This is a genomic window from Rhodoferax ferrireducens, assembly GCF_049302455.1.
Lineage (GTDB): Bacteria > Pseudomonadota > Gammaproteobacteria > Burkholderiales > Burkholderiaceae_C > Rhodoferax > Rhodoferax ferrireducens_B.
The window spans coordinates 1-57,523 of sequence record NZ_JBAQMD010000067.1 but is presented as its reverse complement, the minus strand read 5'-3'; the positions used below and the strand labels follow the sequence as shown (position 1 = coordinate 57,523).

51 protein-coding genes, 1 other RNA gene and 4 pseudogenes are annotated in these 57,523 nt (G+C 60.1%); 23 read left to right on the top strand and 33 right to left on the bottom strand.

All coding sequences use genetic code 11. The annotated features are described in order from the left end of the window. Positions 1–253: 253 nt before the first annotated feature. The 17 genes and pseudogenes from WA157_RS12265 to WA157_RS12185 form a co-directional block, all read right to left on the bottom strand. Entirely contained in the window at positions 254–1,870 is a 1,617-nt protein-coding gene (locus WA157_RS12265) for a Mur ligase family protein (protein ID WP_422621220.1), read from the bottom strand. Continuing rightward, positions 1,870–3,603 carry a peptidoglycan D,D-transpeptidase FtsI family protein gene (locus WA157_RS12260; protein WP_422621219.1) on the bottom strand — a complete coding sequence of 578 codons (1,734 nt, stop codon included), beginning with the start codon at positions 3,601–3,603 and terminating at the stop codon, positions 1,870–1,872. The genes WA157_RS12265 and WA157_RS12260 overlap by 1 nt, the downstream gene beginning before the upstream one ends. Then, positions 3,600–3,944: a cell division protein FtsL gene (gene ftsL / locus WA157_RS12255; RefSeq protein WP_422621218.1), complete on the bottom strand. Its 345-nt coding sequence runs from the start codon at positions 3,942–3,944 to the stop codon at positions 3,600–3,602. Before ftsL ends, WA157_RS12260 begins: the two co-directional genes overlap by 4 nt. Continuing rightward, positions 3,941–4,882: a 16S rRNA (cytosine(1402)-N(4))-methyltransferase RsmH gene (rsmH, locus tag WA157_RS12250; protein ID WP_422621217.1), complete on the bottom strand. Its 942-nt coding sequence runs from the start codon at positions 4,880–4,882 to the stop codon at positions 3,941–3,943. Before rsmH ends, ftsL begins: the two co-directional genes overlap by 4 nt. A 9-nt stretch (positions 4,883–4,891) precedes the next feature. Further along, positions 4,892–5,320, bottom strand: a complete 429-nt coding sequence (gene mraZ, locus WA157_RS12245; RefSeq protein ID WP_041792749.1) for a division/cell wall cluster transcriptional repressor MraZ — start codon at positions 5,318–5,320, stop codon at positions 4,892–4,894. Positions 5,321–5,613: 293 nt separating this feature from the next. Beyond that, a complete protein-coding gene (gene hslU / locus WA157_RS12240) occupies positions 5,614–6,936 on the bottom strand; it encodes an ATP-dependent protease ATPase subunit HslU (RefSeq protein ID WP_422621216.1) in 1,323 nt (440 codons plus the stop codon). Beyond that, positions 6,933–7,481 carry an ATP-dependent protease subunit HslV gene (gene hslV / locus WA157_RS12235; protein WP_422621215.1) on the bottom strand — a complete coding sequence of 183 codons (549 nt, stop codon included), beginning with the start codon at positions 7,479–7,481 and terminating at the stop codon, positions 6,933–6,935. The genes hslU and hslV overlap by 4 nt, the downstream gene beginning before the upstream one ends. 18 nt (positions 7,482–7,499) lie before the next feature. Continuing rightward, positions 7,500–9,308: an STAS domain-containing protein gene (locus tag WA157_RS12230; protein ID WP_422621214.1), complete on the bottom strand. Its 1,809-nt coding sequence runs from the start codon at positions 9,306–9,308 to the stop codon at positions 7,500–7,502. Between the two features lie 40 nt (positions 9,309–9,348). After that, positions 9,349–10,143 (bottom strand): RNA polymerase-binding protein DksA, encoded by a 795-nt coding sequence (gene dksA / locus WA157_RS12225; RefSeq protein WP_422621223.1) that lies wholly within the window; start codon positions 10,141–10,143, stop codon positions 9,349–9,351. A 526-nt stretch (positions 10,144–10,669) separates the two neighbouring features. Next, on the bottom strand, positions 10,670–11,725 hold the full coding sequence (locus tag WA157_RS12220) for a CobW family GTP-binding protein (RefSeq protein ID WP_422621213.1): 1,056 nt from the start codon (positions 11,723–11,725) through the stop codon (positions 10,670–10,672). Between the two features lie 64 nt (positions 11,726–11,789). Further along, entirely contained in the window at positions 11,790–12,971 is a 1,182-nt protein-coding gene (locus tag WA157_RS12215; protein WP_422621212.1) for a class I SAM-dependent rRNA methyltransferase, read from the bottom strand. Positions 12,972–13,054: 83 nt separating this feature from the next. Next, positions 13,055–13,363, bottom strand: a complete 309-nt coding sequence (locus WA157_RS12210; protein ID WP_011465713.1) for a hypothetical protein — start codon at positions 13,361–13,363, stop codon at positions 13,055–13,057. Positions 13,364–13,397: 34 nt separating this feature from the next. Continuing rightward, positions 13,398–14,444, bottom strand: coding sequence for a tyrosine recombinase XerC (locus WA157_RS12205; protein ID WP_422621211.1), 1,047 nt, complete (start codon positions 14,442–14,444; stop codon positions 13,398–13,400). Between the two features lie 605 nt (positions 14,445–15,049). Further along, positions 15,050–15,736, bottom strand: a complete 687-nt coding sequence (locus tag WA157_RS12200) for a DUF484 family protein (protein ID WP_422621210.1) — start codon at positions 15,734–15,736, stop codon at positions 15,050–15,052. Further along, a complete protein-coding gene (gene dapF, locus WA157_RS12195) occupies positions 15,733–16,608 on the bottom strand; it encodes a diaminopimelate epimerase (RefSeq protein WP_422621209.1) in 876 nt (291 codons plus the stop codon). Before dapF ends, WA157_RS12200 begins: the two co-directional genes overlap by 4 nt. Before the next feature lie 92 nt (positions 16,609–16,700). Next, positions 16,701–17,837: a PIN domain-containing protein gene (locus WA157_RS12190; RefSeq protein ID WP_422621222.1), complete on the bottom strand. Its 1,137-nt coding sequence runs from the start codon at positions 17,835–17,837 to the stop codon at positions 16,701–16,703. A gap of 3 nt (positions 17,838–17,840) precedes the next feature. Next, positions 17,841–18,146: pseudogene (locus WA157_RS12185) on the bottom strand (nucleotide pyrophosphohydrolase); the annotation flags it as partial. A gap of 100 nt (positions 18,147–18,246) precedes the next feature. Here WA157_RS12185 and WA157_RS12180 point away from each other — a divergent pair. The 3 genes from WA157_RS12180 (at position 18,247) to WA157_RS12170 (ending at position 21,648) form a co-directional block, all read left to right on the top strand. Further along, positions 18,247–19,926 (top strand): MBL fold metallo-hydrolase, encoded by a 1,680-nt coding sequence (locus WA157_RS12180; RefSeq protein WP_422621208.1) that lies wholly within the window; start codon positions 18,247–18,249, stop codon positions 19,924–19,926. 87 nt (positions 19,927–20,013) lie between these two features. Further along, a complete protein-coding gene (locus WA157_RS12175) occupies positions 20,014–20,832 on the top strand; it encodes a zinc-dependent peptidase (protein ID WP_422621207.1) in 819 nt (272 codons plus the stop codon). A gap of 27 nt (positions 20,833–20,859) precedes the next feature. Next, the gene (locus tag WA157_RS12170) at positions 20,860–21,648 is read left to right on the top strand and encodes an RNA pseudouridine synthase (protein ID WP_422621206.1); all 789 of its coding nucleotides are present in this window, start codon (positions 20,860–20,862) and stop codon (positions 21,646–21,648) included. On the opposite strand, the gene nhaR is transcribed toward WA157_RS12170, so the two are convergent. Beyond that, positions 21,645–22,544, bottom strand: coding sequence for a transcriptional activator NhaR (gene nhaR, locus WA157_RS12165; protein WP_422621205.1), 900 nt, complete (start codon positions 22,542–22,544; stop codon positions 21,645–21,647). The genes WA157_RS12170 and nhaR overlap by 4 nt on opposite strands. A gap of 183 nt (positions 22,545–22,727) precedes the next feature. On the opposite strand from nhaR, the gene WA157_RS12160 reads away from it, so the two are divergent. Continuing rightward, a complete protein-coding gene (locus WA157_RS12160) occupies positions 22,728–23,276 on the top strand; it encodes an Rrf2 family transcriptional regulator (RefSeq protein ID WP_422621204.1) in 549 nt (182 codons plus the stop codon). 35 nt (positions 23,277–23,311) lie between these two features. On the opposite strand, the gene rnpB is transcribed toward WA157_RS12160, so the two are convergent. After that, an RNA gene (rnpB, locus tag WA157_RS12155) (RNase P RNA component class A) lies at positions 23,312–23,680 on the bottom strand. A 108-nt stretch (positions 23,681–23,788) separates the two neighbouring features. On the opposite strand from rnpB, the gene cysK reads away from it, so the two are divergent. Both cysK and WA157_RS12145 read left to right on the top strand, forming a co-directional pair. Next, complete coding sequence (gene cysK / locus WA157_RS12150; RefSeq protein WP_422621203.1) at positions 23,789–24,706, top strand: cysteine synthase A; 918 nt, start codon at positions 23,789–23,791, stop codon at positions 24,704–24,706. 86 nt (positions 24,707–24,792) lie between these two features. Continuing rightward, positions 24,793–26,526: an NAD(P)/FAD-dependent oxidoreductase gene (locus WA157_RS12145; protein ID WP_422621202.1), complete on the top strand. Its 1,734-nt coding sequence runs from the start codon at positions 24,793–24,795 to the stop codon at positions 26,524–26,526. A 104-nt stretch (positions 26,527–26,630) separates the two neighbouring features. On the opposite strand, the gene WA157_RS12140 is transcribed toward WA157_RS12145, so the two are convergent. The 6 genes from WA157_RS12140 to WA157_RS12115 all read right to left on the bottom strand — a co-directional run bounded on the left by WA157_RS12140 (position 26,631) and on the right by WA157_RS12115 (position 31,957). Further along, positions 26,631–27,260 carry a LysE family transporter gene (locus tag WA157_RS12140; RefSeq protein WP_422621201.1) on the bottom strand — a complete coding sequence of 210 codons (630 nt, stop codon included), beginning with the start codon at positions 27,258–27,260 and terminating at the stop codon, positions 26,631–26,633. Between the two features lie 26 nt (positions 27,261–27,286). Continuing rightward, positions 27,287–28,162, bottom strand: a complete 876-nt coding sequence (htpX, locus tag WA157_RS12135) for a protease HtpX (RefSeq protein ID WP_422621200.1) — start codon at positions 28,160–28,162, stop codon at positions 27,287–27,289. A gap of 101 nt (positions 28,163–28,263) precedes the next feature. Next, the gene (locus WA157_RS12130) at positions 28,264–29,073 is read right to left on the bottom strand and encodes a DUF3025 domain-containing protein (protein ID WP_422621199.1); all 810 of its coding nucleotides are present in this window, start codon (positions 29,071–29,073) and stop codon (positions 28,264–28,266) included. Next, entirely contained in the window at positions 29,070–29,882 is an 813-nt protein-coding gene (locus WA157_RS12125) for an NYN domain-containing protein (protein ID WP_296484341.1), read from the bottom strand. The genes WA157_RS12130 and WA157_RS12125 overlap by 4 nt, the downstream gene beginning before the upstream one ends. Further along, a complete protein-coding gene (gene pyrC, locus WA157_RS12120) occupies positions 29,879–30,922 on the bottom strand; it encodes a dihydroorotase (RefSeq protein WP_422621198.1) in 1,044 nt (347 codons plus the stop codon). Before pyrC ends, WA157_RS12125 begins: the two co-directional genes overlap by 4 nt. Positions 30,923–30,940: 18 nt before the next feature. After that, positions 30,941–31,957 carry a LysR substrate-binding domain-containing protein gene (locus WA157_RS12115; protein ID WP_422621197.1) on the bottom strand — a complete coding sequence of 339 codons (1,017 nt, stop codon included), beginning with the start codon at positions 31,955–31,957 and terminating at the stop codon, positions 30,941–30,943. Positions 31,958–32,219: 262 nt separating this feature from the next. Here WA157_RS12115 and WA157_RS12110 point away from each other — a divergent pair, with 262 nt between their 5' ends. Then, a complete protein-coding gene (locus tag WA157_RS12110; protein WP_422621196.1) occupies positions 32,220–32,609 on the top strand; it encodes a DUF302 domain-containing protein in 390 nt (129 codons plus the stop codon). 49 nt (positions 32,610–32,658) lie between these two features. Here WA157_RS12110 and WA157_RS12105 read toward each other — a convergent pair whose 3' ends face one another. Then, complete coding sequence (locus tag WA157_RS12105; protein WP_422621195.1) at positions 32,659–33,687, bottom strand: aldo/keto reductase; 1,029 nt, start codon at positions 33,685–33,687, stop codon at positions 32,659–32,661. 244 nt (positions 33,688–33,931) lie between these two features. Between WA157_RS12105 and WA157_RS12100 the strand changes: the two genes are divergently transcribed. Together WA157_RS12100 and WA157_RS12095 are read left to right on the top strand one after the other, a co-directional pair. Continuing rightward, complete coding sequence (locus WA157_RS12100) at positions 33,932–36,163, top strand: carotenoid biosynthesis protein (RefSeq protein WP_422621194.1); 2,232 nt, start codon at positions 33,932–33,934, stop codon at positions 36,161–36,163. Positions 36,164–36,215: 52 nt separating this feature from the next. After that, complete coding sequence (locus tag WA157_RS12095; protein WP_422621193.1) at positions 36,216–38,000, top strand: diguanylate cyclase domain-containing protein; 1,785 nt, start codon at positions 36,216–36,218, stop codon at positions 37,998–38,000. 63 nt (positions 38,001–38,063) lie between these two features. Here the strand turns inward: WA157_RS12095 and WA157_RS12090 are convergent, their stop codons facing one another. Continuing rightward, on the bottom strand, positions 38,064–38,669 hold the full coding sequence (locus WA157_RS12090) for a hypothetical protein (protein ID WP_422621192.1): 606 nt from the start codon (positions 38,667–38,669) through the stop codon (positions 38,064–38,066). Between the two features lie 80 nt (positions 38,670–38,749). Beyond that, positions 38,750–39,403 (bottom strand): TfoX/Sxy family DNA transformation protein, encoded by a 654-nt coding sequence (locus WA157_RS12085; protein WP_422621191.1) that lies wholly within the window; start codon positions 39,401–39,403, stop codon positions 38,750–38,752. 374 nt (positions 39,404–39,777) lie between these two features. On the opposite strand from WA157_RS12085, the gene WA157_RS12080 reads away from it, so the two are divergent. From WA157_RS12080 to WA157_RS12070, 3 genes are all read left to right on the top strand, one after another. Further along, positions 39,778–39,948 (top strand): hypothetical protein, encoded by a 171-nt coding sequence (locus tag WA157_RS12080; RefSeq protein ID WP_422621190.1) that lies wholly within the window; start codon positions 39,778–39,780, stop codon positions 39,946–39,948. Positions 39,949–39,994: 46 nt separating this feature from the next. Beyond that, a complete protein-coding gene (locus tag WA157_RS12075) occupies positions 39,995–40,456 on the top strand; it encodes a hypothetical protein (RefSeq protein WP_422621189.1) in 462 nt (153 codons plus the stop codon). Positions 40,457–40,785: 329 nt separating this feature from the next. Then, on the top strand, positions 40,786–42,501 hold the full coding sequence (locus tag WA157_RS12070) for a diguanylate cyclase domain-containing protein (protein ID WP_422621188.1): 1,716 nt from the start codon (positions 40,786–40,788) through the stop codon (positions 42,499–42,501). Between the two features lie 94 nt (positions 42,502–42,595). Here WA157_RS12070 and WA157_RS12065 read toward each other — a convergent pair whose 3' ends face one another. Continuing rightward, on the bottom strand, positions 42,596–43,090 hold the full coding sequence (locus WA157_RS12065) for a glycine zipper 2TM domain-containing protein (protein ID WP_422621187.1): 495 nt from the start codon (positions 43,088–43,090) through the stop codon (positions 42,596–42,598). 152 nt (positions 43,091–43,242) lie between these two features. Here WA157_RS12065 and WA157_RS12060 point away from each other — a divergent pair. From WA157_RS12060 to WA157_RS12045, 4 genes and pseudogenes are all read left to right on the top strand, one after another. Next, positions 43,243–43,524, top strand: a pseudogene (locus WA157_RS12060) (DUF6920 family protein); the annotation flags it as partial. Then, positions 43,512–44,324, top strand: a complete 813-nt coding sequence (locus WA157_RS12055; protein ID WP_422621186.1) for a 5'-3' exonuclease — start codon at positions 43,512–43,514, stop codon at positions 44,322–44,324. The pseudogene WA157_RS12060 and the gene WA157_RS12055, both read left to right, overlap by 13 nt. Beyond that, a complete protein-coding gene (locus WA157_RS12050; RefSeq protein WP_422621185.1) occupies positions 44,321–44,467 on the top strand; it encodes a hypothetical protein in 147 nt (48 codons plus the stop codon). Before WA157_RS12055 ends, WA157_RS12050 begins: the two co-directional genes overlap by 4 nt. 137 nt (positions 44,468–44,604) lie before the next feature. Next, positions 44,605–45,024, top strand: coding sequence for a DUF1801 domain-containing protein (locus WA157_RS12045; protein ID WP_422621184.1), 420 nt, complete (start codon positions 44,605–44,607; stop codon positions 45,022–45,024). Positions 45,025–45,188: 164 nt separating this feature from the next. On the opposite strand, the gene WA157_RS12040 is transcribed toward WA157_RS12045, so the two are convergent. Beyond that, positions 45,189–47,015 carry an ABCB family ABC transporter ATP-binding protein/permease gene (locus WA157_RS12040; RefSeq protein WP_422621183.1) on the bottom strand — a complete coding sequence of 609 codons (1,827 nt, stop codon included), beginning with the start codon at positions 47,013–47,015 and terminating at the stop codon, positions 45,189–45,191. Positions 47,016–47,110: 95 nt separating this feature from the next. On the opposite strand from WA157_RS12040, the gene WA157_RS12035 reads away from it, so the two are divergent. The 3 genes from WA157_RS12035 to WA157_RS12025 all read left to right on the top strand — a co-directional run bounded on the left by WA157_RS12035 (position 47,111) and on the right by WA157_RS12025 (position 49,286). Further along, entirely contained in the window at positions 47,111–47,551 is a 441-nt protein-coding gene (locus WA157_RS12035) for an acyl-CoA thioesterase (RefSeq protein ID WP_422621182.1), read from the top strand. Between the two features lie 207 nt (positions 47,552–47,758). Further along, positions 47,759–48,310, top strand: a complete 552-nt coding sequence (locus tag WA157_RS12030) for an NADPH-dependent FMN reductase (protein WP_422621181.1) — start codon at positions 47,759–47,761, stop codon at positions 48,308–48,310. A gap of 28 nt (positions 48,311–48,338) precedes the next feature. Further along, the gene (locus WA157_RS12025; RefSeq protein ID WP_422621180.1) at positions 48,339–49,286 is read left to right on the top strand and encodes a DUF5996 family protein; all 948 of its coding nucleotides are present in this window, start codon (positions 48,339–48,341) and stop codon (positions 49,284–49,286) included. Here WA157_RS12025 and WA157_RS12020 read toward each other — a convergent pair. Next, positions 49,220–49,489 carry a hypothetical protein gene (locus tag WA157_RS12020; protein ID WP_422621221.1) on the bottom strand — a complete coding sequence of 90 codons (270 nt, stop codon included), beginning with the start codon at positions 49,487–49,489 and terminating at the stop codon, positions 49,220–49,222. The two genes, WA157_RS12025 and WA157_RS12020, sit on opposite strands and share 67 nt — an antisense overlap. Positions 49,490–49,525: 36 nt before the next feature. Then, positions 49,526–51,547, bottom strand: a complete 2,022-nt coding sequence (locus WA157_RS12015; RefSeq protein WP_422621179.1) for a sigma-54-dependent Fis family transcriptional regulator — start codon at positions 51,545–51,547, stop codon at positions 49,526–49,528. Between the two features lie 493 nt (positions 51,548–52,040). Between WA157_RS12015 and WA157_RS12010 the strand changes: the two genes are divergently transcribed. The 4 genes and pseudogenes from WA157_RS12010 to WA157_RS11995 form a co-directional block, all read left to right on the top strand. Then, positions 52,041–54,203 (top strand): hydantoinase/oxoprolinase family protein, encoded by a 2,163-nt coding sequence (locus WA157_RS12010; RefSeq protein ID WP_422621178.1) that lies wholly within the window; start codon positions 52,041–52,043, stop codon positions 54,201–54,203. Continuing rightward, positions 54,200–56,524 carry a hydantoinase B/oxoprolinase family protein gene (locus WA157_RS12005; protein ID WP_422621177.1) on the top strand — a complete coding sequence of 775 codons (2,325 nt, stop codon included), beginning with the start codon at positions 54,200–54,202 and terminating at the stop codon, positions 56,522–56,524. Before WA157_RS12010 ends, WA157_RS12005 begins: the two co-directional genes overlap by 4 nt. 50 nt (positions 56,525–56,574) lie before the next feature. Further along, positions 56,575–57,081 (top strand): acetone carboxylase subunit gamma, encoded by a 507-nt coding sequence (locus WA157_RS12000; RefSeq protein ID WP_422621176.1) that lies wholly within the window; start codon positions 56,575–56,577, stop codon positions 57,079–57,081. A gap of 83 nt (positions 57,082–57,164) precedes the next feature. Continuing rightward, a pseudogene (locus tag WA157_RS11995) lies at positions 57,165–57,359 on the top strand (AMP-binding protein); the annotation flags it as partial. Positions 57,360–57,385: 26 nt separating this feature from the next. On the opposite strand, the pseudogene WA157_RS11990 reads toward WA157_RS11995, so the two are convergent. Next, positions 57,386–57,523: pseudogene (locus WA157_RS11990) on the bottom strand (IS1595 family transposase); the annotation flags it as partial.

The window sequence follows — 57,523 nt, the reverse complement described above, 5'->3', positions numbered from 1 at the left end:
GTTATTGGGGTCAGACACCAATTTCGCTGCGGCGCATGGCGCCGCTCCCTTTGGGCGAGCCGTCGGCTCGGCGAATTTGGGCTCTGACCCCAAAAACCCGGGTTGGGGGAGTGAGTGGGGGAAAAATGGCAAGAAACAAGTCCTGACTCGTCGACCGCGACGCGTTCGAAAAACTCACCATCCGCGCAGAATCCCGCAAGCGATTGCTCAGCCAAGGCCAACGAATCCGGACCAAAGCAATTCATCATCGCGCTCATCCCTGCGCTCCCGGCTCGGCGGTCGACCCGGCGTCAGGCGCAGCCCACTGGCCCAATGCCAGCCGCACCTGCTCCGCGTCCGAGAACGGCAGGCGTCGGCCCGCCACTTCCTGATAATCCTCATGGCCCTTGCCGGCGATCAGCAGCACATCTTGGGGTGCGGCCTGCGCGAACGCCTGTGCAATCGCCAGCGCCCGGTCGGGTTCGACCGTCAGCGCGGGGTAACCGGTCAGGCCGAGCAATATCTGGCTGATGATGGCATCGGGCTTTTCGCTGCGCGGGTTGTCGCTGGTCACCACCACGCAGTCGGCGTGGCTGGCCGCGATCGCGCCCATCAGGGGTCGCTTGGCCGTATCGCGGTCACCGCCACAACCAAAAACACACCAGAGCCGACCGCCGCGCTGATCAGCCAAGGGGCGCAGCGCCAGCAGTGCTTTGCCCAGGGCGTCGGGCGTGTGGGCATAGTCCACTGCGGCCAGCGGTTGGCCTGGCGCACCCCAGCATTCCATTCGTCCGGGCACCGGAGTCAAGTCGGCACAGGACGCGACGACCGCTGCCAGCGGCACGCCCAGGCAACGCATGGCCGCCATCACGCCCAACAGGTTGGCGACGTTGTAGCTCCCGATCAGCCGGGTCTGCAGCACATGGCGCTCACCCGCCCCGCCTGGGCCGTTCGCGCCGTCAGGCCCGTGCTCCAACACGGTAAAGCGCAAACCCGGCGCATCATGAACAATGTCGCAGGCCTGCAGCCGGGCTGCGCCAACGCAGGACACGGTCCACACTTCGGCCAGCTTGCCGTGCAGCACTTGGGCCAGTTCGGCACCCTGCGGGTCATCGATATTGATGACAGCCGACTGCAGTCCCGGCCACTGAAACAGGCTCGCCTTGACCTGCCAATAGGCCGCCATGGCGCCGTGGTAATCCAGATGGTCTTGCGTGAAGTTGGTGAAGATAGCGGTCCGGATGCGGGTGCCGTTCAGCCGCTGTTCTTGCAGGCCGATGGAGGACGCCTCCAGCGCGCAAGCTTTGAACCCGCGGTCCACAAAGCGCCGCAAGGCTTGCTGCAGCAGCACCGGATCAGGCGTGGTCAGGCCGGTCGCCACCATGCCGGCGAGGGGATCAGCGCCGTGCGCTGCGACACGCCCGACGGGCGGCTGTCCAGACGCTGACGGCGGTGGTGTTCCTATGCCTAAAGTACCCACCAGCCCGCATGGAATGGGCGTAGTAAGCTTCAAATTCGATAGCGCTTGTGCCAACCACCAGGCAGTGGAGGTTTTGCCATTGGTGCCGGTCACTGCCAGCACGTCCAGTTGTTGCGAAGGCTGGTCGAAATACGCGGCGGCAATCAGGCCGCTGGCGGCTTTGAGATTGGCGTAAGCGGCGACCTTGTCGCTGCTGAACGCATAAGCCTCGACGCCCAAGCGCTCGACCAGACAGGCGCCGGCGCCGCTGGCCAAGGCACTCGCCACAAACTGACGCGCATCAGCGGCCGCGCCCGGCCAGGCAATGAAGCCGTCGCCGGACTGCAGCTTGCGGCTGTCGGTTTGCAGCGTGCCGGTGACACGGCTGCGCAACCAGTTGGCGGCGTCTTGCGGGGTTTGCCATTCAAGCATCAGAAGCTCTCCACTTCGGCTTGCGCCACGATCTGGGGCCTGACCGACATGTCGGGTTGAATACCCAATATTTTCAGCGTCTGTTGTACGGTTTCGCTGAACACCGGCGCTGCCACGTCACCACCGAAATACTTGCCGTTGCTGGGTTCATCAATCATCACCGCCACCGCGATGCGCGGCTGGTCGATCGGTGCCACCCCCACAAAGACGCCCCGGTATTTCTTGGTGGCATAGCCGCGCCCTTCCTGCTTGTAGGCCGTGCCGGTCTTGCCGCCGACCGAGTAGCCCATGGTCTGTGCCTTGGGCGCGGTGCCGCCGGGCCCGGTGACTAGGTGCAGCATGTGGCGCACCGCAGCAGCATTTTTTTCACTGATCACCCGCGCGCCGATCGCAGGCGCGCTTGACTTGAGCATGGTCACCGGTACCAGATCGCCCTCGCGCGCAAACACGCTATAGGCATGCGCCAGCTGGAACAGACTGATGGACAGTCCATAGCCGTAACTCATGGTGGCCTGCTCTATCGGCCGCCAGCTCTTGTAGGCGCGCAGGCGACCGCTCACGGCGCCCGGGAAGGGCAGTTGCGGCTTCTGACCAAAGCCGACCTGACTGAACATGTTCCACATCTCGCGCGGCTGCATCTGCATCGCCATCTTGACCGTGCCCACGTTGCTGGACTTCTGGATCACCTCGTTGACAGTGAGCACGTCGTGCGGATGGGCGTCGCTGATGGTGGCGCTGCCAATATTGATCCGCCCCGGTGCCGTTTGAATCGGCGTCTCGGGCTTGACCAGGCCTTTTTCAAGCGCCAGCGCAATCACGAACGGCTTCATGGTCGAACCGGGCTCGAACGAGTCCGTGAGCGCCCGGTTGCGTAGCTGGGCACCGCTCAGGTTTTGCCGTTTGCCAGGCGCGTAACTGGGAAAGTTGGCCAGTGCCAGCACTTCACCGCTGACCGTGTCCAGCACCACGACACTGCCCGCCCGTGCCTTGTACAAGAGCACAGCATCGCGCAGCTTCTGGTAGGCAAAGAACTGGATCTTGCTGTCAATACTGAGCTGCAAATCACGGCCGTCCATCGGCTCGATCTGCTCACCGACCGCCTCCACCACCTGACCCAGCCGGTTTTTGATGACGCGGCGCGAGCCGGCATGACCGGCCAGATCTTTGTTGAAAGCAAGCTCAATGCCCTCCTGGCCCTTGTCTTCCACGTTGGTAAATCCCACCACATGCGCGGCAGCCTCGCCTTCGGGGTACTGGCGTTTGTATTCCTTGCGTTGGTAAATGCCCTTGAGACCCAGCGCAACGATCTGCTTGGCAATGGGGTCATCCACCTGGCGTTTGAGCCAGACAAAGGTCTTGTCTTCGTTCGCCAATCGCTTATTGAGCTCAGCCATGGGCATCTCAAGCAGATTCGCCAATTGCTGCAAACGGGCCGGGTCGCGCTCCACATCTTCGGGAATGGCCCAGATGCTTGGGGCCGGAATGCTGGACGCGAGGATCAAGCCGTTGCGGTCCAGAATGCGGCCCCGATTGGCCGGCAAGGCGAGCGTGCGTCCAAATCGCACCTGGCCCTGTTTCAGGAAAAAATCATTGGCCACCACCTGGATATAGACGGCGCGTGCGATCAGGCCGACCGACCCCAGCGCGATGGCCGCCACAATGAACTTGCTGCGCCACAGCGGCGTGCGGCTCGCCAGCAAAGGGCTTGAGGTGTAGGCAACGCTGCGGCTCATGGAACGCCCGCGCCAGTAGCCGAGCCAGCATGGCCCGACGCGGGGTCACCAGGCACCAAAGTGGTGGCTGCGGCGACGCTGCCGTGGTTGACGTAATGCGTGATGGCAGGCGTGGCCGTGTGCATCTGCAATTTTGCAATCGCGAGGCGCTCTACACGCGAGGGCGTGGCCTGCGCCCGTTTTTCCACTTGCAGGCGCTCATTGTCGACTTCCAGGCGGCGCGCCTCGGAGTGGGCCTGGTCAAGCGCGGAAAACAGTCGGCGTGACTCGTACTGCACATTCACCAGGTACAAGGCGCTGGCAAGCACGGCCAACAGCAGAACCAGGTTCAATCGGGTCATGATGCGGTCCTCTGTGCCACACGCATGATCGCGCTACGCGCACGCGGGTTGGCGCTCACCTCGGCGGCACTGGGCCTGATGCGCGCGAGCGCCTTGAGTTGCATCACCTTGGGCGGCGCAAAAGGGGCGCGCCTGTCATAGACGTCGCGTGAATGCTGGGCGATGAACTGTTTGACGATGCGGTCTTCCAGTGAATGGAAACTGATAACGACCAGGCGCCCGCCCGGAGCTAACACCAGCAGGCTGGCTGCTAACGCCTGTTGCAGCTCTTCAAGCTCGGCATTGATAAAAATCCGAAAAGCCTGAAAGGTGCGCGTGGCGGGGTTCTGGCCCGGCTCGCGGGTCTTGACCGTGTCAGCCACGAGCTGGGCCAGCTCGGTGGTGTTTGAAATGGGGCCCCGTTCCTGTCGGCGAGCAACAATCGCCTTTGCAATGGGCCCAGCAAACCGTTCTTCACCATAGTCACGTATCACCTCCGCTATTTTCTCGGTCTCGGCATTTGCCAGCCACTGCGCCACGCTGATGCCGCGCGTCGTGTCCATGCGCATGTCCAGTGGCCCCTCGAACCGGAAGCTGAAACCCCGCGCCGGGTTGTCAATTTGGGGCGAACTGATCCCCAGGTCAAGCAACACACCGGCCACACTCGCCGGGGGCAGCTCGTCGAGATGACTGAACCCCTGGTGCCGGATGGAGAAACGTGAATCATGGATGTTGCCGGCCTCGACCAATGCCTCGGCATCCTTGTCAAAAGCTATCAGCCGATCGGTCGGCATCATCCGGGAGAGGATGAGACGGCTGTGGCCGCCGCGACCAAAAGTGGCGTCCACATAAACCTGCGCGCCTGTGGCAGATGCATCGGCCGTGGCGTCCGGGTTGCAGAACAGAGCGTCCACCGCTTCATTCAACAACACGGTGGTGTGTGTCAAAGACGTTTCCACCGTGCGCCTTCAGAAAGAAAAGTCTTTGAAAACGTCAGGCATGTCGCCCTGCATCGCCTTGGCCTCTTCGGCGTCATAGGTCACCTGGTCCCACAACTCGAAATAACTGCCCATCCCCAGCAACACAGCGTCCTTGGCAATGCCAGCGGCGGCGCGCAGTTCGGGCGACACCAGCACGCGACCAGTCCCGTCGAGCTCGACATCCATGGCGTTGCCCAGGAAGATGCGCTTCCACCACTGCGCCGACATCGGCAGTGCAGCGATGCGTTCACGAAACTTTTCCCATTCGGGTCGCGGGAAAACCATCAGACAACCGTGCGGATGCTTGGTGATGGTGAGTTGGCCAGAGGCGGTGGCGCTCAGTACGTCACGATGCCGGGTCGGCACCGACAGCCGACCTTTAGCATCCAGACTTAAAGACGAAGCCCCTTGAAACACAACAGCACACTCTCTTTTGGTAATTTTGCAAAGAAATGGAAGTGCAAAGGCACTTTTCACCACTTAATTGCACATTTTTGCACTGTATCAGCAAAAGTGAGCCGCACCAACAGGTTTTTAAATAAATATTTCCAATGAAATCAAGGGCTTAGAAACGAATTCGGATGCAGATGAACACCAAAAAACGTTCTAAATTAAGGACTTAGGGCGTGTAATCAATGTGATGCTTGAAGACAGGCTTGATTCAACCTCAAGCCATGCAGGACAGAAGCAAAGACATGCCCCGCAAACACTTACAAAATGTAACGAGAAAGGTCCTCATCCTGGCTCAACTCACCGAGTCGTGCCTGCACATAGGCAGCGTCGACGTGAATCGTTTGACCGCCCAGATTGGCAGCGTCAAAACTCACCTCGTCGAGCAAGCGTTCCATGACGGTCGACAGACGCCGGGCCCCAATGTTTTCGGTGCGCTCATTCACGTCGAACGCGATGTGCGCCAAGCGTGTGATGCCCTCGTCGAGGAACTCAATGTGAACGTTTTCCGTGGCCAACAGGGCCTGATACTGCTTGACCAGCGAGGCAGCGGTTTGCGTCAGGATCGCCACAAAGTCCTGCACTGACAGAGATTGAAGCTCAACCCGGATCGGGAAACGCCCTTGCAACTCGGGGATCAGGTCACTTGGTTTGCTCAGATGGAACGCACCAGACGCGATGAACAAAATGTGATCCGTCTTGACCATGCCGTATTTGGTCGACACCGTGGTGCCTTCGACCAGCGGCAGCAGATCCCGCTGTACACCCTGGCGCGATACCTCGGCTCCACTGCCTTCAGCGCGCGAGGTGACCTTGTCAATCTCGTCAATGAAGACAATGCCGTTTTGCTCCAGCATGTGCAGCGCCTGCGTCCTGATCTCTTCTTCGTTGACAAGTTTGGCCGCCTCTTCTTCAACGAGCAACTTCAGGGCCTCAGGGATTTTGAGCTTGCGCGTCTGGCGCTTTTGCTGTCCCATCTGGCCAAACATCCCACGCAACTGCTCGGTCATTTCTTCCATGCCTGGCGGGCCCATGATCTCCAGTTGCGGCGCAGACTGCGCCAGGTCAATTTCAATCTCCCGGTCTGCCAACTGGCCCTCGCGCAATTTTTTGCGAAAAGTCTGGCGCGCAACACTCTCGGGCTCCATGTTTTGTACCACACCAAAATCACCGCGCGGGGGCGGAATCAGAACGTCGAGCACCCGATCTTCGGCCGCGTCTTCGGCGCGTGAGCGCACTTTTTTCATCTCGGCGACACGCGTCTGCTTGACGGCGATGTCGGCCAGATCGCGGATGATGGCGTCAACATCTTTGCCAACGTAGCCGACCTCGGTGAACTTGGTCGCCTCGACCTTGATGAAAGGTGCATCGGCGAGCCGTGCCAGGCGCCGGGCGATTTCGGTTTTGCCAACACCCGTCGGGCCAATCATCAAAATGTTCTTGGGTGTAATTTCTGCACGCAGACCGGGCTCGACCTGCTGGCGCCGCCAGCGATTGCGCAGTGCAATGGCCACCGCCCGCTTGGCCTGTTGCTGGCCAACAATGTGTTTATCAAGTTCAAAAACGATTTCTTGCGGGGTCATGGCAGCGTTTCAATGGTGTGGCTCATGTTGGTATAGATGCAGATATCGGCCGCTATTTCCAGGGATTTCTTGACGATCTCCGGCGCCGACATCTCGGTGTGGTTGAGCAAGGCCATGGCCGCCGCTTGCGCGTATGCGCCGCCAGAGCCAATGGTGACGATGCCGTTCTCGGGCTCCAGCACATCACCGTTGCCTGTGATGATAAGCGACGCCTCGCTGTCAGCCACTGCCAGCATCGCCTCCAGACGGCGCAAGACCCGGTCAGTGCGCCAGTCTTTGGTGAGCTCAATGGCGGCACGCACCAGATGGCCCTGATGCTTCTCCAGCTTGGCCTCAAAGCGTTCAAACAGCGTGAAGGCGTCGGCCGTGGCGCCTGCGAATCCGGCCAGCACCTTGCCGTGATAGAGCTTGCGCACTTTGCGGGCCGTGCCTTTGACCACAATGTTGCCCAAGGTGACCTGGCCGTCCCCGCCAATGGCCACCGAGTAGCCCTCAGGTGTCTTGCGGCGTACGCTGATGATGGTGGTTCCGTGAAATTGTTCCATGCTTGATGTCGCAAAAGGTCAATGGGCGCGCAACACAACCCGCGCGTGTTCGTTAATCCCAATAACGTTGAAAAATGCAGCAACCAGACGCGGCACATCGCGAAACTGAACCGAGCAAGCCTCGGACTCGCGCAAGGCAACCCAGTTCAGAATACTGCCTGCAGCCGAAAAATCGACCCGAATCAGTCGGGAACAGGAAATAACCAGGTGCTTGGCGTCGTGCAATCCCGCCTGCAATTTGTCCAGCGCCTCGGCCGCGTCGCCCAGCACCTCGCCGCTCAACTCCACCACAGTCGCCGCCGACAGCATGTCAAGTCCCATGGGCACTGTTGCCCCCTGACTCAAGGCAAAAGAGGGGAGCGCGGCGGGCGCTTCTGTCAAGGCGAACGCGGCTTCATGGGGCGGCATTGAATTCAAACGCTCATGAACATACTCACACCGGGCGTCTTCCCAGGGTGGTGGAGAAACTTCGTAGGTGACACAGAAATCCAGCGCCGCCAATTCAAACTCGTCCTGCAGACGCAGGATGCGCAGGGCGTCCAGGCGCAGTCGCCACCACACCATGTCCACCGCACGATCGCCCGATGGCGTGTACGATTTCAAGATGTTGTGCAACACGTCGGAGCCGTCAAATTGCAGTTGAACCGGCTGCGAGCACCACCGGGCAAAAAGCTCGGCCAAGGCACTGGCAGCCTCAGGCGTCATACGCTGGAACTGATGCCAGTTCAAATGCCAGAGACGGCCAGTGGCGCTCACCAAACTGGCGCGCAGGGCCTGCACTTCCGACAAATCAAGATCGACAGGACACTCCCAGACCAACTGGCTACCGGATGCCAACCCACCTGCCTGCGGCAGCGGGGCCGGGAGCGTATTGCGGCCCAACAACTCAGGGGTTGAGAACCAGGCTGGCGCCGAGCGTCCGAAGCGCTGGGCATACTCAATGGCCACGCGATCAAAACTGGTCTGTTGCCCGGTGGCGCGATAAAGGTCAAACAAAGCCGCTGCCCAGCCGTCGGCCGAATCCGGATTAACCGGCTCTGCCTGCAGCGCGTCCAGCAAAGTCGCCTCGGCTCCCGCGTCATCGCCATTGGCGAATCGGATGGCAGCCTCCTCTAAATCGGGATCGGCCAGACTGTCTCCCAAGTCGACAGAAAACAATTTGGAAGGCGAATATCCGCTCAGACCGGTATCCACGGTCCTGCCACCGGAGCTCCTGGACGACAGCATCTGCCGCGGCGCACCGAAGGGCACCGACTCCTGCGATGCAGCCAGACCCATCTGTGTCGGCTCATAGTCAGCACCGGACCCCGAGTCGCCAGTCGGTCTCAACTGAGACGCCAGCGTGGAGACAAAAGTGTCTGCGACTTTTCGTTGGGTACCCTCCAGCGGCGCGAGTTCACCCTGCGCCTGGGAGGCGGTGCCAGACCCGGACGGCTTGCCCGACTGAACCATGGCCTCGTCCTGCTTGCCCTTCCACCACTGCTTGGACATCTGGGCTTCAATTTCGTCAATTTTCTTCAGCGTCGTGGCACGCTCATCCAGGTTGGAAATCGAGCTGGTCTGGAAAAAAGAGGGACGGCCCGCGAGCTCAGGACTCAACACCGGCCCATTGCGGCGGATTTTGCGCAAGTGGTCAAATTCACGCCGACGAACGAAATCATTTTGCCGCTTGCGCTCGATCATCTCCTTGAGCGCCGCTTTCCCATATTCATTTTCCTGCTCGGTATCGGGCTCTGGCTTGTCCAAATCAGACCAGTCCTTGGTCGGGTTGCGAACAAACCGGGCCATCTTGGACAGCAAACCGGAGTTAGTGTCTTTGGTTGCCATGGCGGGAACAAACAGGAGCAGAGGTCACAGACGCCGCCCGTCAATCCCCAAACATCTTCTGCTTGAGTTCCCGGCGCTGCTGAGCCTCCAGCGACAGATTGGCGGTCGGACGCGCCAACAGACGCCCAACCCCGATGGCTTCACCGGTTTCATCACAATAGCCATAGTCGCCCGAGTCGATGCGCGCGAGCGATTGTTCAATTTTCTTCAGCAGCTTGCGCTCACGGTCCCGGGTGCGCAACTCCAGGGCGTGTTCTTCTTCAATGGTGGCCCGATCGGCCGGATCAGGCACCACCACCGTGTCGGCCCGCAGATGCTCAGTGGTTTGGCCGGCGTTGCTCAGAATGTCTTGTTTGAGCGTGGTGAGCACACGACGAAAAAACGCCAGCTGGGTATCGTTCATGTACTCTTCATCGGGCATGGCGATCAATTCGGCCTCGGTCAGTTGCTCAACCGGTTTGAGTTTCCAGTTGTTGACCAATGCCGGGTCTTTTTTGACGGCGGAAGCGACCGGCGGAACAATGTAGGGCGCGACTACGGTTTGTGAAAAACTGGCTTTGGCGGCGGTTGAAGCCACCGACTGCGCCATGGAAGGCACTGTCAACTGCGCCAACCGCGAAGACGGACGACCCGCTCTGACGGGTACGGATGCCGCGGCAGGCGCCACCGGCGCCTGCGCAACTTTGACCGGAGTCGCAGCCGGGGCCACAGGGAGTTTGGGTGCTGCCACCTCAGGTTTGGCGGCTTTCGCGAACGTCGTTTTCACTGAATCCTTTGCTTGAATTGTTGCTGTCGGTTTGACAACTTTGACCGCGGGGGCCTTGGCCGCCTTCACTGGCGATGCCTTGGCCACCTTGGTCACCTTAACCACGGTTTCCGGAGCCGACTTGGACTCTTTCCCCACCACTTTCGATGGCGCTGACGGCTTGGCCGGCGCCTTCTTGCTGACCGGCGGTTTGGCCGCGGCACCGTGCGCTGATTTGGCAACGGGCGCGGGCTTCACCGCCGGCTTGTCTGGAGGCCGCACCACCGGTTTCGGTTTGGCGACCACTTTGATGCCCGGCTTGGCCTTGACGGCTGCATGGGTCGCTTTAGGCGCCTCCTTGGCTTTCACAGTTTGCGATTTCACGTCTTGTCTCCTCGCTGATTTTTTCTGCTCGATGACATCGCTGGTGGATGTTTGCCTGGTGTCGGCAGCGCCGCCTGAAGCTTTTAAGCTTGTCCCCTCGGCGCCAGCTTTTGAGGGCCGGCTTTGCGCCACTTGTTTGGCGGGCGAGTTTACAGGTTTAAGCGCTGGAAATCCCATCAATTGAAAAAACGAGGAAAACATTTCGTTTACCGCCTAGTCGTATTTATTTGAATCAAACCAGGCACTGTTCCATGCCTTGCAGAAAAATGTCTTGCGGCAAGTCAATGCCGATGAACACCATTTTGCTGACACGCGGCTCCCCTGCGGCCCAGGCCGGCCCCAGGTCACTGCCCATCAACTGGTGCACACCCTGAAAAATCACCTTTCGATCCGTGCCCTTCATAAGCAGGACCCCTTTGTAGCGCAACATGCGCGGGCCATAAATATTGACGATGGCACCCAGAAAGTCTTCCAGTTTGGCCGGGTCAAAAGCGCGCTCGGATTTGAAAACGAAACTCTTGACATCATCCTCATGGTGGTGGTGATGACCCCCGTGTTGGTGCGAGGGATGGTCACAGTGCTCGCCGGGGGCATGACCAGAGTGATCGTGCCCTTCGTGGTCATGCGCTTCTTCCGTCAGAAAATCCGGGTCGATATCGAGCTTGGCATTGAGATTGAAGCCGCGCAGGTCAAATACCTCGCTTAAGGCCGCCTCGCCAAAATGCACTGCCTTTTGCGGTGCGCGCGGGTTCATGTGCTTCAAGCGGTGCATCAACGCATCGACCTCATCGGCGGCCACCAGATCAGTCTTGCTGATGAAAATCTGATCGGCAAAACCCACTTGGCGGCGCGCTTCCTGGCGCTCGTCGAGCTGCGTCATGGCATGCTTGGCATCGACCAGCGTCAGGATCGAGTCGAGCAGGTAGCTCTCGGCAATTTCGTCGTCCATGAAAAAGGTTTGCGCCACCGGACCGGGGTCGGCCAAGCCGGTGGTTTCGATCACCACGCGGTCAAAATCGAGCAGACCCTGGCGCTTCTTGGCGGCCAGCAACTGCAGTGCCTCGCGCAAATCTTCGCGAATGGTGCAGCAGATACAGCCGTTGTTCATCTGGATGATCTGCTCCTTGGACTCGGTCACCAGAATTTCGTTGTCGATGTTTTCTTCGCCAAACTCGTTTTCAATGACGGCGATTTTCTGGCCGTGCGCCTCTTCCAGCACGCGTTTGAGCAGCGTGGTTTTACCCGAGCCGAGAAAGCCCGTCAGAATGGTTGCAGGGATAAGACTCATTGCTTTTCTCAATGGATTGGGGGCGTCAGCAAGGGGGGGAGTGTAGCGGGCAATGGGTTTCGGGTTATTTACGCATGACCACCAGGCCCTTGAGGTATTCGCCTTCGGGGAAATTGATGGTCATCGGGTGATCCGGTGCACCGCCCATGCGCTCAACGATGTAACCGTCGACCTGGACGTCAATGCCGGCTGAGGCCACAATTTTATGAAACAGCTCAGCGCTGATGCCGCCCGAGCAGGAATAGGTAAATAGCACACCGCCCGGCGCCAGAAGTTTGAACGCCAGCCGGTTGATGTCCTTGTAAGCCCGCGCCGCGCGCTCGGTATGCGCTACCGTGGGCGCAAACTTGGGCGGATCAAGCACGATGGCGTCAAAAGTCTTGCCCTCAGCGCCGAACTGGCGCAGCGAGGCATTCACGTCGGCATCCATGAAAGTGGCGCGCTCAGGCGCAAAACCGTTCAAGGCCAGGTTGGCGGCGGCTTGCGTCAGGGCCGGGCCCGAGGAGTCAATGGACGTGACGTGCGCGGCGCCACCCGTCAATGCCGCCACGGTGAAGCCGCCGGTGTAGCAATAGCAGTTGAGCACACGCTCGAACTTCAGGCGCGCGCAATAATCGGCAAACCTGGCGCGGCTATCGCGCTGGTCCAGATAAAACCCGGTCTTGTGCCCAGTGGCAATATTGACGCCCAGTTGCCAGCCGTGCTCACGCAAGACCAGCTCCACCGGACCGTCACCACGCAACCAGCCACTCACCTCGGGCAAACCTTCGCGCACGCGGCCACTGGCGTCGGAGCGTTCATACAGTCTGGACAGACCGGTGGCAGCCAGCAGGGCGTCCGCCAGCACGTCTTTCCAGCGCTCGGCGCCACTGGAGAGAAACTGCGCCACCAGCGTATCCCCATAACGATCCACGATCAGCCCCGGCAAACCGTCAGACTCGCCGTGGACCAGCCGCATACTGTCACTATTTATATCAAATCTGGCTCTAGCCCTTATGGCGCTTTCACAAGCAGCTATTAAAAATGCAGCATTTATGCGCTGCGTCTCGACAAAACTCCAGACCCGGGCCCGGATTTTGGAGGCCGGACTGTACGCGGCCCAGGCCAGAAATTGCCCTTCGTGCGATTCCACCCGCACGGTCTCACCCGCATCGGCCCCGCCATGGGCAATGGCCGACTCAAAAATCCAAGGATGTCGGCGCAACAGCGAGCGTTCTTTGCCGGCTCTTAAAGAAATCGTGTTCATGGACCAATTGTGAGGCCTGGCCAAGCGGCCTCAGCACAGGTCGCCTATTAATTGTTCGCGCCCGACAGCGCGGGCGCGCTGCGTCAAAAAGTGACTGTCATCGCGGGCACGTCGACCCGGATCATGGGTCGAGCCAGCGCGGCATGCACCGCCTGCACGTAATCAGCGGCCCATTTTTCATCCTTGAACATGGCCGCACCGGCAGCTTCGGTCACCCGCAGCACCTTGTCTGCGGTCAACACCTTACCGCTGGCGCGCAGCGGCTCGCAGTCGAGCGCGGTGAACTGGGCGTCAAGCCAGTTGCGTGCCACATCGGGCGCCATCGGGGTCTCGCCCACGTTGAACTGCAATTGAACCCCTTTGTCCAATAAAACGGTGATTTGGCTACGCATGGATTACCTTTCTGTCGATGATGGAAAATGCGCCCTATTTTGGGGTCGCCCCCTTGATTTTCGCCCGCGGATGAGCCGCATCGTACGCCTTGGCCAAATGCTGGAAGTCGAGCCGGGTGTAGACCTGCGTCGTGGTGATGCTAACGTGGCCCAGCAACTCCTGCACCGCGCGCAAATCGCTGCTGGACTGCAACAGATGGCTGGCAAACGAGTGGCGCAGCATGTGTGGATGCACCGGTGTCGTCAATCCCGCCTGCAGGCTGCGTTGGCGCAGGCGCTGCCAGATCGATTGGGCGCTCAAGCGGGTGCCATTGCGGCCAATGAACAAAGCGGTTTGAACGCCGCCGTCAGGCCCCGGTTGCCCCGCCCTGGCGTGCGTCAGCGCCTGATCGCGCAGCGCCAGCCAGTGGGTGATGGCAAGCACCGCTTTGGCACCCACCGGCACGCTGCGCCGTTTGCCGCCCTTGCCCAGCACATGGGCTTCACCACCCTGCAAATCGATCCAGCCGCGTGCGCTGCTACTGGCCACCGTGTCCAGTCCGGTCAACTCGCCCACCCGCAGGCCAGCGCCATACAGCAGCTCCACCATGGCGGCGTCGCGCGCTTCCAGCCACGGGTCGTTGCTGCCGCTCGCAAAGCTGGCCAGTTGAACGGCCTGGTCCACACTCAGGGCTTTTGGCAGCGGCTTGCCCGCCTTGGGCGCGCGCACATCCTGCACCGGGTTGCTGCTGATCAGGCCTTCGCGCCCCAGCCAGACGTAGAAGCCGCGCCAGCCCGACAGAATCAGGGCAATGCCGCGGCCACTGCGCCCGCCGGCATTCATTTGGGCCACCCAGCGCCGGACGTGGGTGTTTTGAACCTGAAGTAGTTCGACCTCTGCCTGCGCGGCATGCTGGGACAGCTTCTGCAGGTCCAGCGCATACAACTCGACCGTGCGCTGCGCCAGGCGTTTTTCAACGCGCACGTGTTCGAGGTAACGTTCAATCAAACCCGTCCCTGCGTTGACCTCTGCGGGAACTGTGCCTTGTCGCTGGTTACCCGTCGCAGCGGCAATTGCGCGGTTATAGGGCACGTTCGTCATTGCACGCCTTTCGCTGCTACGCGCGGCGGCGAGTGAATATTTCGCTCCGATGTTTGGGATATTTCTTGACCCTCGTGGTCGATGCCGATTGATCGAATCACGTTGTTATGAGCAGCATTTCTATTTTTTATGCGTTGTATTCCCCCCCTCTCCCCCGACCCCTCTCCACCCCCGCCGGGGCGGAAAGGGGAGCTAACAGCCACATGTGGCCGTGTCTTTGAAGGTGGGAAAAAGGTGCGCTTGGGCGCGTTGCCATCAAACTGAAGGGGCGGGTTTTCGATTTGCTGCAAGCCGCTTGAGGCCAATTGGCGTTGAGGCACCGCTTGATATGAGTGGGCCGTTTCTGGGCGGCAGACCGGGAAACCCAGGATAGGCCAACTGATGCGACGCTGAATTTGGCTATGGCGACTGGTCGCTGGGTTGCATTCACTTTGAGGCCAGCGCGCGGTGAAGCGCAGATTTCCCACCTTCCAACACGCGGCCACATGGGGCTCCCCTCTTTCGCCCGGTGGGGCGAGAGAGGGGTTGGGGGAGTGAGTGGGGGAAAGAACGTTCAACATGCCAACCCAGTCAATCCCGGCGCAGCCATCAAATGCAAACGCTGCTTAGCGCAATTTGGACAGCGCGGCACTGGCCAGTTCGGCAATGCGCGCCAGCAAGTCAGTGCCCATGGTGCTGTTGAAGCGCTGCGCGTCCGGTGAGGCCAGCACCAGCAGGCCAAAAGCCGGTGCCGTGCTGCCCAGCGGCCCGCTGCGCAAGGGCAAAATCGCCAGCGACGCGGCGGCCTGCGGGTCCGCCAGCCAGTTGACGACTTCAAAACCGGTGTTGACGCCACAAAACGGCTCCGTCAGTGACGACGCGAACAGCTTGGCATCATCGCTCACGCCTTGCGCAAAGTCGGCCTGGGCAAACTGCGGCGCCACGTCCCACACTTTGATCCCGGCTTGCGGCACCGCAAACTGGTCCTGGATTTCGGTTGCCATCTCACCCGGCAAGGCCAAGGGATCCGTCGCCAGGAACAGGCTGCAAGCCCATTGCAGCAGTTTGTCGGTCAACAGCATGTTGTCATGGCCATTGCGCATCATGTCCATCAAGCGATGCTCCAGCATCTTGATCTTCTCGCGCAGCATCTGCGCCTGGCGCTCCTGCAGACTCACGGCCCGGTTGCTGTGCGGGCTGTTGAGCTGCACGGCGGCCAGCAACTCGGCGTGGCGCTCAAAAAAGTCGGGCGTATTGGCCAGGTAGTTGGCAATGTCGTCTTCGGTAATGGGGTTGGTGAATGGAGTAGTCATAGGTTGTCGGGTAGGTTGATTTCACCGTGAAAAACTGGGGTGGCGGGCCCGGTCATCAGTACCGGCGCCGTGGCGCCCGCCCAGGAAATGGTCAATGTGCCGCCGTGGGTCTGGACATTCACCGTGTCGTCGAGCAGCCCGAGCCGGATGCCGGTCACCACCGCCGCGCAGGCGCCGGAGCCGCAGGCCAGGGTTTCGCCGGTGCCGCGCTCGTAAACGCGCAGGAGGATGTGGCTGCGGTCCACGATCTGCATGAAACCGGCATTCACCCGCTTCGGGAAACTGGCATGGTGTTCAATCAAAGGGCCTTGCAACAGCACCGGCGCTGTGTCGACATCGTCCACGACCTGCACCGCGTGCGGGTTGCCCATCGACACCACTGCTACATAAACAGTAGCTGCATGCCCAGCATCCACGAGGGCTAGAGGCCATTTTTGCCATAAACCCGAAGTTTGCGGCTGCAGACCGGTGGCATCAAACGGGATCTCGGCCAGCTCAAACACCGGCGCCCCCATGTTCACCGTGACGCGGCCATCGGGGTTAAGTTGCGGCTCAATCACGCCGCCTCGGGTCTGCACCCGGATCGCGTCCTTGGCTGTCAGGCCCTGATCACGCACGAAGCGCGCAAAGCAGCGCGCCCCGTTGCCGCACTGCTCGACCTCGGCGCCATCGGCGTTGTGAATGAGGTACTCAAAATCAATGCCCGGCGCCGGAGAAGGGCGCACCGTCAAAATCTGGTCGGCACCGACGCCAAAGTGGCGATCCGCCAGCAAGCGATAGTGCGCGGTGCTCAAGCCAAAGCGGCCTTGAGTCTCATCAAGCACCACAAAATCGTTGCCGGCACCTTGCATTTTGGTAAAGGGGATTCGCATGGGGGCAATTATCTACGCCGCGGCTACCGGACGTGCCCGCTCTGGCGAGCCAGCCATTTCAAGTGAGGCACGCAGTGCATCCCAACGCAAGCTCATGGGTTGAAATGCACCCCACCCTTTTCATCCAGCCGCACAAAACCACGACTCACCAGCTTTGCCAACACATCGGTCACGATGGCCGCATCGGAGCTTGACTCATTGAGCAAGGATGTGACCGCAGCCAACAACCTGGCTTTTCGGGTCGGCTTGTTGGCCGACCTTTGCAGACTTGCCTGAACGTGGCGCACGGCCTTGTCCAAATCAAAGGTGAGGCTGGGCTGCTTGCGGATTTCAGGGGCATGGGCTTCAGGCGGTGGTGCTGCGATCCGGCGAGCCGTCAGGAACTCGGCGATGCCCGCGATGTTTCTGGCCTTTGGCACTTGGCTGGCGGGCCTTTGCCTTTGATTGGAGCGCTTTGCGGGCGCAGGGGTCGCGGCGCCGCTGGCCTGTGTCTTCCTGGCAGCAGGTGCTTTGTTGACTGGAGCGGTTTTCTTGACCGGGGCAGGCTCAGCGGTTTGCACGGCTTTTTTCGAGCTGGCCTGCGTGACCCGTGGGGTCAATGGCGCTGTTTTGACCGCGGCTGGCCTTTTGGCGGCCATGGGCGCGTGGACTTTCTGCTGCCGAGTCAATGACGCAGTCTTGGCGCTTGATTCCTTTGCGATCGCGCTCAAGCCAATGGTCGGCGCCTTGGCCCTTGTCTTGCCCGGTGCCACCTTTTTGACCGCCGCATGCGCTTTCACAAACCCGATCTGCCGCGCCGAAAAGCCCAGGCTTTGGGCGTGCTCCAGCATGGGCAAATAGCCCTTGTCATTGGAGATCACGACAAAATTGGCTTGCGGGCTGCGAGATGCGATGTAGCCCATATAAAAGGACAGATGAAAATCCAGCGCGTTCTTGCCGGCCCGTGCAATCGGAACTAGGGTCGCGCGCTGACCAAACAGGGCTTGGTCGGCTGACACATTTTTCTGACTGGGGCCGTGAAACAACCAGACGTCGGTCACTGGCGGCACCAGAGTCTGAATGTCCTGGTCCTTTGGCTGCACGTTTTCCCAATCCACGAGCACATGGGTTGGTGCGGCAGACTGCCCCTCTTTTGCATCAGCGGTTGGTCTGACAGGTTCTGCAACAACTGTTGTCGCCACGGGAATGGCGGACTCTGATGCCTTGGCGCGCTTGCGGCTTGGGTTCACCGCAGGATATTTGATGGCATTTTTGACCAGCTTGTTCGCCACAGCGCCTGGCATGTCGATAGCGCAATGATCGGCAAGCTGCAGCAGGTACAGCAGCACATCGGCCACTTCGTCCGCAATCCGCTCTTTCATCGCGGGATAAAGATGCGCCGCCTGCGATTCTTCAGACGTCATCCATTGAAATATTTCGGCCAGCTCTGCCGCCTCCACCATCAGCGCAGTGCTCAGGTTCTTGGGGGTATGAAACGGCTGCCAGTGGCGCGCGGCAGCGAACTCGCGCAAGGTCGATTGAAGCGCCTGAATATCCATGGGGTGTTCTCCTGGTTGCACGGGTGATGCCAGCCCCGCCTGATGGGTCATTTCGAATTATGCAAGCGGCTCGCCCCAGGTTTCGTTGCAAAATTACCAGATGCCACGCCCCTCCCAACTCCTGCACCCCGCGCGCCCACCCGCGCCGACCCGCCCGGCCGCGACCGTGCTGTTGCTGCGCGACACACCCGATGGGCTGGAAGTGCTGATGACACGACGCTCCACGACAGCCAGTTTTGTGCCGGGCGCCTACGTGTTCCCCGGTGGCGGCGTGGACGCGCTCGACAGCGCCAGCCACGCCCAGGCTCGGCGCCGCGCCAGCCAGAGCGACCTGCACCTGACGCAGGCGATTGCCGCCATCCGCGAGAGTTTTGAGGAGCTGGGGGTGCTGCTGGCGCGCCGGGCCGATGGCGCGCACGCCGACCACCACGATATCGCCGCCTTGAGCCGCGCCCGCCCCTTCACGGCCCAATGCCAGACCCGCGGCCTGCTGCTTGCGGCCGACGAGGTGTTTGTGCTGGCGCACTGGATCACCGACCGCGACCTGCCGCGCCGCTTTGACGTGCCGTTTCTGGTCGCCCGCATGCCCGAGGGGCAGACGCCGGTGGCCGACGAGAGCGAGCAATTCGAGCCGGTCTGGGTGCGCCCCGTTGACGCGCTGGCGCGGCACGCAGCGGGCCAGTTTTTTATCATCTACCCGACCATCCGCACGCTGGAGCGGCTGCTGCACTACGCCAGCGTGGACGCAGTGCTGCAAGCCTGTTCTGTGAACGAGCGGCCGCTGTGGACTTGCTGTCCGCGCGCCGGCCTGCTGGGCGGGTGCGAGGTCCGCTTCATGGAGCATGAGCTCCCGTTTGGCGAGTTGGCGCTGGTCTGCCCGGATGGGCAAGTCGTGCACCCGTTGGACTGGCAGACCGAGCAGCCGGTGGCACTCTTGAAGAACGTGCTGCGCCTGACCGCGCCCAACCCTGGCGCCATGACCGGGCCCGGCACCAACAGCTATCTGGTGGGCGACCCGGCGACCGGCTACCTCGTGATCGACCCCGGTCCGGCCGACCCGGATCACCTTGAAAAACTGTGGCGCGCGGCCGGCGGCGACATCCGCATGATCGTGTGCACCCATTCGCACCCGGACCACGCCCCGGGCGCCCTGCCCTTGCAGGCGCTGTGCCGGCAGCACGGCCAGCCGTCCCCGCCGATCCTGGGCCTGCCCAGCGCGCCGACGGCCCGCGCCCACAGTGTATTCACGCCCGACAGAGTACTATTAAATAATGAGCTGCTCACGCTTATTCCACGGGGGCTAGAGGCTGATTCGTCATATATTTCAGACCACACGCTCAAGGTGATTCATACCCCCGGCCACGCTGCCAACCATCTGTGTCTGGTCTTGCTGGAAGACCGTTTGCTGTTCAGCGGCGACCACATCCTGAGCGGCAGCACCACGGTGATTGATCCGCCCGATGGCGACATGACGGCCTACCTTGACTCGCTGGACATTTTGAGCGCCGCCTGCGAGCAACACCAGCTCGAATTCATCCTGCCCGCCCATGGCTACGTGATCGGCGGTTTTGACGGCGAAGCAGCCGGGGCCATTGCGCGTCTGAAAGCACATCGCCTGCAGCGCGAAGCCAAAATCGTGCAGGCGATGCAGGCACAGCCGCAAGGCACACTGGACGACTGGGTCGCGCAGGTCTACGACGACGTTCCCCCGCGCATGTGGCCGGTGGCCAAGCGCTCGCTCATGGCCCATGTGGCGCGCATTGAAGCCGCGCTGTCCTGACAAGCGCCAACGGCGCTTGAGGATTGAAAACAGCGTGCCTCAACCCCAGCTACCAGCCTGTTGCACGCTGCCCCTGAGAACCGACCCTTGCCCATACTCCTTGTTACCTGCCTGGCCCTGCTTTTTATCCTCTGGCTGCTGGGTAAACCGTATCTGACCGAGCGCAAGCGCCAGAAAATTCGTGCCCGTGCGTTTCCTGCCGCCTGGCGTGACATCCTGAAGCGGCGCGTGCCCTATGTGCGCGCGCTGCCCGCCGACCTGCAACTCCAGCTCAAGCGCCACATCCAGGTGTTTGTGACCGAGAAGGCCTTCATTGGCTGTGATGGGCTGGAAATCACCGACGAGATGCGGGTCACCATTGCAGCCCAAGCCTGCCTGCTGATCCTCAATCGCCCCGGCGATTACTACCCCAATCTGCGCCAAATCCTGGTCTACCCCGGCAGCTTCGTGGTCCATCAGGCGCACACGGACGACATCGGTGTCGCTCACCAGGGACGCCAGGTCCTGTCCGGCGAATCCTGGTCCGAGGGCCAGGTAATCCTGTCGTGGCAGGACACGCTCGCAGGGGCCGCTACGCCCACCGATGGCGAAAACGTGGCGATCCATGAATTTGCCCATCAGCTTGATCAGGAAACCGGCCCCGCCAATGGCGCCCCCCTGCTGGCGCGGCGCGCGCACTACGCGCGCTGGTCGCAGGTGCTGGGGGCCGAGTTTGACGCGCTGAGAACCCGGGCCTCACCGGACGAGGCGTCTTTGTTCAGCGACTATGGCGCCACCGACCCGGCGGAATTTTTCGCCGTGATCTCGGAGGTGTTCTTCGAGCAGCCGCAGCGCATGGCAGATGAACACCCGGCGCTGTACCGCGAACTGGCCCAGTTTTACCGCCTGGACCCGCTGAGCTGGTAAGGCGGCAGGCACGGTTAACATGCCGCCATGATTCACGCTAAAAAACCTGTTCCCCCGGCGCCGCGCGAGGGTGAGCGCCTGGCCAAGCGCGTCGCTGAAATGGTGCCCTGCTCGCGCCGCGAGGCCGAACAGTACATTGAAGGCGGCTGGGTCAGCGTGAACGGGCAAGTGGTGGAAGAACCGATGGTCCGGGTCTCTGACCAGCGGGTCGAAATTGACCCCGACGCCAGCCTGCTGGAGCTCTCAGCCATCACTTTGCTGCTGCACAAGCCGCCCGGGTTCGATGCCATGGCCGCGCCCGGCCAGGCCAATCGTCACGTCAAACCGGCGCAGCAATTGCTCAGCGCCGCCACGCACGCCAGCGATGACGCGTCGGGCGTGCGACTGCTCAAGCGCCACTTTGCCAAGCTCACGGCTTGCGTGCCGCTGGAAACCGCCGCCAGCGGCCTGGTGGTGTTCACCCAGGACTGGCGCGTGCTGCGCAAACTCACCGAAGACGCTCAGTTGATGGAGCAGGAGGTGATTGTGGAGGTGGCGGGCGAGGTGCCAGCGCAGAGCCTGCAGCGCATCAACCAGGGGCTGGCGGTGGACGGCCAGCCGCTGCCAGCGGTCAAAGTCAGTCTCAACAGCACCGGCGAGACCTCATCGAAGCTGCGTTTTGCCCTCAAAGGTTCGCACCCGGGCCTGATCGCCTACCTGTGCGAGCGTTTGGGGCTGCAGATTGTGAGCATGAAACGCCTGCGCATCGGGCGGGTATCGATGACGCACCTGCCCCCTGGGCAATGGCGCTACCTGCAGGCGCATGAGCGGTTCTAGACGGCGCTGAACAGCCGATCGCGCGCCGCGTCGGTGATGGCCAGCACACACGGGTGCGTGATGCGCCGCTCCACCGACACCGCAAAAAATTCATCCACCAGTTCATCGCTGCGGCCGATCACATCGACACCAAACTGTGCCACCGTCTCGGCTTCCAGCACCGTGGGCGCCATGAAAACGCCGCGCCCCTCGCGTCCAAACGCTTTCAGCAAGGCAGCGTCATCGAACTCGCCAATCACCTGCGGATGCAACTGGTGCCGGGTTAGCCAGCCCTCCAGTTGTTGACGCACCGAGACGGAGTTACCCGGCATCAACATCGGCATGTCGTTCAGACATTTTGGAAAGGCGCCGTGCAGTTGGGACTTGAGCGTCGGCGCGCAGAAGAAACTCATGCTGCTGCTGCCCAGCGGGTGGCTGAAGGCCTTGACGCTGATGCGCCGGGGCAGCGGTTCGTCGGCGATCACCAGATCCAGGCGGTGCAAGGCCAATTGCGCCAGCAGATCGGGAAACTTGCCTTCGCTGCAAATGAGCTTGACCGGCTCCTTCACCAACAGGGCTGGCTCCAGCAGACGGTAAACCACCGACTTGGCGACCGAATCAGCCACCCCAACCCGAAAATCCAGCACCCGCCGCCCCCCGCGGGCCTGGCGCACGGCGGCCTCCAGTTCAGCGCCCAGCGTGAATATCTGCTCGGCATAGTCCAACGCCAGCCGACCGTCCTCGGTCAGCTCCAACTGGCGACCGCTTTTGCGGAAGAGTTTGCGCCCGAGCCGCTCTTCGAGCAGCTTGATCTGGCCGGACAGGGTTTGCGGCGTGGTGTGCAGTTGCTCACCCGCGCGCATGATGCCGCCGGCCTTGGCCGTGACCCAGAAATAGTACAAGTGCTTGAAATTCATTCGTTCGTCTCCAACTTTAACCATCGTCTTGCTCTGGCCGACACGGATCGCGTGTTTGCCATCCCATGAACATTATTCGCTTTTCTCGAAGTTAAATTGTCACAAATACGAATTTACACGAAGTGATTGGAACTTTATAGTGTTGCTTGTGTCATACCATGTGATCAAAATAGGAGAATAATCATGCGACTCAGTACCAAAGGCCGATTTGCCGTCACAGCGATGATTGACGTGGCGCTACGCGAAAAATTGGGACCGGTCCCCCTATCCGACATTGCGGTGCGGCAGCAGATTTCGCTCTCGTACCTGGAGCAAATGTTCAGCAAGCTGCGCCAGCACGGCTTGGTGGCCAGCACGCGTGGACCCGGCGGTGGTTACGCGCTGGGGCAGCAGGCTGACCGCATCACAGTCGCTGACATCATTGGTGCCGTTGAAGACGATACCGATCGCAGCACGAAAGACACCCCTCGCCACGCGAAGACTGCCTCAAGCAGCGCGGGCAAGGACATGGCACAGGATCTGTGGGACAGCTTGAACACCAAAATGATGGACTACATGAAGTCGGTCACCTTGCGCAGTCTGGCGCTCGGGCAACTGGCCAAAGGGGTTCGGATTGAAGAAGAACCGGCGCCCAACCGGGGCGTGTTCAAGAAGCCCAAACAGGAGTCTGTGCAGCGCAGTGTGCCCAACTCCGTCTTTGCACTGGGCCAAGCTGTGCTGGCCCGGGGTTAATGCCCCGGGTCACTCCAGCACAGCGCTGGAAAAAAGTGTGAAGCCCACCGATAAGCCGGATTCTGTGCAGGATGGTTGCCCACCCTGTGACTGCCATTAATCTGGGCGGTTGGTCACCCAACCGCTCGGTGCTACCTACCCGCCAGCTCTGGGGGCCCCATCAACGCTGGCCTACTTGGTATTGCTGCGCGTAGAGATTGCCCGTTTCACCCGAACTTAATCGGCTCGTCTCTGTTGCTCTGATCCTCACCTTATAACGCGCACTTGCGTGCGCGCATTTCAGTGGACAGCCGTTAGCTGCTACGCTGCCCTATGCAGTCCGGACGTTCCTCCAGTGCGGTGTTTCCACCCGACGCTTGCGCGTCGTCCTTGCGGCTTGCACCAGCGGCAGTCTGGCGGGCTTCACGCTTTGATTATCACTGCAATTGATAAGCTTATAGTGGAACCGATCGTTGAAGTAGTTGAGAATGACACCTTGCCTATCGTCATCTCACCCACCCAAGGAGCCGCCCATGAAAGCCGACAACATCCTGCAAACCATTGGCAACACGCCGCACGTGCGCATCAATCGCCTGTTTGGCAAAAGCCACAACGTATGGATCAAGTCCGAGCGCAGCAACCCAGGCGGCTCGATCAAGGACCGCATTGCGCTGGCGATGGTGGAGGCGGCGGAGCGAAGCGGTGAACTCAAGGCTGGGGGCACCATCATCGAGCCGACCTCCGGCAACACCGGCATCGGTCTGGCCATGGTGGCCGCCGTCAAGGGCTACAAATTGATTCTGGTGATGCCCGACAGCATGTCGATCGAGCGCCGCCGCCTGATGCTGGCCTATGGGGCATCGTTTGACCTGACGCCGCGTGAAAAAGGCATGAAAGGCTCGATTGCCCGCGCGCAAGAGTTGGTCGCGGCCACGCCCAATTCCTGGATGCCGCAACAATTTGAGAACCCGGCCAATATCGACGCCCACGCGAACACGACGGCGCAGGAAATTCTGGCCGACTTTCCCAATGGCCTTGACGCGCTGATCACCGGCGTGGGCACGGGCGGCCACCTGACCGGTTGCGCCCAGGTCTTGAAAGCCCTGTGGCCTGACTTGAAGGTGTACGCGGTGGAGCCACTGGCGTCGCCGGTGATCTCAGGCGGCGCGCCCGCACCGCACCCGATTCAGGGCATTGGCGCGGGCTTTATCCCCAAAAACCTGCGTACCGAGTTGCTCGATGGGGTGATTCAAGTGGATGCCGAACCCGCCCGTGAAATGGCCCGGCGCTGTGCCCGTGAAGAGGGCATTCTGGTCGGCATCTCAAGCGGCGCCACACTGGCCGCCATTGCCCAAAAATTACCCGACCTGCCGGCGGGTGCCACCGTTTTGGGCTTCAACTACGACACCGGCGAGCGCTACCTGTCGATCGAGGGCTTTTTGCCGGCCTGATCCTCTTCGCGATCACGGGCTGCCCAAGTGCAGCCGGTAAAATGGGCGGCTTCTGCTTGATAGACACAAGCCAATTGGCCCTCACCATGATCCGACTCTCTGAGCTCAAGCTCGCGCTTGACCACACGCCTGACGACCTGCAGGCACTCATCCTGAAAATCCTGGGCATTGCGACCAATGAGCTAGCCCAGTGGCACATTTTCAAACGCAGTTTTGACGCCCGCCAAGCGCAGGTGCGGGTGGTTTATATCGTGGATGTGGCGCTGCTTGAACCGGCGCAAGAGGGCCCGGTGCTGCAGCAGCATGCGGCCAACCCGCACATCCAATCCACGCCCGACATGAGCTATCGGCTGGTGGCGCAAGCCCCCGCGAATTTGGCCCTGCGCCCGGTGGTGGTGGGCTTTGGCCCGTGCGGCATTTTTGCCGCGCTCACGCTGGCGCAGATGGGCTTCAAGCCGATCGTGCTGGAGCGCGGCAAAAAAGTGCGTGAGCGCACCCAGGACACCTGGGGTCTGTGGCGCAAGCATGTGCTCAACCCCGAATCCAATGTGCAGTTTGGCGAGGGTGGCGCGGGCACGTTCTCGGATGGCAAGCTCTATAGCCAGATCAAGGACCCGCGTCATTTGGGGCGCAAGGTGATGACCGAATTTGTCAAGGCCGGTGCGCCGCCCGAGATTCTGGTGGAGTCGCATCCGCACATTGGCACCTTCAAGCTGGTCAAGGTGGTGGAAAACCTGCGCGCCCAGATCATCTCGCTCGGCGGCGAGATTCGCTTTGAACAGCGCGTGACCGACGTGCTGGTAGAAGACGGCCCACAGGGTCGGCATGTGCGCGGCCTGACCGTGCTGGATCAATCGACCGGACAAAGTTACGACCTGCGCGCTGACCAGGTGGTCATGGCGCTGGGCCACAGCTCGCGCGACACCTTTGCCATGCTGCATGAGCGCGGCGTCGCCATGGATGCCAAACCGTTCTCGGTCGGCTTTCGCATTGAGCATCCGCAGAGCGTGATCGACCGGGCCCGCTGGGGCCGCCACGCCGGCCACCCCAGCCTGGGCGCGGCCGACTACAAACTGGTGCACCACGCGCAAAACGGCCGCGCGGTGTACAGCTTTTGCATGTGCCCTGGCGGCACCGTGGTGGCAGCCACTTCGGAGCCGGGCCGGGTGGTCACCAACGGCATGAGCCAGTACTCGCGCAACGAACGCAACGCCAATGCGGGCCTGGTGGTGGGCATTGAGCCCACGGACTTTTGCCAGGATGAAGCCGCGTTTGTGCAAGCGTTTGGCACGGCAGCCGGAGCGCGTTATTTTGAAGGGTCGCAGCGTCTGAAACTGCAATACCCCAAGGCCACACACCCACTGGCGGGCATCAATCTGCAACGCCAACTGGAATCAGGCGCTTATGTGCTGGGCGGCAGCAATTACGAAGCGCCGGGACAACTGGTCGGTGAATTCATTCAGGGCCGGGCCTCTACCACCTTGGGCTCGGTGTTGCCGTCTTACCAACCGGGCGTGAAACTGGGCGACTTGCACCAGGCCCTGCCCGACTATGCGATTGCCGCCCTGCGCGAGGCCCTGCCGGCATTTGGCAAGAAGATCAAGGGCTTTGACATGCCGGATGCGGTGTTGACGGGCGTGGAAACCCGCACCTCGTCGCCCTTGCGCATGCCGCGAGGGGACGATTTTCAGAGTATTAACACGCAAGGTTTGTACCCGGGGGGCGAAGGCGCGGGCTACGCCGGTGGCATATTGTCAGCCGGGGTGGATGGCATCAAGATGGCCGAAGCCGTCGCGATGAACATTGTTAAATGCTATTAATTTAATAGCGCATAGCGCTTATTGGATGAGGGCTACAGCCTGAAATGGCTTGAGAACTCCGATGCGGCGGGAGGTGGCTCGGATGACGGGGGGGATTGTTTCTATCAGACTGCCCGTTTGAACAGCGCCAGCAGCGAGCCGGCCAGCACAAACAAGCTGCCAAAGGTGCGGTTCATGGCGCGGATGTGCGACGGGTCTTTCAAGGCCCCCAGCACCTTGGCCGCCAACGCGGTGTAACCGGCCATCACCACCATGTCGGTGAACGCCAGCGTGGCACCAATGGTCAGGTACTGCGGCAGCAGCGGCTGCGACAAATTCATGAACTGCGGCACCACCGCCAACAGAAACACCGTGCCCTTGGGGTTGACCACATTGATCATCCAGGCGCGCAGAATCATCGAGCGCCGGCTGACAAACACGCCGGAATCAGACGGCGCCACCATGGGACGTGCCGGGGCGCGCCACTGCGCAATGCCCAGCCACACCAGATACGCCACGCCCAGCCACTTGACGACGGTAAACGCGGTGCTGGACGCCGCCACCAGCGCGCCCAAACCCACACCGACAATCAGCAATTGGGTCCAGATGCCCAGCACCAGGCCAAAAATGGTGACGTAGCCGCGCTTGAAACCATGGTTCAAGCCAGCGCTCATCGAGGCAATGGCGCCCGGCCCAGGCGAGATGCTGATGGCCCACGAGGCGGCGAAAAAAGTCAACCAGGTAGAGAGTTCCATGCGCCGAGTTTAATGAGCCAAAAATCTCACAGCGGCGCGTTTTGCAAAGCCGCGATGCGCTCTTCAATCGGCGGGTGGGTCGAAAACAGCTTGCCAATACCACCCGCAATACCCATGGCCGCCATGCTCTTGGGCAACTCGCCCGGCGTCATGCCACCGAGCCGCGCCAGCGCGTTGATCATCGGCTGCTTGCGATTCATGAGCTTGGCAGCGCCGGCGTCGGCCCGGAATTCACGGTGACGGGAGAACCAGGCCACTACGATGGCGGCCGCAAAACCGAGCACGATGTCAAGCACGACGGTGGTGATCATGTAGCCAATGCCGGGGCCGCTGGAGCGCTCGTCGCCTTTGCGCAGGAAACCGTCAATGGCAAAGGCGATAACGCGGCTCAGGAACACCACAAAGGTGTTCATCACGCCTTGAATCAGGGCCATGGTGACCATGTCGCCATTGGCAACGTGGGCAATTTCGTGGCCGATCACGGCCTCGATCTCTTCACGCGTCATACCCTGCAGCAAGCCGGTAGACACAGCCACCAGCGCCGAGTTCTTGAACGCTCCGGTGGCGAAGGCATTGGGCGCACCGTCAAAAATACCCACTTCCGGCATACCAATGCCAGCGGTGTCGGCCAATTTGCGCACGGTCTCCACAATCCAGGCCTCGTCGACGTTTTGCGGCTGGCTGATGATGCGCACGCCCGTGGTCCATTTGGCCATCGGCTTGCTGATCAACAGCGAAATGATGGCGCCGCCAAAACCAATGACCATGGCGAAGCCGAGCAAGGAACCCAAGTCGAGCCCGGCCGGGGTCAGGTAACGGTTGACGCCGAGCAGGCTGGCCACGATGCCCAACACCGCGACCACGGCGACATTGGTCAAAACAAACAAGAGAATACGTTTCATGATTTCTTTCAAATACGGTTCAAAACCAGCGAACCATTGGCACCGATGTTAGGGGCGCGGAGTCCGATTTCAAGACTTCGCGCCGCAATGGCCCATGAAGTTTACGGGCATTCAAGAGCGACTCCGGTCGACCCAGCGCGCCCGGTTTGGGGCACACGGAACACACCGGCGTCCGCATAAAACGCCGGGTCGTCATTGCCCGCCCACCAGCCGGGCACGCCAAGCACCGGCAGGTGGGCAAATGGTTTGCCCGCCAATTCGTCGGCAGTGAGATCCTGCGCCAGCCAGGCGTCGATGTCCGCTATTAAATGACTAGCTATGCGCACCCGGTAGACGTGGGCTGTGATCGCTTTTCTTGGTGCAACCAGCTTTTCCAGCAAGGCGTGCCCGAACAGCAGCAGTTGCGCCTCTCGCCACAGCGGGCGCAGTTCAACAAACAGGCGCTGCCAGTCTTTGCACACCAGCGCATCCCACAAAACATCCGGCGCCTGCAGGATGGCGGCGTTCTCGTCAAACACCGTCAAACCGTCACGCGCTGGCCCACGCACCGGCTGGATACCGCTGTGCGCAATCTGCGCGGCCTGCAGTTCGTTGAGCCGCTTCTTCGTCAACGGAAACTGCAGCCAGCACAAGCCATTGAAGAAATCATGCAAGCCGTCGCGTGTCGGCACCCGCCCCGTGCCGAAAATGTGCTGTTCGTAGGCAACGCCGGTGGGTAGCTCGCTTTGTGGCACGAAGCGCACCGGGAACCGCGCCAGCGATCGCGCGGCTAGATTCAAGGCCCCGGGCTGGGGTTCCCCCTCTCGTACACGCTGTGCCAGCGCCTCGCCCGCTGCCCGCCACGGCGCGAGCCAGGGCGCGGCCCAGTCAATGTCGCCTACCGCTGACACCGCAGCGGGCAGGCCGTTCATGTCACGGCCAACGCCAGAAAATGCTGCTTGTCGCGCACACTGACTCTGGACGTTCCTTCGTCACGCAGGTCGAAGACACCTGTTGCGGCCAACAGCTTGCTCAGTGTGGCATAGCCATAGTTGCGCGAGTCGAACGAGGCTTTGTTGCCGATGTGCGTACCCACCGGACCGACCCCTGCCCAGCCATCTTCGTCCTCGCACGCAATGACGGCGCCCCGGAGCAAGCTGAGAAGCTTGGTGTCTTTTCGCAGTTGTTCAGTGGGCACGCGCAAGGGCTGCGACAGTTTGGCCGGGGCTGCGCCGACCTCCGTCGAAACAGCGGGGGCGGTCGCGACAGGCATATCAATGCCATCGACAGCACCCAGACGGTCAAGGTACAGGAATCGGGAGCATGCATTGACAAAGGGCTCGGGCGTTTTCTGGGCGCCAAATCCGTAAACTGCCGCCCCCTTGGCGCGCAAGTGCATCACCAGGGGCGTGAAATCTGCATCCGACGAAACGATGCCGAACGCATCCGGCTGATCGGTGTACAGCAGTTCCAGCGCATCGATCACCATCGCCATGTCGCTGGCATTCTTGCCCTTTGAATAGTCAAACTGCTGCATAGGACGGATAGCGTGCTCGTGCAGTTTTTCCTCCCAGCCCTTGAGTTCGTTCTTTTTCCAGTTGCCATAGGCTCGGCGCACGTTGGTCACGCCAAAGGTGGAAAGCTCGGTCAGGATCGCGTCGATCTTGGCCGCAGGCGAGTTGTCCGCGTCAATCAGCAAGGCAATTTGCGGTTCTGGCCGTCGCGCCTCGCGTGCACTCATACAAGCCTCCACGGCAGCGTTTCGCCCGCGCCCAAAGGCTTGAGCTCGGCGTCGCCAAAAGCAAAACGCTCGGGCGGCGTCCACTCCTCGCGATTCAGCGTGATGGTGCCAGCGTTGCGCGGCAAGCCATAAAAATCGGCGCCATGGAAGCTGGCAAAAGCCTCCAGCTTGTCCAGCGCACCCACCGAATCAAACGCCTCGGCATACATCTCCATGGCGGCGTGCGCCGTGTAGCAGCCAGCGCAGCCCGAAGCGTTCTCTTTCAGGTGGGCCGCATGCGGCGCGCTGTCGGTGCCCAAAAAGAACTTGTTCGAGCCGCTGGTGGCCGCGGCGAGCAGGGCCTGGCGGTGAACTTCCCGCTTCAACACCGGCAAACAGTAGTAATGCGGGCGAATGCCGCCGGTAAAGATGGCGTTGCGGTTGTACAGCAGATGGTGTGCGGTGAGCGTGGCGGCGGTGAAGCGGTCCGCATCGGCAACGTACTGCGCGGCCTCTTTGGTGGTGATGTGCTCGAACACGATTTTCAATTCAGGAAAATCGCGGCGCAAAGGGATCAACTGCGTATCAATGAAGACCGCCTCGCGGTCAAACAGGTCAATCTCGGGCGCGGTCACTTCACCATGCAGCAGCAACAGCAGGCCCGCGCGCTGCATGGCCTCCAACGTCTTGTAGGTCTTACGCAGGTCGGTCACGCCGGCGTCGCTGTTGGTGGTGGCGCCCGCCGGATAGAGCTTGACCGCTACCACGCCGGCATCACAGGCACGCTTGATTTCGTCGGGGGGCAAGTTGTCGGTCAGGTAGAGCGTCATCAGCGGCTGGAACTCAACGCCGGGTGGCACCGCGGCCTGGATGCGCGCTTGGTAGGCCAGCGCGGCTTGCGTGGTGGTCACCGGTGGCCGCAGGTTGGGCATGATGATGGCGCGGCCAAACTGGGCGGCAGTGTGCGGCACCACCGTGCGCAAGGCGTCGCCATCACGCACGTGCAGATGCCAGTCGTCGGGTCGTGTCAGGGTGATGGTGAGAGCCTGGGTTTGTGTCATGGCCGGTATTGTCCCAAATCAGCCGATGGGATCGACCTGTTGCGGCACAACATCGGCCGGATCCTTTCGGCCCTGCGCCAGCAGATAGTCCCACAAGGCTTGCGCCGCACTCTTGGCCGCGCGCTCAACTGATGGGGCAGACCTGTGGCCCCCGAGCTTGCCGTTTTCCTTGACCGTGGGCCGCTCCCGGTAGAGCCGTACCTCCATGGTGATCTGCAGACCTTTCAGGTCAAGCGGCACCGCACTCACCAGTTTTCTGGCGCACAAATCTTTCTTGACGGCACTAAAAGGCAAAAAAGCAATGCCATGGCCCTCCAGCGCCATCGCCTTCAGGCCTTCCGCCATGTCGGTCTCATAAACGCGGTCAAAGTGAATGGCGGTGCCCGACTGCTTGAGGATCAGGTCCACCATCTGCCCCAAATAAGCGCCAGGCGCGTAGCCCAGGTACGGCAAGGGCTGACCCGCTCGCCCTGGCAACAGAAACATCGGCGCACCGTCTGCATCCGGTTTGGCATAAGGCGCCACCACCTCTTCGCCCAAACTGACCATCTCGTAGCGATCAGCATCGAGCTGAAAGGGCTGGGACGGATGATGATAGGCAATCAACAGGTCGCAACTCCCCTCCACCAGGCGCATGACGGCGTCGTGCACATTGAGCGCAATCAGGCGGCTCTTGATGGGGCCGAATTGTTGCCGCAAGGCCGACACCCAGGCCGGAAAAAACGTGAAAGCCAGCGTGTGCGGCACGGCAAATTCAATCACATCCTGCCCGGCTGAGGCATGCCCGCGCAGCATGGCGCGCGTGCTTTGCAGGGCCTGCAATACCTCCAATGACTGGGTATAAAGCGTTTCACCGCCAGGGGTGAGACGGGTCGGGTAATTGCTTCGATCGACCAGATCGGTGCCGGCCCATGTTTCAAGCGACTGAATGCGCCGCGAAAACGCCGGCTGCGTGACGTGGCGCAATTGCGCGGAACGGCTGAAACTGCGGGTTTCAGCCAAACTGACAAAATCTTCCAGCCATTTGGTGTCCATGGGCGGCGATTATGCGCGACTTGCAGGGGTCCGGCTCGCGATGTCGACTGTCCCCGATCAATGCTCAGCAGCAGCGCCGTGGCGCGGGCAATATACATTTTCGATAGCGCCTCATCTAATGTTGACGGGGGCCAGCGTCGATTTTCATCAAATATTTTGACTAAACCCCTATTCGCTGACCCTGCTATGAAAGCACTGAAACAACAGACGGCTGGGCGGTGCTAAGCTTTGTCGCTTGTCAACACACCCGATGAGGATTTCCATGAACAGCATCAATTTCAAGCGCGAGATACAAGGCACCGTCGATCACGCGGTGGAGCGCGTAACCAAGGCGCTGGGTGAAGAAGGCTTCGGCATCCTGACGCGCATCGACATGCACAGCAAAATCAAGGAAAAAACCGGCAAGGACATCATCCCCACCATCATTCTTGGCGCCTGCAATCCGAACCTGGCCTACGAGGCCTACACCGCCAACAGCGACGTGGCGAGTCTGCTGCCGTGCAACGCCGTCATCCGTGAAGTCGCGCCGGGCGTGATTTCGGTGGAACTCGCCGCACCCTCGGGTTTGATGCGTATCCTGGGCGACGCGAAGCTCACCGTCATGGCGCAGGAGGCCGACGAGCGCCTCCAGCGTGCGCTGGCCAAGCTGTAAACCTGGTCCTCTGGCGTAACGCCGTTGCGCCCAACGCGTTGTATTTGTCTCAAGACTGGGCCATTGGGGCATGCGCCGGGCGCACCCGGCCATTGAGCGGATAGGCCGGGTCGGTATAGCCAGGCGTAGACGGGTGGCCCGGTCTGACCAGGCTATCCACCAGTGCCTCATCTTCCTCGGCAAAGACGTAGTCGAGCGCGGGCAGGTAGTCTTGCCACTGCTTGAGCGTGCGCGGCCCGGCAATGACCGAGCTGACCACCGGGTTGGCCAGCACCCAGCTGCAAGCAAACTGCGCCAGGCTGATGCCTTTGGCCTCGGCATGCACTTTAAGTTGCTGCGCGATCACCAGCGACTCTTCCCGAAACTCGGTCTCTGCCAGGCGCTTGTCGGCGCGGCCTGCGCGGCTGCTTGGGTCTGGCGTCTGCCCCGGCGGGTATTTGCCGGTGAGCACACCGCGCGCCACCGGGCTGTAGGGCGTCACACCAATGCCGTAATGCGCGCAGGCTGGCAGCACCTCCACCTCAGGGTTACGGTTGAGCAGGTTGTAGTAAGGCTGGCACACCACCGGGCCTGGCATGCCAAGCTGCCCGGCCAGACGCATCAACTCGGCAATGCGCCAGCCCCGGAAGTTGGACACCCCCCAATAGCGAATCTGACCCGCGCGCAGCATCGCGTCCAGCGCGCGCAAGGGCTCTTCCAGGTTCATGCCGTTGTAGTCGCGGTGCAGATACAGAATGTCCACGTAATCCGTTTGCAGGCGCGCCAGGGAAGCCGCCACTTCGCGCAGCATCCAGGATCGCGAGTAATGGCCCTCGTTCACCCGGTCTGACATGCTGTTGCCGAGTTTGGTGGCCAGTACCCAGTCATGGCGCTGGCCCTTGAGCAGCTCGCCCACCATGGTCTCCGAGCCACCCTTGCTGTACACGTCGGCCGTGTCGATGTAATTCACGCCATGGGCGTGGGCATCGGCCACGATGGCGGCGGCCTCGGCTTGACCGGTCTGGTCACCGAACATCATGGTGCCCAGGCACAGGGCGGAAACTCGCAGATTGCTGTTGCCAAGAGAGCGGTATTGCATGAAGGCCTTTCAGATGGAAATGGAATGCAGTCTATGCCAAAGCTTGTATTTTTACATCGCGATCATTGGCCACCGGCAGAGCCGCGTCCGAGCCCTCCCCTTCAACGCGGGCTGCAGCGTGCGCGACGTCGGCGGCCGTTCTGGGTTTAGACTGCGCACCTAAGCGAAGCCCCGCTGCAAGTTCTGCGGGGCTTATTTTTTGTCTGTTTTTCTCGCGCCCTGACGGGACCTCGACAGGACTCCCATGAAATCACTGCTTGTCAATATTCCCAGGTTGAGCTACGCCTTGTTCGCCGCATTTCTGGTGGCGATGGCCGTGCGCAGCAACAACGACACCACCGTCGCGATCGTCGCCAGCTCAGTGTTGATGTTTGCTTTTTGCTGGGCCAATGCCAGCCATTTGCTGGGCATTCGGGCGGCACTGAAGTTTGTCCTCATCGCCGTGACCTTCGGCTGGTTCGCCGAGCAAACAGGTGTTTCGCATGGCTGGTTTTTTGGCCGATATGTGTACACCGACGTACTCGGATGGCGCCTGGGCGATGTGCCCGTCGTGATCCCGCTGATGTGGTTTGCCCTGTGCTACACCTGCTATGTGATCAGCAATCTGATTGTCTGGCGCAGCGCAGTGGACGGCTCGCCACGCCTGTCTGACGCCGTGTTCATGTCCTTGCTGGCTGCGATGATCGTCACTGCCTTTGATTTGGGTGCGGACCCCTACATGGTCTACACGCTCAAGGCCTGGATCATGACCAAGACCGACGGCTGGTGGTTTGGTGAAACCATTCAGGGATTCTTTGGCTGGGTGTTTGTCGCTTGCGCGATTCTGTTCAGCTTTCGCATGGCGGTGCGCAAACAGGTGTTGCGCCCACTCGCTGATTTCAACAAGTGGCACGCCTTGTTGCCGCTGTCCGTGTACGCGAGCGCCATGGTGTTTCAGCTCTGTGTCGGCCATCCCATGGAAACCCGCACGATTGCCGTGTTTGCGATGGGCATCCCCCTGCTGTGTGCCTTGGCAGGATGGCAACACTGGAAGACATGGCCTCGCGCAGATCACGCTGAAAGTCAGGTTTCCAAGGCCCGAGCGGCGCACATGCGGTATCTGGCCGACCCACTGGCAGACACGACCATGGCCAATATTCTCGGCCCCTGGCCATTAACCTCCGACGCCGCTGGCCAGGCAGCACAGTGGCAAAAAATAGCGCAGGTGAATCGCCAATTCGAGCAATGGAAAACCAATCTGAGCCTGCTGAACTGGCAGCCTGCTGATACCACGCTCGGCCCTGACATCCGCCTGGCCTTGCAGCAGTATTTACAGGCCGGGCAAGTGCTGCCCGCATGGGCAGATCGCGCCAAGATCGAAAGAGCCGAGGCCTTGTTCATGGACTACGGCGCACTCTCTTGCTCGCTGCTGTTTTGCTCCAGCCTGCCAGAGTGTTACGTCGTCCCCGATCTGTCGGCCGTGCTCCATGTGGCCGGGCAATTGGAGCAACACACCGACTACCGCATCCGCGCCACCGCCGCCATGATCTTCCCGGTCATGATGAAGGGCGGCCTGGGCCAGCCAGACGGCAGCGGACTTGCGCAAATTCTCAAAGTACGATTGATTCATGCCACGATTCGCAACCTGATCCTGCGCGGCAGCCCGCAAGAGGCGATGCACGCCCTGGGCGACCAGCAGCATGTGAAAGGCGCCGGTGTGCTCACCCCTTTGCCCGCCGCAGGAACCGACAGCATGTACCAGTCCTTGTTTGCCCATGGCTGGAAGCTGGGTGAAGACGGCCTGCCCTGCAATCAGGAAGAGCTGGCCTACACCTTGCTGACCTTTTCCTACGTGTTCTTGCGCAGCATGCGCCGGCTCGGACTGGGTTTACCCCCAAGCGACGAGGAGGCCTATCTGCATGCCTGGAATGTGGTGGGCCATGTGCTGGGCATCCGGCGCGAGTTGATGGCAGACAGCATGACGCAGGCAGAAGTTCTGTTTGCCCAAATGCAGGCACGTGGCCGCGCCAATCCGGTCAGCCCGGACGCTCGCCCCGCCCTGGGCAAGGCCTTGATGACTGCGATGGAACAAGTCATCCCATTTCGCTTGCTCAAGCCTGTTCCGGTGTTGATGACGCGCTATTTGTGCGGGTCGCCTACCGCTGACACCATCGGTCTGGCCGGCCGCGTCTCCTGGCTGTCGCATGGCTTGTTTGTGCTATTGATGCTGAAGACCAGAATCATCGACGGCATGGTGCGCCTGGTATGGCCTGAATTTTCCATTTCGAGACTGATCACGCGCGTGCTGGGCTACCACTTCATGAGTCAGATATTATTGGACCAGACTCGTCCGCTCAAGCTACCGCAACATTTGCTGAACGACATCAACGGTGCGATGGCGACCTGGGATCATGATCCGAAAGCCCCGCAGTGGTTGAATAATCTGGAAGATCGAATGACCAAACCGGGCAAATGGAATGTGCCAACCACGACGTAAAAGACCGGCGTCGTCCTTCGGCCTGCGCTTGTCTGCCACTCGATGCACACTCATGCGTTGCATGCTCGTGCTCTGCGCCATTTTCGGGCTTAGCGCATCGATGGCGGCACTGTCGGCACCCGCTCCGGTTCTTCTGGATGAATCAAATCCACTGGTACAGGCTTGGCCGGCGGTGACCCTGCTCTCCGACCCGCAAAAGAAGCTGGGCATCAAGGAGGTCATGGAGGCAAGGGACCGGTTCACCACACCAGAAACCGCCTATGGCACGCTGGGATTGCGCAAGGATGCCGTGTGGTTTCTGATCCCGATCTCAGTGTCAAGCCAAAGCAATGGCCTTTGGGTATTGGATATCGATTACCCCGTGCTCAACCGTATCGACGTCTACCTTACCCACGACAAAACCCTCATGGAACAGACCAGGCTGGGCAGCCTGCAACCCCAGGACCAGCGGCCCATTCGCAGTCGCTCGCATTCTTTTGGCTTGAAGCTGAAAGCGGGCGCCAACTACGATTTGTACCTGCGCATCGAAAGCAAGGGCGCCCTGATATTGCCCATCACGCTAAGCAAACCCTCGGAATTTCATGCCAATGCGCTGGGGGAACAAATGCTGCAAGGCCTGCTCACGGGCCTGGCCCTGTGCCTGCTGGCGTACAGCCTGGCGCAATGGCTTACCCTGGGTGAGCCTCTGTACGTCAAGTACGCCATCCTCATATTTGGAAGCTTGCTGTTTTCACTGCTTCAATTTGGCATCGGAGCCCAATATGTGTGGCGCGGCAATACGTGGATGGAGCTCCATACCGCCGGTTTGGCATCGCTGATCGCCGCCACCGGCTCCTTCCTGTTTATCGAACAAGCCCTGGAGGGCCCCGACGTCCACCGATGGATCAGTCGGCTCATGAAAGCGGGTGCCGGCTTCACCGTTTTCTTTGCCCTGTGTTTCTCCTTTGACTTGATCGACATCTATATCGTCACGGCCGTCATCAGCACGCTGGGTCTGGCGCCAGCCCTGCTGGGTTTGCCGGGTGCCATTTCACGGGCACGTCGTGGCGACAGTGTAGGCATCTATTTTTTGTTGGCGTGGGCGGCCTATTTTGTGACGACGGCGGTCATGATCGAAGTGATCAAGGGGCGCGTCGGCGTCAACTTCTGGACCCTGCACTCCTTCCAGTTTGGCGCCACCTTCGACATGTTGGTATTCATGCGGGTGCTGGGCTTGCGAACCAAAGCCTTGCACAAGGCGGTAGAACATGCCAGGCGTGAGCGGGACAGCCTGCATTCACTGGCACATACGGACCCTCTGACCGGACTGCCCAATCGTCGCAGTCTGAATGCTTCGATGGCAGACGCCATCAGTCACGCCGGACCGGAAAATATCGTCGCTGTGTACATGATGGACCTGGATGGGTTCAAACAAATCAACGACCAGTACGGTCATGACGTTGGCGATGAACTGCTGATCGCCGTCGCGGCGCGCCTGCGGGCCAATGTGCGTCACAGCGACCTTATCGCGCGCTTGGGTGGCGACGAATTTGTCGTGATGTCCAGCGGCTTGCACAGTGTGCAGCAAGCCAGAGACCGTGCTGACAAGCTTCTTGAGGCGTTCAACGACCCTTTTGCCTTGTCAGACAAAATCTGCCGCATCGGCCTGACCATAGGCTATGCGCTTGCGCCCCAGGATGGGAGCGATGCCATCAGTCTTTTCAAGCGCGCCGATGCCGCCATGTATGCCGGCAAGAATGAAGGCAAACATTGTGCACGTCGCGGCGATGACACAGTACCCGCGTCAAGTCATACGGACTGGCAACCACTCGATGGCGGCAAGGCCACGGAGTTTTAAGACCCTTGGCGCTACGGCGTGCACAGCGCCCATTGGCCGCCAGCCGTTCGACATGTGTGTCTGTCAGCGTCCAACCAAGGCGCCATAGGCCTGACGCGTCTCGGGTGACACAGATTCAAGCAGCTGCGCATACGGTGTTTTGTGGCGCATCAGCATCCGGGCCGAGGCCACCGTTTTGGAGCGGCAGAACCAGTGGCAGGTGTGCTGCATCAAAAACAGCTCGGCCGACAGGGTGAAGGCTTTGTTCTTCTGCGCCAGATGACGACTGTTTTGGGCCGCCTGTTCAATGCCATTGGCATGAATGCGCAAGGCCTGGCGCAGATCAAACGTGCTGTCTGGCAGCAACCTGTCGGCCCAGGGAATCGCCAACGCCAACCGGCTGACCCGCGTTTGCGCCTCATCGACGCCCGAAAACTCAGCCACAAAACGATTGAACTGTTCACACAGCGTCACCTCGGCCGCGTCCAGCATGCGCCAGATCTGCGCCTGGCGTTCGGGGTCAAGCTCAGACAGCGCGCGCAAGTAGCCGTCGGTCAGGTTTTCCATCAACTTTTCTATCTGGTATTTGCCCAGATAACTTCCCAGCAAGGCGATGCGTCTGCCCTGCTCGCGCGACTTGACCACATAGGCGCCAGCGGCAAGCAATGTCAAAAGTACAAGTAATTCCATGGTTGGATGAGGTGATTGTTTGAATGCCGCTTGAGTGTAGTGGCCAGCCTGTTGGCGCCACGCGCTTGACTCGCCGCAATTCAAGGCGCGGGACGCCTGTCCGCGCCCTGCTCATGCTGTTCCAGCGCCAGCAGCAAACTGGTGCGATGTTCCCGCGCCACCACTTGCCAGGGCAAACCGGTCAGGGCGCCCTCCAGCGCCCACAGCAGATTCAGGCTCGCAGACCCACTGCAACGCTTGACTTTGGCATAAGCCCCCACCGAGCCCAGTTTTTTTAATTGCGCCAGGGTGCGGATACCGGCCGCTTCCAGCATTTGCCGCGATTTGGGCCCCAGGTTCGGCAGCGTTGCAACGGACGCCGCAGCGCCCTGGGCTGTCCCACCTGGTTTGGCCCGTGCCGTGCGGACTTTGACCGGCCCAGGCGCTTCGACCAGGCTCAGCGCATCGGCTGTGACCCGCACCAGTTGACACAAGTTGTGGCGGTCGTCCCATTGATCGGCTGTCAGCAGCAAATGAGGCCTGGCACGCGGATAGGGTGCCGCCTCGACCACTTCCTCAAGCAACCCGCGCCCCTGCACCGTGTTTTTGAGAAACAGTTGGTTGTCGCACACCAGCCCGACCGGACGCCCGTCGTAATAAAGACAGTATTCGCCAAACATCTTGCGCGCCGTCACGGCACCACAGTCGGCGAGTTGGTCAAGCAGAAAATCAATGATGCTTTGAGTGGTTGACATGGTTTACCTTGTGCCCGGCAAGCGGCGCCTGTTCTGAACTCCGTTACATCACAACCATCAATCAAGCACAACGATTGAAATGATCAGGCATCACACGTTTGGCGACAGGTTCAGAGCGTCGAAATGCCTGGCCATAAAAAAATCGAAGGGCTTGTCCCATGCGGTGACTCTGCGTTGGCGCGGCTCAAAAATGAGCAGCCCAATGGACGTGACCGGGTGTTGCATCAATTTTCGACGATGTAAGCCTTGAAAAGGCAAGCCCGCATTTGAGCAATATCAATAGCTTCGATCGCGAATTGATCAAATGATTACCGAACAGGAGAAATTCAAATGAAGCTCTTTGCCGTTGTTTTAAGTTCATCGATACTGGTCGCTTGCGGCGGAGGTGGCTCGGACGGCCCAGCGTCATCCACCCCTGGAACATCCACTCCTGGAACATCCACCCCAGCGTCATCCACCCCTGGAACATCCACCCCTGGAACATCCACCCCTGGAACATCGCCCCCTGGAACATCGCCCCCTGCGGTATCGCCCGCAAGCCCTGAGCTCGCAAAGTATGAGGGCGCGTGGCGGGAAAATTGCGTTGACCATTTGCGATTCACCAAGACCTTCATCGCAACGGGTAGCGCCACTTTCTCGGTCGCTACCAAAGAAGAATACTTCGACAACGCAGACTGCACCGGTGCTGTGGTCGCGACCGGTAGCTACGGTGTACCCGATGAAAACGTGCAGTACGCGCCGGCCCTGGCGGCCTCCGTCACATTGACGACTGGCGAAAATATAACAACCGACGTTAATCCTGCGACCTCAAAATACGCCGTGGCAACCTTTGGCATCACGGGTAGCGGCGTGAAGTCTCCGCAGCTTGTTGGCACGACGATGTACGCACGCGTTGAATACGCCGATGGCGGGTACGTCATCGTCGAGCGCCCAGCGTTAAACGGCCAAACCACCTCTGGCGCACTCCTGCTACGCAATGATGAGCTGCTCGCCCTGGTGCCGCTTGTTGGCTTCACGAACTCGTTCAAGGTCCTTCATCGGTACGTTCGGTGATTGATCTGCTGGACACGCTTTTGCGACGGTTCGGGCCAGAAGCCATACGACACAGGCACCACGGGACCTGAAATCCAAGGGCCCGACAAACCGCCAGCCTCTAGCGGGTTCCATCTGAATCGAAGCTGCTCGGTCCAACGCCATCAGGTGGGTCAACAATTTGTCGGCGCTCACAAGCCGTCCCATCGACGCCGAACGGCCAAGGCGTCAACGCAGGCGCAAAATAGTCAAAACTCAGTGACGTCACGCAATTGCGTTACTCTGACCACTCTCCAAAGCGACTTTTTGTAAACAACCTCAAAGCACTCGGTTCTGCCAGAAAGCATTCAATGCCCGCCGAAATCACGATCGAACGAATCATTCATCCGCATATTCTCACCTGCACTCCCGATACCCTGTTGTCCGATGCAGCGCAGCGCATGGTGGAAACGCGTTGCAGTTCGATTCTGGTGGCCGTGGACGGGGCCATCGTCGGTATCTGGTCGGAGCAAGACGCGCTGGCATTGGATATAGCCACCCCGCAGGCATTCCATTGCCCCATCGCGCAGCACATGACATCTCCGGTCAAAACCATCAATGTCAAAACTGGCCTCGGCGAGGCTGCCCTGCGTTTCCGGGAGGAAAAGGTGCGTCATTTCCTGGCAGTGGACGATGACGGAAAGCACAAGGGCATCGTCAGCCAGACCGATATCGTGATCAATCAAGGAATCGAATACTACATTTCCTTGCGCGAAGTGCTATCGGTTCTCAATCGACAGTATCCGATCATCCCGAGCGCGGCACCTTTGGGCGAGGCTGTGAGAAGCATGCACAGCGGCCGCTTCGACGCCCTCATCACGCAATACCCGGACGGTGATTACGGCATCCTCACCGAGCGCGACGTGGTGCGCCTGATCAGCGGCGACAAGCCGATCGCCATCGTCGGCGAGCTCGCCAGCCGACCGCTTATTTGCGTTCCCAGCGCTACCAGCCTTTATCAAGCGCGCAACCTGTTCATAGACAAGCACATTCGCCACCTCGGCGTCACGGGCAGCGACGGCAAGCTGTTGGGGCTGGTGACATTCGCTGAACTGCTGGCGAGCATTGAGCACGACTATGTTCGTGAGTTACGCGAAACACTCAAGAAACGCGAACGCAGTTTGTTGATTTCCAAGCAGCATCAGCGCTTGGCCGCCAAAGTGTTCGAGAGCACGTTCGAAGGCATCATGATCACCAACGCCGAAAGCGTGATCGAATCGGTCAACCCGGCTTTTACCCAGATCACCGGCTTCATGGCGCACGAAGTGCTCGGCAAGACCCCGGTCATCCTTTCTTCTGGCATGCACCAGGAAATTTTTTACCGCAAGATGCGCGAGGATATAGCCGCCACCGGCCATTGGCAGGGAGAAATCTGGAACCGGCGTCGCACCGGAGAAACCTATCCGGAATGGCTCACGATCAACGCCGTAAGTAACGATGACGGCAAGGTAACCCATTACGTCGGCGTTTTTTCCGACATCACCACGCGCAAGGCGGCGGAAGAACAAGTGCTTTTTCTCGCCCACCACGATGGCCTTACCGGCCTGCCCAACCGCGCCCTGTTCGCCGACCGGCTGCGCCAGGCTATCGTTCACGCCCACCGCGACCGGGCCAAGGTGGCGGTGATGTTTCTCGATCTCGACAACTTCAAGCAGACCAACGATACCCTGGGACATCACATCGGCGACCAACTGCTGCAAATGGTCGCGCAACGCCTGACCAACTGCATGCGCGAGGGCGACACCGTGGCGCGCCTGGGTGGCGACGAATTCACCGTCGTTCTCGAATCAGTCACCAACACGCGTGACATCGCATACGTTTCGCAAAAAATCATCGATGCCGTGTCCCATCCACTCCTGCTCGATGGACACGAAATCGCCGTGACCTGCAGTATCGGTGTCAGCGTCTATCCCGACGACAGTGAAGAGTCCGATGACTTGATCAAGTATGCCGACACGGCGATGTACCGGGCCAAGGAAGGTGGGCGCAACAATTTCCGGTTTTTCATCGCACCGGAAAAGGAGTAGGACCGATCGCGACGGGACGCCTGGCGTGCCCTGTCTTACCGATACGGGGGGGAGCGTGACTCACCGCAAGCCCGAGGAAAGGCGCGGGTGCCGGTTACTGATTTTTCTTGGCGACTTCGTTACCGATGTATCCACCACCCACGGCGCCGGCTATGGTTGCCAGGGTTTTACCATTGCCACCACCCACCTGATTGCCCAGCAGTCCACCGACAACTGCGCCCACGCCAATTCCAACTGGACTATTTTGAGCAACAGGTGCCGCGGGCGGCTGTGAAGGAACCGGGGCATATTGCCGAGCCGGCTTGACAGGAGCACGCGTGTATTGATGCACTGCAGGCTTGCTCTGCATGGCCTCGTTGGCACCCCTTTCAGGTATTGCGGCCAACGGCGTCGGCACCGGAGCAACCACGCCTGTTTTGGGCGCACTGTCTGCTGCGGAACTGTGTGACTTCGGTAGAACGTCCGTGATGGCGGCAATGCCCACCAGGCAGACCAGCGTGACAGATACCGCTGCGACTGCCAATAAGGGATGAATGCGATTGGAGGTTTGTGTCATGTTCATAAAAAATTTTGTTGAGTAAATCGCCATTTGGCGTGCGTACGCATTAAACGTTCGAACGATGAAATGGGGTGTACTCAGATTGTTTCGTTTGTAAGGTCCGGTAACGGCGGTGAAAACATCAGCAGCCTTTCAAAGTGAACTTCGACCTCTGAGAAAGTTCGTCGGCAAGCACAGACGAGCAGTGGAAGCCGTTCACGTCGCGGCAAAGGGTCGTCACCCGTAGCCCAGGCTTCCTGTGGGACGCCCAAGTGTCCATGTTTCCGGGTGTCGCGGTGCGCGTGGTCGACAGTTACATCGCGGGCGAGGTGGCTTCGTCGAAGATCAGGATCGGCGGGTTTTTCAGCGGGGTGTCAATGGCTTACTATGGCCGCTGCTGCCCCCCTACGTGGGATGGGCAACAGGATAATCTTCGTCTCTATGAGAAGTTTCAAACCGACGCGATCACACAATGTCCCTGCTAATTATTGATGCGCTGAACATCATCAGGCGTATTCACGAGGCTATTCCCGAGCCAGACACCGAGGAGAAGGTGGCCGACACCATCAAATCAAGCCTGAGCTCGTTCAAGCGCGCCCTCAAGACCCACAGGCCGACCCACGCTGTTGCGGTTTTTGACCATGGGGGCCGCACCTGGAAACATGACCTCTATGAAACCTATCAAGCCAACCGAAAACCCATGCCGCAACACTTGCGCGATGGATTCCTGAGCATCAAGCAAGAATTGCATGACATGGGCTTGCACTGGATTGCCATTGAGGGCATAGAGGCGGACGATGCCATTGCCGCGCTGGTTGAGAAATGGTGCAAGGCCAGGTCGGAGCGAGCCATCATTTTGTCGACCGACAAGGACTTTTTGCAACTGCTCAATGACCAGGTCTTTATTTACGACCACTTCAAAGACGCTTGGCGTGACGCGGCTTATGTGCAGGAGAAATTCGGTGTCACGCCATCGCAGATGGGCGATCTGCTGGCCCTCATGGGTGACGCGGTGGATGGCGTCCCCGGTGTGGACAAGGTAGGCCGCAAAACCGCAGCAACGCTGCTTCGAATCAATGGCAATCTCGACCGGCTGATCTCCAACGCCGACAAGGTAGGGGGCCAGGTTGGCGCGAATCTGCGCAAGGGCATTGAGATCGCCAGGCTTTCCAGACAACTGGTTTCATTCAAAACCGATAGGCCGCTCGGGCTGACCTGGAAGATGCTGGCGCAGGTCCAGGTACAAACACCCCCTTCTCACGCCATGCCCGACAGTTCGCCATGAGCGCACGGCAAGCGGAGTTGGACCGCCTCTGTCTCTCTCCCGAGCGAAACATCCAAAGCCTTCACGGTGCAGAGCCCGGACTGATTGCGCCCAATGGGAGAGTACGCGCCATGGTGCTGGAACTGGCCAGACCCGCCGACTGAACCCTGCTGTCTACCCTTTGGCGAGGGGTGCAGACTGATCTCGAATTGCACGCGCCTGCGATCGCAGTCTCCGGCATTGACGGTTATCCTCGGCTTTCTTGCAAACGAAATATTTCTGGGACGTCTAGGAAGAGAACATGAAAAAGTCGGACGCAAGCCATGACCAGTCGGCATCGGAGCTCATCTCGAAAAGAATCGCCGAACTCGGAGACTGGCGCGGGGAAACCCTCAGCAGAATGCGCAAGCTCATCCGGCAAGCAGACCCGGACGTCGTCGAGGAGTGGAAGTGGATGGGCACTCCGGTTTGGTCGCACGACGGCATCATCTGCACTGGCGAATCCTACAAGGACAAAGTGAAGATTACCTTCGCCAAGGGCGCGTCTCTGAAGGATCCGGCCCGTTTCTTCAACGCGAGTCTCGACGGACATACCCGCCGCGCAATTGACATCCACGAAGGCGAAGAAGTTGATGGGGCCGCCTTCAAGGCGCTCGTTCGCCAAGCGGTCGCCCTCAATAGTTCTGGCAAGTCGAAACCTTTGAAGAAAGTCAAGTCATAAGGGATCGCCGCACGGCGGAGGGCGTACTTGGGCGTCAGCAACCGCTGCAGACCCGCCCGCAAAGAGCCCAGAATGAATGCAACTTCCCGCACCCAATACACTATCATTTAAATAGCTACTAACGCACACCCCACCTGGGCTAGAGGCCTAAAATACCCACAATCCTACTCAGCCGTCGACTGCTGCAGCGCCCACATCTCCGCATAGCGCCCATTGGCTGCCAGCAATTCCGCATGCGAACCCCGCTCAATGATGCGACCTGCGTCCATCACCAGAATCTCGTGCGCGTCCACCACCGTGGACAGCCGGTGCGCAATCACCAGCGTGGTCTTGTTCTGCGCCACGCTTTGCAGCTCGGCCTGAATGGCGCGTTCGTTGGCGGAATCCAGCGCCGAGGTGGCTTCGTCGAAGATCAGGATCGGCGGGTTCTTCAGCAGGGTGCGGGCAATCGCCACGCGCTGCTTTTCGCCGCCGGATAGTTTGAGGCCACGCTCGCCCACCATGGTGTCGTAGCCCTTGGGCGTGGCGCTGATGAAGTTGTGAATGTGCGCGCTGCGCGCCGCTTCGATCACCTGCTCCCGCGTGGCGCCGGGTTTGCCGTAGGCGATGTTGTATTCCACCGTGTCGTTGAACAGCACCGTGTCTTGCGGCACGATGCCAATCGCCTGGCGCACGCTGGCTTGCGTCACCTGCTTGATGTCCTGCCCGGCAATCAAAATCTGCCCCTGCTGCACGTCATAGAAGCGGAACAACAGCCGCGCCAGCGTGGACTTGCCCGAGCCCGAGGGGCCGACCACCGCCACCGTTTTACCGGCCGGAATCTCGAAACTGATGTCGTGCAGAATCGGCCGCGCCGCCTCATAGGCAAAGCTGACGTGGCTGAAGGTGACGTTGGCGCCATCCACCTTGAGCGGCTGCGCACCTGGCACGTCGGCAATTTCGCGCTCGCGCTCCATCAGGGTGAACATCTTGTCCAGGTCGGTCAGGCTCTGCTTGATCTCGCGGTACAACACGCCCAAAAATCCCAGCGGGATGTAGAGCTGGATCATGAAGGCGTTGACCATCACCAAATCGCCCAGGGTCATGTGGCCTTCCACCACGCCCTGCGTCGCGCGCCACAGCATGGCGACCAGGCCGGTAGCGATGATGAGCTGCTGGCCGGTGTTGAGCAAACTTAAAGTGCGCTGGCTCTTGAGAGCCGCCAGGCGGTAATTCTTCAGGTTTTCGTCGTAGCGGTGGGCCTCGAACTCTTCGTTGTTGAAGTACTTGACGGTCTCGAAGTTCAACAGCGAGTCGATGGCGCGGCTGTGGGCTTTGGAGTCCAGCTCGTTCATCTGCCGGCGAAACTTGGTGCGCCACTCGGTCACGCTGACCGTGAAGCTGATGTAGAACACCAGGGCGATGATGGTGATCAAGGCAAACCAGATGTCGAACTTGATGGCCAGGTAAGACAGCACCATGGTCACTTCGATCAGCGTCGGAATGATGCTGTAAAGCGAGTACGAGATCAGCGAATTGACCGCCCGCGTGCCGCGCTCGATGTCGCGCGTCAGGCCACCGGTCTGGCGCTCCAGGTGAAAGCGCAAGCTCAGGGCATGCAAATGGCGAAACACTTGCAGCGAAATTGTGCGCGACGCGCCTTCGGTGGCTTTGGCAAACACCAGTTCGCGCAGTTCGGCAAACAAGGTGGTTGACAGGCGCAGCAAGCCGTAGGCGAGCAGCAAGGCGGCCGGCACCACCAGCAAGGCCGTGGCGTCGATGCCGCCCTTGGGGTTCATGGTGTCGATCAGTTGTTTGAGCAGCAAAGGCACGCCGACGTTGGCCGTTTTGGCGGCCACCATGAACGCCAATGCGGCCATCACACGCCATTTGTATTCCCACAGATAGGGAAACAGCCGACGCAAGGTGGCCCAGTCAGACCGGGCGGCTGCGGGGGTGGATGCCGAGGGGGCGGCTTGGAAAGAGTGGGTGGATCCGCCAGCGTGGCGCATGGGTGGACAATCCTCAAAATGTTGTGGACAGAGCTGGCTCGCTTTGCGTAGCTGCGGTCTGTCCGGCAAAGTATTAATTAACCTAGATTGTGCCCATGTCCGCAAACCCAAGCCCCAACCCCGCCACGACCGGCTGCGGCGCCAACGTGCACTTGCCCACCGACCAGGAACTGGTGCTCAAGGTCATTCCCATGCCCGGCGACTGCAACGCCAATGGCGACATTTTTGGCGGCTGGGTGATGGCGCAGGTCGATCTGGCGGGCGCCGTGGTGCCGGCCCGCTATGTCAAGGGCCGCATGGTCACCGTGGCGGTGAATGAATTTGTCTTCAAGCAGCCGGTGCGCGTAGGCGATATTCTGTCGTTTTTTGCCAAGCTGACCCGGATTGGCCGGACCTCGATCACGGTCAAGATTGAAGTCTTTGCCGAACGTTTCGGGTCGCTCAATGAATACGCCAAGGTCACGGAGGCGTCCCTCACCTACGTGGCGATTGATGAACATGGCAAGCCGCGCGAAGTGCCCCAAAAGTTGATTTGAATTAGCTATATTTTTAATAGCTACTCAAGCTTATTACACGGTGGCTAGAGGCCAATTTAACCAATATTTTCTGTGCCACCCGGAGGCACGCAAGCACCGGCCCCCGTTGGGGGCAATGCCGCGTCGTTTGCAATCTGCCCCCGGAGCCCGTATAAATCAGGGCAATGTGCCTCAACCAGTTTTGGGGCCGCAACCTGGGAGTGCACCATGACAACCATCATCGGACTGGCAGGCAGCCTGCGCGCCGGCTCCTTCAACGCCGCGCTGCTGCGCGCGGCCGCCCCCTTGATGCCGGCGGGCGCCAGCCTGGACATCGCCAGCATCAAAGGCATTCCCTTGTATGACGGCGATGTCGAGGACAGCGAGGGTATTCCACCCACGGTGAGCGCGCTGAAGGACCGGATTGCGGCGGCCGACGGGCTGCTGCTGGTCACGCCGGAGTACAACAATGCGATGCCCGGCGTGTTCAAGAATGCACTCGACTGGCTGTCGCGTCCACCGGCCGACAGTGCGCGCGTCTTTGCCAATCGCCGAGTCGCCGTCATAGGCGCGTCGCCCGGCGGCTTCGGCACCATCCTGGCCCAGAATGCCTGGTTGCCGGTGCTGCGAACACTGGGCACGCAGCCCTGGTTCGGCGCCCGCCTGATGGTGGCGCGCGCTGGCAGTGTCTTCAACGAACAAGGCGACTTGGTGGACGAGAAAATCAAGGCCCAATTACAGCAATTCCTGGCCGGTTTTGTCGATTTTGTGAAGTCGTAAGGCGATAAGAACCGGCGCGGAGGCAACCATGGCCCATGCAGATTTACCGGACCCCGGTACCAACTCGTCGCCTTGGCCCGCCCTGGACTACGCGGCCTGGAAGGACACCTGCGTCACGCTGCACCTGTGGACCCAGATCGTCGGCAAAATCCGGCTGACGCAGACGCCGTGGCTCAACCATTCCTGGCATGTCCCGCTCTATGTCACGGCGCGCGGCCTGGCGACCTCGCCCATGCCCTTTGGTGCGCGCACGTTTCAGATTGATTTCGACCTGATCGACCATCGACTGCTGATCGAAACCAGCGACGGGGCGGTGACAACGCTGCCCTTGAAGCCGCGCCCGGTGGCAGACTTTTACCGGGACCTGATGGCGCAACTGGCCGCGCTCGGACTGGGCGTCAAGATCCACACCACGCCCAATGAAATCGTGGATGGCATCCCGTTTGAACAGGATCAGCAACATGCGTCGTATGACGCCGCGCAGGCCCATAACTTCTGGCTCGCGCTGGTACAGAGCGACCGCGTGCTCAAGCAGTTCCGCGCCCGCTTCATCGGCAAGTGCAGCCCGGTGCATTTCTTTTGGGGCAGCTTTGACCTGGCGGTGACGCGTTTTTCCGGGCGAACGGCGCCGCAGCATCCCGGTGGCGTGCCGCATTGCCCGGACTGGGTCATGCGCGAGGCCTACTCGCACGAGGTCAGCAGCTGTGGTTTTTGGCCGGGCGGTGAGATGCTGCCCGAGCCGGTCTTCTATGCCTATGCTTATCCGGAACCACCCGGCTTCAGCGCGGCAGCCGTGCGTCCCGCGGGCGCGCGTTACAACCCGGACTTGCACGAGTTCATCCTGCCGTACGACGAGGTACGACGGGCCGACGCACCGGACGCCCGACTGCTTGATTTTTTGCAGAGCAGTTACGAGGCCGCCGCCAATCTGGGGACCTGGGATCGCGCCGCGCTGGAGCGTACCTTGCCAGCGTGATGCGGCAGGTCGGTGGCCTCATCCGGCACAGGGTAGGCCTTGAGCTCGTCCAGCAAAGCCACCAGCGCCGGGTCGGCCGTTGCCGTGATTTGCTGGCGCAAGCGCTCAAACAGGTGGGCGCGCCACTGCACCAGATTGACGATGTGGCTGGCGATGCCGAGCGGGTGCAGACTCAGGCGCAGCACGTTCACCGGCGCCTGCAGAGTGGAGGCCCAGTTGTAGCTGGCTCCAGCGTAACCCTAGCGACCCGGACCCCTGACGCTGTCCACGACCTGGTCAAGGCCATATTTTTTGAGCTTGATATACAGGGTGCTCTTGGCAATGCCAAGGTGCCTGGCCACCAGGGTCAGGTTACCTCGGTAGGTTTCGATCGTCTCGCGGATGAATTCAAGTCCCGAATCTTCCAGACTGCCTTTGGTCGCGGACGATCGTTCACCTGCTTTCATGCCGTCAGTAGTGATCGGCAAGCCAATTTCAGCGGGCAGGTCATCACAACCCAATGACGGCCCGTCATTGAGCAAAAACATGCTCTCGATGACATTGCGCAACTCGCGCACGTTGCCTGGCCAGGCATAACTTTCCAACGCACTGATGACCTCCGGCTGGACCTGCTTGACAGTAGCGCCGTACTGCTCGGCAAACTTTCGCAGGAAATGCTCAACCAGGGTTCGAATATCTTCTTGCCGCTCTCGCAGCGGTGGAATGTGAATGCTGGTCACCGAAACCCGGTAAAAGAGGTCCATGCGGAACCGGCCCTCCGCCACGGCATCGCGGAGATTCTTGTTGGTCGCCGCGATCAGTTTGATGCTGATTTTTCGTGGCGTGGTTTCACCGATTCGATAAATTTCCCCTTCTTCCAGCACCCGCAAGAAGTGCGGCTGCAACTCCAGGGGCATTTCGCCGAGCTCGTCGAGAAACAGCGTGCCGCCAGTCGCGGCCTCGACCTTGCCAACCATGCCGCCGCGGCGCGCCCCGGTAAAGGCGCCCTCGCAATAGCCGAACAGTTCGCTGGCCAGGAGATCCTTGGACAGCCCGCCGCAGTTAACAGCCACAAAGGGATGATCGGCCGTGGGCCCGGCCTGGTGGATTCCTTGCGCAAAGTTTTCCTTGCCAACCCCGGTCTCACCGAGAAGCAGCACCGGCACGTTGGTTTTTGCCAGCAGCTTGGCCTTTTGCACCGCTTGCGTCAAGACCTGGCTCTTGCCCACAATACCCGCGAAGCCCCTGATGTCCGTGGACAGCACGGCTTTCGCGGCTTGTTCCTTTCGGGAAAAGTGCGCCGTCACGCCAGACTGCGGCAAGCCCGGTATGGTCAACAGACTGCCAATGCGCTCCCCGGCCTCCATGATGGGCTCTACCCAATCCGTACGCAGCCATGCGGGCGCATCCACGCGCGTGGAACTCGCGAAGACCCCCATCCGCAAGGACGGTATCTGGGTCGTGTTTTTGAAATCGAAATTGATGCCGCGCGCGCTCAGCGCCGTGGCGGCCCGCTCGTTGACCTTGATCGGGTAACCGCGACGATCGCAAATAATGATGCCGTCGGTCGGACTGGCCATTTTCGCCATGCCACGCTCCAGCAATTGATAGCGAAAGTCCATCTCCAATTTGGCCAGTTGGCTTTCAATGCGACCGGCCGTGGTGACGGCCAAAGCAAGACTGTGTGGACCGAAGGTTTTGCCCAAGCCGGACACGTCGACCGCGCCCACGATCCTGCCGTCATAGGGATCACGGATGACGGCCGCTGAACAGGTCCACTGCTTGATGCCTTCACAAAAATGCTCTGCCGCATGGATCTGCACCGGCAGGCCGACGGACAGGGCGGTTCCGATCGCATTGGTCCCGCAAATCTGCTCGCTCCAGTTGCTGCCGGCAATGAGATGAATGTCTTCAGCCGCGCCCAAGGCGCGAGGATCCCCTTCGACGCTCAGAATCATCCCGGCCGGATCGGTCAGGATCATGATCGTTTCAGTCTCGGCCAGAAAATCCCTGGCCATCGCCATCACCTGTTTACCGGCGGTGAGCAACTCCCGATGTTGGTGTTGCAGGGAAGTGAGCGTGGCCTCATTGACGGGCGAAGGCGCCTGCTGCCGACTGGGGTCCACCTGCACTTCCAGGCAGCGCCGCCAGGAGTCATCGATCAGGCAACGCAAGGCGTTGGGTGCTGGCGCCTGTCCGCTGAGAAACCGCTCCCAGGTGGCCATGATCGTGCGGTTGTTTTCGGGATTGGATAGCCGCCGATTGGGCTCATTGGCACTCATGTTGTCTCCTACTGGCTATGCGCCGTATCCCAGCAGTGCCACGCTGCTGCCATCTGCCCCAAGTCACCTATGGGAACATCTTGAAAAAAGTTTTTGTCTGCCAATATACCCGCGCGCGTCGGCCCGGGATACGCTCCAAAACCCTTGCTTGCGCGTGTACGACACGGGCTGTAACAGATATCGCTTTCAGTTACGAATCGCTGCCCGGCGTCACCGGCGCAACGTCGTTCGATTTCCGAACGATTGCCATGCAAGCGTTCGAAAAACAAACGCCCGCGAACTGCATCGACCGGTCTCGAAACAGTACGTCTTTTGCATCCATTCATTGGGGAAAGTGACTGATTTCAATCTTTCCCGAGCCTTGGCATGCCCTTTGCAATACCCCGGTAGCGATTCAATTTAGTTCCATCGCTGGTACCGGCCACCAACTGTCAAATTGACGGCTGATGGCGGGGTCTGAAAAGCCAACTATCCCTTGAGGAGACAGATACTTATGCAAGCTCTACATTCACCCGTACAGGTGATGGGAATCGATGCCGGCGGCACGATGACCGACACCTTCTTTGTGCGAGAGGACGGCTCCTTCGTCGTCGGCAAAGCACAGAGTAATCCTGGGGATGAATCCCAGGCCATCTACGAGTCGTCGATCGACGCGCTCGCGGAATGGAAGCTCAAGGTTGACGATGTTTTCCCGGAACTCCTGACCTGCGTCTATTCGGGCACCGCCATGCTGAACCGGGTAGTGCAACGCAAAGGCCTGGATGTCGGCCTGATGTGCAACCGGGGCTTCGAGGACATCCACTCGATGGGTCGCGCGGCGCAGAGCTACCTCGGCTATGCGCTGGAAGAACGCATCCATTTGAACTGCCACCGTTACGATGAACCGCTGGTGCCGCTCTCGCGCACACGCGGCGTCACCGAGCGTACCGATGTTCAGGGTCAGGTCGTGATTCCGCTGCGCGAAGAGGAAGTACGCGTCGCCACCCGCGAGCTGGTGGCACGCGGCTCCAAAGCGATCGTGATCAGTCTGCTGCAGTCGCACAAGAACGAGCAGAGCGAACTGCGTGCCCGTGATATCTGCCGTGAGGAATTGATCAAAATTGGCGCGAACATCCCGGTCTTCGCCACCGTTGACTACTACCCTTCACGCAAGGAAAGCCACCGTACCAACACGACGATTCTGGAAGCCTACGCCGCTGAACCTTCACGTGAAACGCTGAAGAAGGTCAGCGACCGTTTCAAGAAGCATGGCGCCAAGTTCGATTTGCGCGTGATGGCCACCCACGGCGGCACCATTGGCTGGAAAGCCAAGGAGCTGGCCCGCACCATCGTCTCCGGTCCTATCGGCGGCGTGATCGGCTCGAAATTCCTGGGTGAAAAACTCGGTTACGAAAATATTGCCTGCAGCGATATTGGCGGCACCAGTTTCGACATGGCGATCATCACCAAGGGCAACTTCGCGATCCAGTCCGATCCCGACATGGCGCGCCTGTTGCTGTCCCTGCCTCTGGTGGCCATGGATTCGGTGGGCGCCGGCGCCGGCAGTTTTATCCGCATTGACCCCTACAGCAAAGCCATCAAACTCGGTCCCGACAGCGCCGGCTATCGCGTCGGCATGTGCTGGGCCGACAGCGGACTCGACACCGTGTCGGTGTCCGATTGCCACGTCGTGCTGGGCTACCTCAACCCCGACAATTTCCTGGGCGGTGCCATCAAGCTCGACGTCAACCGTGCCCGCAAATACCTGAAGGAACAAATTGCCGATCCACTCGGCCTGACGGTTGAAGATGCCGCCGCCGGTGTGATCGAGCTGCTCGATTTGAACCTGCGTGAGTACATGCGTTCCGTCATCAGCGCCAAGGGCTACAACCCGGCTGACTTTGTTTGCTTCTCGTACGGCGGCGCCGGTCCGGTTCACACCTATGGCTACACCGAAGGCCTGGGCTTCAAGGATGTGGTGGTGCCCGCCTGGGCGGCCGGCTTCTCAGCCTTTGGTTGCGCCTGCGCCGAGTACGAATACCGCTATGATAAGAGCGTCGACATCGGCGTCGGTCCGAAAGCCACCGATGCCGAGAAAGTGCAAGCCTGCAAAACCCTGACTGAAGCATGGGGTGAACTCAGTGAAAAGGTCATTGAGGAATTCGTCATCAACGGGTTCAAGCCGGAAGATGTGTTGCTGCGTCCGGGCTACCGCATGCAGTTCATGGGCCAACTGAACGACCTTGAAATCAATTCACCGATTACCCAGGCGTCCACGCTGGCGGACTGGGACAAGATGGTGCACGCGTTTGACCAGACCTACGCCCGCGTCTATGCGAGCTCGGCCAGTTCACCGGAACTCGGTTTTGGTGTGACCGGCGCCATCATGCGCGGCAGCGTGATTTCATCCAAACCGGAACTGCCGGAAGAAGCCGATGCGGGTCCGATTCCGCCCAAGGAAGCGCATATCGGCAGCCGGCCGTTCTACCGCCACAAAAAATGGCAGGACGCGCAAATCTGGTCGATGGAGGCGCTCAAGGCGGGTAACCGCGTGGTGGGGCCAGCCATTGTCGAGTCCCCGTCCACCACCTTCATCGTGCCCTTGGGGTTCGAAACCTATTGCGACAAACACCGTTTGTTCCATCTTAAAGAAGTTAAACAAGGAGCTCAATCATGAATATGCTATCAAGAAGAGAATTTGGTTTGCCTGATTTGCTGGGCAACGGCAAGACCCTCAAAGAGCATCGCGACGAGGTGCTGGAGCGGACCAAAGCCACCGGCTTTTACAACGGCCTGGAAAAGCTGGAGTTCAAGGAATCCGACCCCATCACCTATGAAAAGCTGTTCTCCAGGATTCGCGGCGGCCTGGTGCACGCCCGCGAGACGGCAAAGAAAATTGCGGCATCGCCCATCGTCGAGCAGGAAGGCGAATTGTGCTTCACGCTGTACAACGCGGCAGGTGACTGCATACTGACCTCGACCGGGATCATTATTCACGTCGGCACCATGGGCGCTGCTATCAAATACATGATAGAAAACGCCTGGGAGATCAATCCAGGCATTAATCCGGGTGACATGTTCACCAACAACGACTGCTCCATCGGCAATGTGCATCCCTGCGATATCGCCACCATCGTTCCCATCTTCTGGGATGGCAAACTGATTGGATGGGTCGGCGGTGTGACCCACGTCATTGACCTCGGCGCAATGACCCCCGGTTCGATGTCGAGCGGCCAGGTGTCGCGCTTCGGTGACGGCTTGCAGGTCACCTGCCGCAAGACCGGCGTCAACGACACCCCGCTGCGCGACTGGTTGCACGAGAGCCAACGCAATGTCCGCACCGCCAAATACTGGATTCTGGACGAACGCACGCGTATTGCCGGCTGCCACATGATCCGCAAGCTGGTGGAAGAAGTGCTGGAAGCCGAAGGCATTGAGAACTACACCAAGTTTGCGCACGAGATCATTGAAGAAGGACGGCGCGGCCTTCAGTTGCGGCTCAAGGCGATGACTGTTCCCGGGGTCTACCGCAGGGTCTCGTTTGTCGATGTGCCATATGACCATGAGGACATGAGCCTGGCGTCGGAATTCGGCAAGATGAACAGCATCATGCATGCGCCGTGCGAAATGACGATCCGTCCGGATGCCACGTGGAAGCTCAATTTCGAAGGGGCCAGCCGTTGGGGCTGGCACAGCTACAACGCGAACCAGGTGGCGTTCACAAGCGGCATCTGGGTCATGCTGACGCAGACCCTGGTGCCGACCGCGCGCATCAACGATGGCGCCTACTACGCCACCGAATTCAGGATTCCCAAAGGCACGTGGATGAATCCGGACGACCGCCGCACCGCGCATGCCAACGCATGGCATTTTCTGGTGTCTGCCTGGAGCGGCATCTGGCGCGGCATGAGCCAAGCCTACTATGCCCGCGGCTTCCTGGAGGAAGTCAATGCCGGCAATGCCAATGCTTGCAACTGGCTGCAAGGCGGCGGTATCAACCAGGATGGCGAGGTCCATGCGGTCAATAATTTCGAAACGGCCGCCTGCGGCACCGGCGCCTGCGCAATCAAGGATGGCTTGAACCATAATGCCGCCGTTTGGAATCCCGAAGGCGACATGGGCGATATCGAGATTTGGGAAATGGCCGAGCCGCTCTTGTACATGGGGCGCAACGTCAAGACCAACTCCGGTGGCTACGGCAAGTTCCGCGGTGGCTGCGGCTTCGAGACCCTGCGCATGGTGTGGAAGGCGCAGGACTGGACGATGTTCTTCTCAGGCAATGGCTACATGAACAGCGACTGGGGTCTGATGGGCGGTTACCCGTCAGCGACCGGCTATCGTTTTGAAGCCCACAAGACCGATCTCAAAGCCCGCATCAAGGAAGGCCTGTCGCTGCCGCTGGGCGCCGACCGCAACCCGGGAAATACGGAATACGAGCGGCACATCAGCGCGACTGCGGAGGTCAAGCGTGACAAGCAGTGCACCACCACCGAAGCTATTTTCGAAAACCATGACCTGTACTTGAACTATCTGCGTGGCGGCCCCGGCTTTGGCGATCCGCTGGATCGCGACTGTGCATCGGTTGAAGGCGATTTGAACAGCCACTTTATCCTGCCAGAATTCGCCATCAAGGTGTATGGCGTCGTGATCGCGCAAGACGACAACGAGATATGGAAAGTCGACATTTCCAAGACGGCATCACGACGCAAGGAAGTGCGCAAGGAGCGGATCTCCAGAGCCATTCCAACCCGTGAATGGATGAAGGAAGAGCGTGCTCGGGTCATCGACAAACATGCCTCAGTGCAGGTGCGCCACATGTTTGCCACCAGCTTTGACCTCAGCGCCAAGTTCAAGAACGAGTTCAAGGCGTTCTGGGAACTGCCCGCTGATTGGGAGCTGCCGGAATCCGAATTGGGTGTTCCGTCCTTCGGTTCCAAGTACCGGATGGACCTGTCGAAGTTGCCCGATGTCCGCACCGTGACCCTGGTCGAAGAATGATTTGAAGTCGGGGCCTAGCCCCGACTACCCTAACTTATTGGAGATACAAAATGTCTGTTTATACACAAGAGCAAGTGAACTACCTGGTGGAAGGCAAGCTGGACTGGGAAACCACCATGCGCATGCTGTCCATGCCCAAAGACCATGATCGCTTCCGCATGTATTTGAATACGCTGCAGTCCAAAGTGCCATGGGATGACAAGATCATTCTGCCGATCAGCTTGCACCTGTACATCGCGCAAAACAAGACCAGCAAGGAGTGGGTGACCAAATGCAGTTGCGGCCACGAGTTTGGCGACTACCGCAAGAACTGGAAGCTGGAGGCCTTGGTGTATGTGCGCGACACGCCGGAAGCCATGCAAGAAGTCTATCCAAAGCTGATGGCGCCAGACACCAACTGGCAGGTCTACCGTGAGTACTACTGCCCGGAGTGCGGCACCATGCACGACGTCGAGGCGCCCACACCCTGGTACCCGGTGATTCATGAATTTGAGCCGGACATCGAAGCCTTCTACACCGATTGGGTGCACCTGCCGCTGCCAGAAAAGGCCTGCTAAGTCATGTCAGGGGCTCGGTGTGTCATCGGGCTCCTGATGATCAAGGTGATTGGAGAGACCCCAACCGGGGTGTGAAAGTCAGTATGAATATTGCAGCCTTGCTCGAAAAATCGGCGATTCAACACGGTGACCGGCCTGCGCTCACCGTGCACGATCAAGTCCACGCCAACTACCGCGAGTTCGCCCAGCGCGTCAGAGCCATGGCCTTCAGCTTGCGCCATCACCTGGGCTTGAACACGGGTGACCGGGTCGCCATCGCGATGAGCAACCGGCCCGAGTTTTATGAAGTGGGGTATTCAGCTATTTACGGTAATTTCGACCGCCAAGGATGCCCTGGCACAGAAATATCGAGCGATGCTGGTGCTTTATTTCGAAGGCTCGCTGGAACAGCAAAGTCCTGCTTCTCATTTTTTGGTTTTGGATTGGCAACAAGCTCATGAAA

Coding starts and splice junctions, on each gene's coding strand:
- WA157_RS12095 (WP_422621193.1), top strand. CDS start 36,216: ATGCGTTGCATGCTCGTGCTCTGCGCCATTTTCGGGCTTAGCGCATCG.
- WA157_RS12200 (WP_422621210.1), bottom strand. CDS start 15,736: ATGACTACTCCATTCACCAACCCCATTACCGAAGACGACATTGCCAAC.
- WA157_RS12105 (WP_422621195.1), bottom strand. CDS start 33,687: ATGCAATACCGCTCTCTTGGCAACAGCAATCTGCGAGTTTCCGCCCTG.
- WA157_RS12115 (WP_422621197.1), bottom strand. CDS start 31,957: ATGGACACCAAATGGCTGGAAGATTTTGTCAGTTTGGCTGAAACCCGC.
- nhaR (WP_422621205.1), bottom strand. CDS start 22,544: ATGAATTTCAAGCACTTGTACTATTTCTGGGTCACGGCCAAGGCCGGC.
- WA157_RS12050 (WP_422621185.1), top strand. CDS start 44,321: ATGAGCGCACGGCAAGCGGAGTTGGACCGCCTCTGTCTCTCTCCCGAG.
- WA157_RS12125 (WP_296484341.1), bottom strand. CDS start 29,882: ATGAGTGCACGCGAGGCGCGACGGCCAGAACCGCAAATTGCCTTGCTG.
- WA157_RS12260 (WP_422621219.1), bottom strand. CDS start 3,603: ATGAGCCGCAGCGTTGCCTACACCTCAAGCCCTTTGCTGGCGAGCCGC.
- WA157_RS12180 (WP_422621208.1), top strand. CDS start 18,247: ATGCCACGCCCCTCCCAACTCCTGCACCCCGCGCGCCCACCCGCGCCG.
- ftsL (WP_422621218.1), bottom strand. CDS start 3,944: ATGACCCGATTGAACCTGGTTCTGCTGTTGGCCGTGCTTGCCAGCGCC.
- WA157_RS12045 (WP_422621184.1), top strand. CDS start 44,605: ATGAAAAAGTCGGACGCAAGCCATGACCAGTCGGCATCGGAGCTCATC.
- WA157_RS12090 (WP_422621192.1), bottom strand. CDS start 38,669: ATGGAATTACTTGTACTTTTGACATTGCTTGCCGCTGGCGCCTATGTG.
- WA157_RS12100 (WP_422621194.1), top strand. CDS start 33,932: ATGAAATCACTGCTTGTCAATATTCCCAGGTTGAGCTACGCCTTGTTC.
- htpX (WP_422621200.1), bottom strand. CDS start 28,162: ATGAAACGTATTCTCTTGTTTGTTTTGACCAATGTCGCCGTGGTCGCG.
- WA157_RS12070 (WP_422621188.1), top strand. CDS start 40,786: ATGCCCGCCGAAATCACGATCGAACGAATCATTCATCCGCATATTCTC.
- WA157_RS12210 (WP_011465713.1), bottom strand. CDS start 13,363: ATGCGTAGCCAAATCACCGTTTTATTGGACAAAGGGGTTCAATTGCAG.
- WA157_RS12025 (WP_422621180.1), top strand. CDS start 48,339: ATGGCCCATGCAGATTTACCGGACCCCGGTACCAACTCGTCGCCTTGG.
- WA157_RS12065 (WP_422621187.1), bottom strand. CDS start 43,090: ATGGCGATTTACTCAACAAAATTTTTTATGAACATGACACAAACCTCC.
- WA157_RS12130 (WP_422621199.1), bottom strand. CDS start 29,073: ATGAACGGCCTGCCCGCTGCGGTGTCAGCGGTAGGCGACATTGACTGG.
- WA157_RS12215 (WP_422621212.1), bottom strand. CDS start 12,971: ATGAACACGATTTCTTTAAGAGCCGGCAAAGAACGCTCGCTGTTGCGC.
- WA157_RS12000 (WP_422621176.1), top strand. CDS start 56,575: ATGTCTGTTTATACACAAGAGCAAGTGAACTACCTGGTGGAAGGCAAG.
- WA157_RS12110 (WP_422621196.1), top strand. CDS start 32,220: ATGAACAGCATCAATTTCAAGCGCGAGATACAAGGCACCGTCGATCAC.
- WA157_RS12055 (WP_422621186.1), top strand. CDS start 43,512: ATGTCCCTGCTAATTATTGATGCGCTGAACATCATCAGGCGTATTCAC.
- WA157_RS12160 (WP_422621204.1), top strand. CDS start 22,728: ATGCGACTCAGTACCAAAGGCCGATTTGCCGTCACAGCGATGATTGAC.
- WA157_RS12140 (WP_422621201.1), bottom strand. CDS start 27,260: ATGGAACTCTCTACCTGGTTGACTTTTTTCGCCGCCTCGTGGGCCATC.
- WA157_RS12010 (WP_422621178.1), top strand. CDS start 52,041: ATGCAAGCTCTACATTCACCCGTACAGGTGATGGGAATCGATGCCGGC.
- WA157_RS12230 (WP_422621214.1), bottom strand. CDS start 9,308: ATGGCAACCAAAGACACTAACTCCGGTTTGCTGTCCAAGATGGCCCGG.
- WA157_RS12005 (WP_422621177.1), top strand. CDS start 54,200: ATGAATATGCTATCAAGAAGAGAATTTGGTTTGCCTGATTTGCTGGGC.
- dapF (WP_422621209.1), bottom strand. CDS start 16,608: ATGCGAATCCCCTTTACCAAAATGCAAGGTGCCGGCAACGATTTTGTG.
- hslV (WP_422621215.1), bottom strand. CDS start 7,481: ATGGAACAATTTCACGGAACCACCATCATCAGCGTACGCCGCAAGACA.
- WA157_RS12040 (WP_422621183.1), bottom strand. CDS start 47,015: ATGCGCCACGCTGGCGGATCCACCCACTCTTTCCAAGCCGCCCCCTCG.
- pyrC (WP_422621198.1), bottom strand. CDS start 30,922: ATGACACAAACCCAGGCTCTCACCATCACCCTGACACGACCCGACGAC.
- hslU (WP_422621216.1), bottom strand. CDS start 6,936: ATGACCCCGCAAGAAATCGTTTTTGAACTTGATAAACACATTGTTGGC.
- WA157_RS12170 (WP_422621206.1), top strand. CDS start 20,860: ATGATTCACGCTAAAAAACCTGTTCCCCCGGCGCCGCGCGAGGGTGAG.
- WA157_RS12220 (WP_422621213.1), bottom strand. CDS start 11,725: ATGAGTCTTATCCCTGCAACCATTCTGACGGGCTTTCTCGGCTCGGGT.
- WA157_RS12085 (WP_422621191.1), bottom strand. CDS start 39,403: ATGTCAACCACTCAAAGCATCATTGATTTTCTGCTTGACCAACTCGCC.
- WA157_RS12035 (WP_422621182.1), top strand. CDS start 47,111: ATGTCCGCAAACCCAAGCCCCAACCCCGCCACGACCGGCTGCGGCGCC.
- WA157_RS12205 (WP_422621211.1), bottom strand. CDS start 14,444: ATGACGAACGTGCCCTATAACCGCGCAATTGCCGCTGCGACGGGTAAC.
- WA157_RS12145 (WP_422621202.1), top strand. CDS start 24,793: ATGATCCGACTCTCTGAGCTCAAGCTCGCGCTTGACCACACGCCTGAC.
- cysK (WP_422621203.1), top strand. CDS start 23,789: ATGAAAGCCGACAACATCCTGCAAACCATTGGCAACACGCCGCACGTG.
- WA157_RS12265 (WP_422621220.1), bottom strand. CDS start 1,870: ATGCTTGAATGGCAAACCCCGCAAGACGCCGCCAACTGGTTGCGCAGC.
- WA157_RS12015 (WP_422621179.1), bottom strand. CDS start 51,547: ATGAGTGCCAATGAGCCCAATCGGCGGCTATCCAATCCCGAAAACAAC.
- WA157_RS12030 (WP_422621181.1), top strand. CDS start 47,759: ATGACAACCATCATCGGACTGGCAGGCAGCCTGCGCGCCGGCTCCTTC.